This window comes from Kitasatospora sp. NPDC002522, assembly GCF_053595195.1.
This window is the reverse complement of record NZ_JBSFXE010000012.1, coordinates 113776-171150: the sequence shown is the minus strand read 5'-3', so window position 1 is coordinate 171150 and position 57375 is coordinate 113776. Positions and strand designations below refer to the sequence as shown.

The 57375-nt window shown below is 73.1% G+C and carries 51 protein-coding genes and 2 tRNA genes (2 of these 53 cut by a window edge); 40 read left to right on the top strand and 13 right to left on the bottom strand.

Translation table 11 applies throughout. The features are described 5' to 3' along the window. The 10 genes from ACWD4U_RS13345 to ACWD4U_RS13300 form a co-directional block, all read left to right on the top strand. Window positions 1-883, top strand: partial view of a sugar ABC transporter substrate-binding protein gene (locus ACWD4U_RS13345; RefSeq protein WP_363452042.1) — the 3' portion only. 392 nt of this gene lie to the left of the window's left edge; 883 of the gene's 1275 nt are visible here — the last part of the coding sequence; its start codon lies beyond the left edge, outside the window; its stop codon occupies window positions 881-883. A 62-nt stretch (window positions 884-945) separates the two neighbouring features. Then, window positions 946-1863, top strand: coding sequence for a carbohydrate ABC transporter permease (locus ACWD4U_RS13340; protein WP_363452040.1), 918 nt, complete (start codon window positions 946-948; stop codon window positions 1861-1863). Window positions 1864-1866: 3 nt separating this feature from the next. Beyond that, on the top strand, window positions 1867-2790 hold the full coding sequence (locus tag ACWD4U_RS13335) for a carbohydrate ABC transporter permease (protein ID WP_363452038.1): 924 nt from the start codon (window positions 1867-1869) through the stop codon (window positions 2788-2790). Window positions 2791-2872: 82 nt separating this feature from the next. Further along, window positions 2873-3874 (top strand): glycoside hydrolase family protein, encoded by a 1002-nt coding sequence (locus ACWD4U_RS13330; RefSeq protein WP_363452036.1) that lies wholly within the window; start codon window positions 2873-2875, stop codon window positions 3872-3874. A 41-nt stretch (window positions 3875-3915) separates the two neighbouring features. After that, window positions 3916-5922 carry a glycoside hydrolase family 32 protein gene (locus ACWD4U_RS13325; protein WP_363452034.1) on the top strand — a complete coding sequence of 669 codons (2007 nt, stop codon included), beginning with the start codon at window positions 3916-3918 and terminating at the stop codon, window positions 5920-5922. A gap of 75 nt (window positions 5923-5997) precedes the next feature. After that, window positions 5998-6915 (top strand): carbohydrate kinase family protein, encoded by a 918-nt coding sequence (locus ACWD4U_RS13320; RefSeq protein WP_363452032.1) that lies wholly within the window; start codon window positions 5998-6000, stop codon window positions 6913-6915. Window positions 6916-7013: 98 nt separating this feature from the next. Further along, complete coding sequence (locus ACWD4U_RS13315) at window positions 7014-7310, top strand: WXG100 family type VII secretion target (protein WP_363452030.1); 297 nt, start codon at window positions 7014-7016, stop codon at window positions 7308-7310. Continuing rightward, entirely contained in the window at window positions 7307-8608 is a 1302-nt protein-coding gene (locus tag ACWD4U_RS13310) for a putative T7SS-secreted protein (protein WP_363452028.1), read from the top strand. The genes ACWD4U_RS13315 and ACWD4U_RS13310 overlap by 4 nt, the downstream gene beginning before the upstream one ends. Beyond that, the gene (locus ACWD4U_RS13305) at window positions 8605-9294 is read left to right on the top strand and encodes a hypothetical protein (RefSeq protein ID WP_363452026.1); all 690 of its coding nucleotides are present in this window, start codon (window positions 8605-8607) and stop codon (window positions 9292-9294) included. The genes ACWD4U_RS13310 and ACWD4U_RS13305 overlap by 4 nt, the downstream gene beginning before the upstream one ends. Next, entirely contained in the window at window positions 9291-9800 is a 510-nt protein-coding gene (locus ACWD4U_RS13300) for a hypothetical protein (protein WP_363452024.1), read from the top strand. Before ACWD4U_RS13305 ends, ACWD4U_RS13300 begins: the two co-directional genes overlap by 4 nt. A gap of 7 nt (window positions 9801-9807) precedes the next feature. On the opposite strand, the gene ACWD4U_RS13295 is transcribed toward ACWD4U_RS13300, so the two are convergent. The 3 genes from ACWD4U_RS13295 to ACWD4U_RS13285 all read right to left on the bottom strand — a co-directional run bounded on the left by ACWD4U_RS13295 (window position 9808) and on the right by ACWD4U_RS13285 (window position 12610). Then, complete coding sequence (locus ACWD4U_RS13295; protein ID WP_363452022.1) at window positions 9808-10452, bottom strand: response regulator transcription factor; 645 nt, start codon at window positions 10450-10452, stop codon at window positions 9808-9810. Next, a complete protein-coding gene (locus ACWD4U_RS13290; protein WP_363452019.1) occupies window positions 10404-11693 on the bottom strand; it encodes a sensor histidine kinase in 1290 nt (429 codons plus the stop codon). Before ACWD4U_RS13290 ends, ACWD4U_RS13295 begins: the two co-directional genes overlap by 49 nt. 119 nt (window positions 11694-11812) lie before the next feature. Then, complete coding sequence (locus ACWD4U_RS13285; protein ID WP_363452017.1) at window positions 11813-12610, bottom strand: CPBP family intramembrane glutamic endopeptidase; 798 nt, start codon at window positions 12608-12610, stop codon at window positions 11813-11815. A gap of 234 nt (window positions 12611-12844) precedes the next feature. On the opposite strand from ACWD4U_RS13285, the gene ACWD4U_RS13280 reads away from it, so the two are divergent. Next, a complete protein-coding gene (locus tag ACWD4U_RS13280) occupies window positions 12845-13528 on the top strand; it encodes a VC0807 family protein (protein ID WP_363452015.1) in 684 nt (227 codons plus the stop codon). Window positions 13529-13645: 117 nt separating this feature from the next. After that, entirely contained in the window at window positions 13646-15868 is a 2223-nt protein-coding gene (locus tag ACWD4U_RS13275) for a terpene synthase family protein (protein ID WP_363452013.1), read from the top strand. Between the two features lie 46 nt (window positions 15869-15914). On the opposite strand, the gene ACWD4U_RS13270 is transcribed toward ACWD4U_RS13275, so the two are convergent. Together ACWD4U_RS13270 and ACWD4U_RS13265 are read right to left on the bottom strand one after the other, a co-directional pair. Continuing rightward, a complete protein-coding gene (locus ACWD4U_RS13270; RefSeq protein ID WP_363452011.1) occupies window positions 15915-16895 on the bottom strand; it encodes a peptidase in 981 nt (326 codons plus the stop codon). A gap of 2 nt (window positions 16896-16897) precedes the next feature. Further along, window positions 16898-18223 carry a VWA domain-containing protein gene (locus ACWD4U_RS13265; protein WP_363452009.1) on the bottom strand — a complete coding sequence of 442 codons (1326 nt, stop codon included), beginning with the start codon at window positions 18221-18223 and terminating at the stop codon, window positions 16898-16900. A 102-nt stretch (window positions 18224-18325) separates the two neighbouring features. On the opposite strand from ACWD4U_RS13265, the gene ACWD4U_RS13260 reads away from it, so the two are divergent. From ACWD4U_RS13260 to ACWD4U_RS13225, 8 genes are all read left to right on the top strand, one after another. Next, complete coding sequence (locus ACWD4U_RS13260) at window positions 18326-19150, top strand: ABC transporter ATP-binding protein (RefSeq protein ID WP_363452093.1); 825 nt, start codon at window positions 18326-18328, stop codon at window positions 19148-19150. Next, complete coding sequence (locus ACWD4U_RS13255) at window positions 19147-19803, top strand: ABC transporter (RefSeq protein WP_363452007.1); 657 nt, start codon at window positions 19147-19149, stop codon at window positions 19801-19803. The genes ACWD4U_RS13260 and ACWD4U_RS13255 overlap by 4 nt, the downstream gene beginning before the upstream one ends. Before the next feature lie 102 nt (window positions 19804-19905). After that, complete coding sequence (locus tag ACWD4U_RS13250; RefSeq protein ID WP_363452005.1) at window positions 19906-20409, top strand: DUF1269 domain-containing protein; 504 nt, start codon at window positions 19906-19908, stop codon at window positions 20407-20409. A gap of 6 nt (window positions 20410-20415) precedes the next feature. Beyond that, window positions 20416-21768: an FtsW/RodA/SpoVE family cell cycle protein gene (locus ACWD4U_RS13245; protein WP_363452003.1), complete on the top strand. Its 1353-nt coding sequence runs from the start codon at window positions 20416-20418 to the stop codon at window positions 21766-21768. An 86-nt stretch (window positions 21769-21854) separates the two neighbouring features. Continuing rightward, window positions 21855-23279, top strand: a complete 1425-nt coding sequence (locus ACWD4U_RS13240; RefSeq protein ID WP_363452091.1) for a penicillin-binding transpeptidase domain-containing protein — start codon at window positions 21855-21857, stop codon at window positions 23277-23279. An 80-nt stretch (window positions 23280-23359) separates the two neighbouring features. Continuing rightward, window positions 23360-24784: an amino acid permease gene (locus tag ACWD4U_RS13235; RefSeq protein WP_363452001.1), complete on the top strand. Its 1425-nt coding sequence runs from the start codon at window positions 23360-23362 to the stop codon at window positions 24782-24784. A gap of 142 nt (window positions 24785-24926) precedes the next feature. Then, a complete protein-coding gene (locus ACWD4U_RS13230; protein ID WP_363451999.1) occupies window positions 24927-26294 on the top strand; it encodes a glycosyltransferase 87 family protein in 1368 nt (455 codons plus the stop codon). Between the two features lie 4 nt (window positions 26295-26298). Further along, window positions 26299-27771 (top strand): N,N-dimethylformamidase beta subunit family domain-containing protein, encoded by a 1473-nt coding sequence (locus ACWD4U_RS13225; protein ID WP_363451997.1) that lies wholly within the window; start codon window positions 26299-26301, stop codon window positions 27769-27771. 98 nt (window positions 27772-27869) lie between these two features. On the opposite strand, the gene ACWD4U_RS13220 is transcribed toward ACWD4U_RS13225, so the two are convergent. Both ACWD4U_RS13220 and ACWD4U_RS13215 read right to left on the bottom strand, forming a co-directional pair. Continuing rightward, window positions 27870-29564: a penicillin-binding transpeptidase domain-containing protein gene (locus ACWD4U_RS13220; RefSeq protein ID WP_363451995.1), complete on the bottom strand. Its 1695-nt coding sequence runs from the start codon at window positions 29562-29564 to the stop codon at window positions 27870-27872. Between the two features lie 128 nt (window positions 29565-29692). After that, window positions 29693-31447 (bottom strand): dolichyl-phosphate-mannose--protein mannosyltransferase, encoded by a 1755-nt coding sequence (locus ACWD4U_RS13215; RefSeq protein ID WP_363451993.1) that lies wholly within the window; start codon window positions 31445-31447, stop codon window positions 29693-29695. A 117-nt stretch (window positions 31448-31564) separates the two neighbouring features. Between ACWD4U_RS13215 and rsmI the strand changes: the two genes are divergently transcribed. The 8 genes from rsmI (at window position 31565) to ACWD4U_RS13175 (ending at window position 40380) form a co-directional block, all read left to right on the top strand. Then, window positions 31565-32410 (top strand): 16S rRNA (cytidine(1402)-2'-O)-methyltransferase, encoded by an 846-nt coding sequence (gene rsmI, locus ACWD4U_RS13210; protein ID WP_363451991.1) that lies wholly within the window; start codon window positions 31565-31567, stop codon window positions 32408-32410. A 186-nt stretch (window positions 32411-32596) separates the two neighbouring features. Next, window positions 32597-33016, top strand: coding sequence for a hypothetical protein (locus tag ACWD4U_RS13205; protein ID WP_363451989.1), 420 nt, complete (start codon window positions 32597-32599; stop codon window positions 33014-33016). A 63-nt stretch (window positions 33017-33079) separates the two neighbouring features. Next, window positions 33080-34681, top strand: coding sequence for a methionine--tRNA ligase (metG, locus tag ACWD4U_RS13200; protein ID WP_363451987.1), 1602 nt, complete (start codon window positions 33080-33082; stop codon window positions 34679-34681). Further along, window positions 34681-35592, top strand: coding sequence for a TatD family hydrolase (locus ACWD4U_RS13195; protein WP_363451985.1), 912 nt, complete (start codon window positions 34681-34683; stop codon window positions 35590-35592). Before metG ends, ACWD4U_RS13195 begins: the two co-directional genes overlap by 1 nt. A 20-nt stretch (window positions 35593-35612) precedes the next feature. Further along, window positions 35613-36494 (top strand): 16S rRNA (adenine(1518)-N(6)/adenine(1519)-N(6))-dimethyltransferase RsmA, encoded by an 882-nt coding sequence (rsmA, locus tag ACWD4U_RS13190; protein WP_363451983.1) that lies wholly within the window; start codon window positions 35613-35615, stop codon window positions 36492-36494. 2 nt (window positions 36495-36496) lie between these two features. Then, window positions 36497-37411: a 4-(cytidine 5'-diphospho)-2-C-methyl-D-erythritol kinase gene (locus ACWD4U_RS13185; protein WP_363451981.1), complete on the top strand. Its 915-nt coding sequence runs from the start codon at window positions 36497-36499 to the stop codon at window positions 37409-37411. A 102-nt stretch (window positions 37412-37513) separates the two neighbouring features. Beyond that, the gene (locus ACWD4U_RS13180; protein WP_363451979.1) at window positions 37514-38500 is read left to right on the top strand and encodes an aldo/keto reductase; all 987 of its coding nucleotides are present in this window, start codon (window positions 37514-37516) and stop codon (window positions 38498-38500) included. A gap of 68 nt (window positions 38501-38568) precedes the next feature. Then, complete coding sequence (locus tag ACWD4U_RS13175; RefSeq protein WP_363451977.1) at window positions 38569-40380, top strand: ABC-F family ATP-binding cassette domain-containing protein; 1812 nt, start codon at window positions 38569-38571, stop codon at window positions 40378-40380. A 24-nt stretch (window positions 40381-40404) separates the two neighbouring features. On the opposite strand, the gene ACWD4U_RS13170 is transcribed toward ACWD4U_RS13175, so the two are convergent. Then, window positions 40405-42237, bottom strand: a complete 1833-nt coding sequence (locus ACWD4U_RS13170) for an FUSC family protein (protein WP_363451975.1) — start codon at window positions 42235-42237, stop codon at window positions 40405-40407. Between the two features lie 265 nt (window positions 42238-42502). Between ACWD4U_RS13170 and ACWD4U_RS13165 the strand changes: the two genes are divergently transcribed. From ACWD4U_RS13165 to ACWD4U_RS13145, 5 genes are all read left to right on the top strand, one after another. Beyond that, window positions 42503-42575, top strand: a tRNA-Thr gene (locus tag ACWD4U_RS13165). A 148-nt stretch (window positions 42576-42723) separates the two neighbouring features. Then, window positions 42724-43383, top strand: coding sequence for a LuxR C-terminal-related transcriptional regulator (locus ACWD4U_RS13160; protein ID WP_363451973.1), 660 nt, complete (start codon window positions 42724-42726; stop codon window positions 43381-43383). 97 nt (window positions 43384-43480) lie between these two features. Beyond that, complete coding sequence (gene galE, locus ACWD4U_RS13155; RefSeq protein ID WP_363452089.1) at window positions 43481-44440, top strand: UDP-glucose 4-epimerase GalE; 960 nt, start codon at window positions 43481-43483, stop codon at window positions 44438-44440. Window positions 44441-44581: 141 nt separating this feature from the next. Then, window positions 44582-45481, top strand: coding sequence for a response regulator transcription factor (locus tag ACWD4U_RS13150; RefSeq protein WP_363451971.1), 900 nt, complete (start codon window positions 44582-44584; stop codon window positions 45479-45481). 59 nt (window positions 45482-45540) lie between these two features. Further along, window positions 45541-47091 (top strand): polysaccharide biosynthesis protein, encoded by a 1551-nt coding sequence (locus tag ACWD4U_RS13145; protein WP_363451969.1) that lies wholly within the window; start codon window positions 45541-45543, stop codon window positions 47089-47091. A gap of 23 nt (window positions 47092-47114) precedes the next feature. Here ACWD4U_RS13145 and ACWD4U_RS13140 read toward each other — a convergent pair whose 3' ends face one another. Beyond that, window positions 47115-47609 (bottom strand): MarR family winged helix-turn-helix transcriptional regulator, encoded by a 495-nt coding sequence (locus ACWD4U_RS13140; protein ID WP_363451967.1) that lies wholly within the window; start codon window positions 47607-47609, stop codon window positions 47115-47117. A gap of 118 nt (window positions 47610-47727) precedes the next feature. Here ACWD4U_RS13140 and ACWD4U_RS13135 point away from each other — a divergent pair, with 118 nt between their 5' ends. Next, window positions 47728-48531, top strand: a complete 804-nt coding sequence (locus ACWD4U_RS13135; RefSeq protein ID WP_363451965.1) for a methyltransferase domain-containing protein — start codon at window positions 47728-47730, stop codon at window positions 48529-48531. A 7-nt stretch (window positions 48532-48538) separates the two neighbouring features. On the opposite strand, the gene ACWD4U_RS13130 is transcribed toward ACWD4U_RS13135, so the two are convergent. From ACWD4U_RS13130 to ACWD4U_RS13120, 3 genes are read right to left on the bottom strand one after another with little or no spacing between them, the layout of a single operon-like run. Further along, complete coding sequence (locus tag ACWD4U_RS13130; RefSeq protein WP_363451963.1) at window positions 48539-49411, bottom strand: DMT family transporter; 873 nt, start codon at window positions 49409-49411, stop codon at window positions 48539-48541. 54 nt (window positions 49412-49465) lie between these two features. Beyond that, a complete protein-coding gene (locus ACWD4U_RS13125) occupies window positions 49466-50149 on the bottom strand; it encodes a TetR/AcrR family transcriptional regulator (RefSeq protein WP_363451961.1) in 684 nt (227 codons plus the stop codon). Between the two features lie 26 nt (window positions 50150-50175). Then, a complete protein-coding gene (locus tag ACWD4U_RS13120; protein WP_363451959.1) occupies window positions 50176-51144 on the bottom strand; it encodes an acyl-CoA desaturase in 969 nt (322 codons plus the stop codon). A gap of 238 nt (window positions 51145-51382) precedes the next feature. Between ACWD4U_RS13120 and ACWD4U_RS13115 the strand changes: the two genes are divergently transcribed. The 6 genes from ACWD4U_RS13115 to ACWD4U_RS13090 all read left to right on the top strand — a co-directional run bounded on the left by ACWD4U_RS13115 (window position 51383) and on the right by ACWD4U_RS13090 (window position 56023). Continuing rightward, a tRNA-Gln gene (locus ACWD4U_RS13115) sits at window positions 51383-51453 on the top strand. A gap of 80 nt (window positions 51454-51533) precedes the next feature. Next, complete coding sequence (glmU, locus tag ACWD4U_RS13110; protein ID WP_363451957.1) at window positions 51534-52979, top strand: bifunctional UDP-N-acetylglucosamine diphosphorylase/glucosamine-1-phosphate N-acetyltransferase GlmU; 1446 nt, start codon at window positions 51534-51536, stop codon at window positions 52977-52979. A 145-nt stretch (window positions 52980-53124) separates the two neighbouring features. Continuing rightward, entirely contained in the window at window positions 53125-54105 is a 981-nt protein-coding gene (locus ACWD4U_RS13105) for a ribose-phosphate diphosphokinase (protein ID WP_363451955.1), read from the top strand. A gap of 244 nt (window positions 54106-54349) precedes the next feature. After that, window positions 54350-54949: a 50S ribosomal protein L25/general stress protein Ctc gene (locus ACWD4U_RS13100; RefSeq protein ID WP_363451953.1), complete on the top strand. Its 600-nt coding sequence runs from the start codon at window positions 54350-54352 to the stop codon at window positions 54947-54949. Window positions 54950-55062: 113 nt separating this feature from the next. Next, the gene (gene pth, locus ACWD4U_RS13095; RefSeq protein WP_363451951.1) at window positions 55063-55638 is read left to right on the top strand and encodes an aminoacyl-tRNA hydrolase; all 576 of its coding nucleotides are present in this window, start codon (window positions 55063-55065) and stop codon (window positions 55636-55638) included. A gap of 142 nt (window positions 55639-55780) precedes the next feature. Then, on the top strand, window positions 55781-56023 hold the full coding sequence (locus ACWD4U_RS13090) for a hypothetical protein (RefSeq protein WP_363451949.1): 243 nt from the start codon (window positions 55781-55783) through the stop codon (window positions 56021-56023). Between the two features lie 89 nt (window positions 56024-56112). Here ACWD4U_RS13090 and ppc read toward each other — a convergent pair whose 3' ends face one another. Further along, window positions 56113-57375, bottom strand: partial view of a phosphoenolpyruvate carboxylase gene (gene ppc / locus ACWD4U_RS13085; RefSeq protein WP_363451947.1) — the 3' end only. Its footprint extends 1536 nt past the window's final position; only the last 1263 of its 2799 coding nucleotides appear in the window; its start codon lies off the right edge, out of view; the stop codon is at window positions 56113-56115.

The window sequence follows — 57375 nt, the reverse complement described above, 5'->3', positions numbered from 1 at the left end:
CAAGGTGTACTCGGCGGGCTACTGGGACGCGGCGCTGTCGATCTTCGCTCGGAAGTCGGTGCTGGAGAAGAACGGCGTCCGCATTCCCACCGTCGAACAGCCGTGGACCCTGGCCGAGTTCGACGCCGCGATCGGCAAGCTGAAGAGCGCCGGCTACCAGACCCCGCTCGACCTCGGCGCGGCCGACAAGGGCGAGTGGTGGAGCTACGCGTATTCGCCGATGCTGCAGAGCGCCGGCGGCGACGAGCTCGACCGCACCGGCCTGAAGTCCGCCGAGGGCGCGCTCAACGGACCGGACGCGGTCGCGTTCTTCAGCTGGTTCCAGAAGGCGTTCAAGAACGGCTGGGCGAACAGCAACGGCCCGGTCGGCAACCAGAACTTCATCGACGACAAGGTGGCGCTCAGCTACACCGGCGTGTGGAACGCCAAGGACGCGCTGGACAAGGTCGGCTCCGACCTGCTGATCCTCCCGCCGGTGGACTTCGGCAGGGGACCGAAGATCGGCGGCGGCTCCTGGCAGTGGGGCATCTCGGCCGGCTGCGGGAAGGACCAGTCCGAAGGCGCCCGCGCGTACCTGAAGTTCAGCTTCCAGGACAAGTACCTCACCGAGTTCGCGGACAGCCAGGTGGTCATCCCCGCCACCGCCGGCGCCACCGCCGCCTCCAAGTACTTCGGCCAGGACGGTGCGCTGCGCCGGTTCGCCGTCCTGTCGCAGAAGTTCGCCCTGGCCCGGCCCGCCACCCCCGGCTACCCGGTGGTCTCCACCAGCTTCGAGAAGGCCGCCAAGGACATCATGAACGGCGCCGACGTCAAGCCGGCCCTGGACGCCGCCGTGAAGGCGATCGACAGCGACATCAAGTCGAACAACGGCTACGGCAACTGACGCAGCGGCGAGCGGTGGCCGGGCGGCGTTCGCGCCGACCGGCCGCCGGAAAGGCGTGACCCATGACGGCGACCTTCCGCCGCAACCACTCCCGGCGCGGGACCTCCCGCCGCAGCGAGGCCAGGGCGGGCCTGGCGATGGCCTCGCCCGCGGTGATCCTGCTGCTGGCCTTCCTGATCGTGCCGGTGCTGCTCGGCTTCGCCCTGTCCTTCACCAACGCGCGGCTGGTCTCGCCCGAGCCGCTGCGCTTCGTCGGACTCGACAACTTCGTCCGCGCCTTCACCGTCGACCCGACGTTCTTCCGCTCGGCGGTCAACACCTTCGTCTTCGCGGCCGTGGTCGTCCCGGTGCAGGCCGGATTCGGGCTGTTCCTGGCGCTGCTGGTCAACCAGAAGATCCGCGGCGTCACCGCGTTCCGGGTGATCTTCTTCATCCCGGTCGTGACCTCGATCGTCGTGGTCTCGATCCTGTGGAAGTTCATGTACCAGCCGGACGGCCTGGTGAACTCCTTCATCAACTCGATCACCTTCGGCGCCTGGCAGGGCACCGCCTGGCTGAACAACCCCAGCACCGCACTGTTCGCCGTCATCGTGCTGTCGGTCTGGCAGGCCGTCGGGTTCCACATGCTGATCTGGCTGTCCGGCCTGCAGACCATCCCGGAGGAGCTCTACGAGGCCGCCCGGATGGACGGCGCGGGCGCCTGGCGGCAGTTCAAGGACGTGACCTGGCCGTGCCTGCGCCCGACCAGGATCTTCGTCCTGATCACCATCTCCATCGCCGCGCTCGGCCTGTTCGTGCAGATCGACGTCATGACCCAGGGCGGCCCGATCGACTCCACCTCCACGCTGGTCTACCACGCGGTGCTCACCGGCTACCGCCAGCAGCAGATCGGGTACGGCTCCGCGCTGTCGCTGGTCTTCTTCGTGATCGTGCTCGTCATCGCGCTGATCCAGCGTCACCTCACCCGCGACAAGGACTGACCCATGGCCGAGAACGTACGCGCGCCGCGGGCGCGCACCGACGTGAGCGAGCGACAGCTGCGCCGGCGCCGCCGGGTGTGGACCTACCTGGTCCTGGTCGGTCTCGCGGTGTTCTTCCTGTTCCCGCTGGTGTTCATGTTCGTCTCCAGCCTCAAGCCGGACGGGCAGCTGCTCTCCGACATCGGCGGCTGGCGGGCCTTCCTCCCGGTCGGCGACATCAGCCTGCACAACTACGGCGCCGTCTTCGACCGGGTGCCGGTCGGCCGGTTCCTGCTGAACTCGCTGCTCGTGACGGTGGCGATCGTCGGCCTCGGACTGGTCGTCAACTCGATGGCCGGCTTCGCCCTGTCCCGGCTGCGCTGGCGCGGGCGGGGCCTGGTCCTGAGCGTCGTCATCGCCACCCTGATCGTCCCGTTCGAGACGATCGCGGTGCCCCTGGTGTACTGGGTCGCGCACCTGCCGATCCTGTTCCTCCAGGACGGCGCCGTGGTGTGGGACATCGGCTGGCTCAACAGCTACCAGGTGCAGATCATCCCGTTCGTCGCCAACGCCTTCTCCGTCTTCCTGTTCAGCCAGTACTTCTCCACCATCCCGACCTCGCTCGACGAGGCCGCCAGGATCGACGGCGCCGGCTGGTTCACCATCTACCGCAGGATCGTGGTGCCGCTCTCCGGTCCGGCGTTCGCCACGGTGGCGATCCTGACCTTCCTGCCCGCCTGGAACCAGTACCTGTGGCCCACCATGGTGGTCCAGGACGAGAAGCTCCGGCCCGTCATGGTCGGCATGCAGTACTTCTTCCAGGACAACCCGGCCTGGGGCGAGGTCATGGCGTACACGTCGATGATCACGCTGCCGGTGCTGGTGGTCTTCCTCGCCTTCCAGCGCGCCTTCGTCAGCAGCGTCGCCGCGAGCGGCGTCAAGGGCTGACCCCTCCTCCTCCGCGTGACGACCCCGCCGCCGTCCCCGCCGCGGCCGACGGGTCCCCCACGCCTGCCTCCGAAAGGCCCGCATGTTCACGCTGCCCGACTCCTGGGTCTGGGACTTCTGGTTCGCCGACGACGGCGAGCGCCACCACCTGTTCTTCCTGTACGCCTCGCGCGCCCTGCACGACCCCGAGGCCCGGCACTACCGCGCGTCCATCGGCCACGCCGTCTCCACCGACCTGCGGAACTGGACCCGGGTCCCCGACGCCCTGGTCCGCGCCGACGCCCCCGCCTTCGACGACCTCGCCACCTGGACCGGCTCGGTGGTCCGGCACCCCGACGGCACCTGGTTCCTCTTCTACACCGGCTCCACCCGCGCCGCCGACGGCAAGAACGTCCAGCGGATCGGGTACGCCACCTCCACCGACCTGACCACCTGGCACAAGGCCGGCGCCAACCCGGTGCTGAGCGCCGACGCCACCTGGTACGAGACCCTCGACGCCGGCCAGTGGCACGACGAGGCGTTCCGCGACCCGTGGGTGTTCCCCGACCCGGACGGCGACGGCTGGCACATGCTGATCACCGCCCGGGCCACCACCGGACCGGCCTTCGAACGCGGCGTGGTCGGCCACGCCGTCTCCGCCGACCTGCGGCACTGGGAGCTGCGCCCGCCGCTGTCCGCGCCCGCCGTGCACGGCTTCGGCCAACTGGAGGTCCTCCAGAGCGAGATCGTCGACGGCGAGCCCCTGCTGCTGTTCTCCTGCCTCGCCGAGCACGCCTCCGAGGCCCGCCGCGCCACCGGCACCCGCGGCGGCATCTGGGCCGCTCCCGCCGGGAGCCTGCTCGGCCCGTTCGACATCGGCGCCGCCCGGCAGGTCACCGACGACCGCTACTACAGCGGCAAGCTGGTCCGCCGCCGCGACGGGTCCTGGGTCCTGATGGGCTTTCACCACATCGGCCCCGACGGTGGTTTCGCCGGCGGCGTCAGCGACCCGATGCCGGTGTCCTGGGACGGACGCCGACTGACCGTCGCGGGCCTGCCCGACCCCGCCGGGCGCGAGCTCACCCGGGCCGCCCCGGCCTGCTGAGCCGAACTCCCCCCACCCACCCGAAAGTCCAGGAGTCGAGCATGACCCCACGCTCCTCGCTCCACCGGCTGCGGCTCGGCCTCGCCGCGCTGTTCGGCCTCGTGCTGACCGCCGCCGCCGTCATCGCCCCGGGGCCGGCCGCCCCGACCGCGGCCCGGGCGGCGGACAGCCGCCGGTCCGTCTACCACTTCACCGTGCCCGACCACTGGAAGAACGACCCGCAGCGGCCGCTCTGGTTCGACGGCGCGTTCCACTCCTACTACCTCTACAACGCCGACTACGGGCAGGCCGTCGGCACCGCCTGGCGGCAGGCCACCAGCACCGACAACGTGGCCTTCCACGACCAGGGCGTCGCCGCGCCGAAGCAGACCAACGCCAACTACGACCTGTGGTCCGGCTCCGCCGTGGTCGACACCGACGACACCGCCGGGTTCGGCGCCGGCGCCGTGGTCATGATGGTCACGCAGATGGACCACCCCACCCCCGCCCAGATCGCCGACGCCTCCGGCCCGCAGGCCCAGTTCCTCTGGTACTCCACCGACCGCGGACGCAACTTCCGCCCCTACGGCGACACCCCCGTGCTCCCCAACGGCGGCCGCAAGGACTTCCGCGACCCCAAGCTGGTCTGGGACGCCGACCGGCACCGCTGGGTCGCGCTGCTCGCCGAGGGCACGAAGATCAGCTTCTGGACCTCGCCCGACCTGAAGAACTGGACCTGGGCCTCCGACTCCGCCCACACCGGCCTGGGCACCCTCGAATGCCCCGACCTGTTCCGGCTCCGCGCCGACGACGGCACCCTGCACTGGGTGATGGGCGCCAGCGCCAACGGCTACCTCACCGGCGCCCCCAACACCTACGCCTACTGGACCGGCAGCTTCGACGGCACCTCCTTCACCCCCGACACCGCCGCCCCGCAGTGGCTCGACCACGGCTTCGACTGGTACGCCGGCGTCACCTGGGAGGATCCCGCCGCCCCGCTCGACCACCGGTACGCCACCGCCTGGCTGAACAACTGGACCTACCCGTACACCACCCCGACCTGGGCCTCCGACGGCTTCAACGGCACCGACGCGATCACCCGGCAGCTCTCCCTCAAGCACTACGCCGACGGCTACGCCCTGGCCTCCCGCCCCGCGCCCGGCCTCGACCAGCACGCCGCGCGGACCACCGACCTGGGCACCGTGCAGGTGAACGGGCTCACCACGCTGCCCTACCGGGGCACCGCGTACCGCCTGGACGCCGACGTCAGCTGGAACGTCCTGGACAACCTCGGCGTCCAACTGCGGGTCTCCGCGGACGGCACCCGGCACGCCGACGCCGGGATCTACCACGACGTCAGCTACCTGAACCGCGGTCAGACCGGCAACCCCTCCCCGGACGGCTCGCACCTGGAGTCGCACGCCCCCTGGGATCCGGCCCGGACCAGCGCCCACCTGACGGTCCTGGTCGACCGCACCAGCGTCGAGTACTTCGTCGACGACGGCCGCCACGTCCACTCCGACGAGGTCTTCGCCGACCCCGCCGACGACGGGCTCAAGCTGTTCACCAGCGGCGGCGCCGCCACCTTCGCCCACCTCACCGTCACCGAGTACACCGACCTCGCCCAGCGGCCCGCCCGGCTGCTCGCCGACTTCGAGGGCGGCGCCTACGCTCCCGGCTGGGTCGCCACCGGCGACCTCGCCGGCACCGCCCCGACGGTCGAACAGCTCCCCGGTTCCGTCGGAGCCGCCGTCCTCGACACCTTCGCCGGCCGCGACACCGCCACCGGCACCCTCACCTCACCCGCCTTCACCCTCGACCGCAGCACCCTGCACCTGCTCGTCGCCGGCGGCAACCACCCGCTCGGCTCGCCCGGCGCGACCAGCGTCAACCTGCTGGTCGACGGCCGACCCGTACGCACCGCCACCGGTGGCGACAGCGGCAGCCTCCGCCCCGTCGACTGGGACCTGACCGACCTCCAGGGCCGCAGCGCCCAACTCCAGATCCTCGACGACGCCACCGGCGCCTGGGGGCACCTGATGGTCGATCAGGTCGTTCTCAGCGACTGACACCCGAAGGCGGCGCGCCCGGGCCCCTGGCGCGCCGCCCGCACCCGACCCCGGACACAGGAGCAGCCGAGCACCATGGCAGAGCCCACCACCGCAGACGTCGACTTCCTCGTCATCGGCGAGTGCGTCGCCGACATCGTCCGCACCCCCGGCCGTCCCGACCACCCGCACCCCGGCGGCAGCCCCGCCAACGTCGCCTACGGGCTCGCCCGGCTCGGCCGTCGCACCGCCCTGCTCACCCAACTCGGCGACGACCGGTACGGCGAGCTGATCCGCGCCCACCTGGCGGGTGGCGGCGTCACGGTCCTGACGGACGGTCAGCCGGTCGCCACCCCCACCGCCCTGGTCACCCTCGACCCGGCGGGACGGGCCGCGTACGAGTTCGCCATCGACTGGAGCCTCGCACCGACCGCGGTGCCCCGCGCCCGGCACGTCCACCTCGGCTCCCTCGCCTCCGTGCAGGAGCCCGGTGCGGCGGTCGCCCGGCGGCTGCTCCGCGAGGCCAGGACCGGGGGCGCCACCGTCTCCTACGACCCCAACGTCCGACCCGCGTTGTTCGGCGACCACCGCTCGGGAGTCGCGGCCGTCGAGCACTGCGTGGGCCTCAGCGACCTGGTCAAGGCCAGCGACGAGGACCTCGCCTGGCTCTACCCCGGCGTTCCGGTCCGCGACAGCGCCGCCCGCTGGCTCACCCTCGGCCCCGCCGTCGTCATCGTCACCCAGGGCGGCGAAGGGGCCTTCGCCCTCACCGCCGACGGCGAGACCCGTACCGACGCCCCGCCGACCACCGTCGTCGACACCGTCGGGGCCGGCGACTCCTTCATGTCCGCCGTCCTGGCCGCCCTCGACCTCCCCCGCCCGGCCCCGGACGCGCTGGCCGCCGCGCTGCGGACCGCCGCCACCGCCGCCGCGATCACCGTCTCCCGGGCCGGAGCCACCCCGCCCACCGCCGCCGAACTCGCCGCGGGCGCGGGCGAGGCCGGAGGAATGTGAAGGAACGGCGCGTATTTTTACCTGGTGATGGACTGGGCTTGGTTCTTCCTTAAGGTGTTCCCATCTGTCATTCGAGGCCCAGGGGGAGCGCGCAGCACATGGGGGACTATTTCCGGGTCGAGGTGAGCGAGCTCGATCGGCTGCTGCGGCAGTTGAAGGAGAGTCGGCAGGAGATGCGCGAGGCGCTGAGCGCCATGCGGGACACCGGGCCGAAGACGACGGGGAGCAAGGCGCTGGACCGGGCCTGTGACGACTTCGACGACAGCTGGCAGGACGCGATCACCAGGATCGCGCAGGGCGTCGAGGCGATCGAGGGCAAGTTGCGGGAGACCAGCCGGAACTACGCGGAGACGGACGAGGCGATCCGGGCCGCGTTCGCCAAGGGGGCGGCGTGAGCGGGAGGGCCGACTTTCCGGCGCTGGGGTTCGATCCGGCGCCCGGGAACCCGGAGAACGTGGACGGGCTGGTCGCCAAGCTGAACCGGGCGGCGGGGGCGATGGAGAGTGCCCACCGGACGCTGGTGGCGGTCGGGCGCGGGGGCAGCATCTGGGAGGGCGACGCGGCGAAGGGCTTCGCGGGGAAGGTCGGCGAGCTGCCGACGTACCTGAGCGACAGCGTCGACGCGATGAAGACGGCGTCGACGCAACTGGGCAACTGGCGCACGCAGCTGACCTCGTACCAGGACGTCGCCCGCCGCTACGAGCAGCAGGCGGCGGACGCCAAGCGGCGGAAGGAGGCCGCGCAGGACCAGTGGGGGCAGGCCGCCAACCGGTACCAGAGCGCGTCGGAGAATCCGGCGTTCGCGCTCGCCGGGAAGTCCTTCGGCGACGACGCGTCGCTCGCCGACGCGCAGCGCAGGATCAACGTCGCGGCGGCCGAACTTCGCACGGCAGAGAGCGAGTTGGACACCGCCCGGCGCGACCTGGAGTCGATCCAGGACGAGCTGGAGGCGATCGTCAAGCAGGCGAGGGAACTGCTGGAGCACCACCACGACGATGCCGACCGGACCGCGAAGGCGCTGCGCAGGGCCAACCAGAACGCGCCCGAGATCGGCATGTGGGAGAAGATCGGCAACGGCTTCAAGGGCATCGGCAACAAGATCAAGGACTGGGCGACCAGGAACGCCGGCCTGCTGAAGAAGATCGGCGACATCGCGGGCGGCGTCTCCGCGGTGCTCGGCATCGCCGCGCTGGCCACCATGTGGTGCCCGCCGCTGTCGGCCGCGCTCGGGGTGGCCTCGGCGGGTGCCTCGGCGGTCGCGCTGGGCTCGCACGGGCTGGCCAAGCTCGGTGGGGCGGACGTGAGTTGGTCGACGATCGCGCTGGACGGGGTGGGCGTGGTCCCGTTCGTCGGGGCGGTCGGCAAGGCCGGCAAGGGCGCGGTGATGGGGGTCAAGGCCATCGCCAAGGGCGAGGGGGCGATCGCCGCCGGGTCCAAGCTGGCCGAGGCGGGCCGCTCGATCGTCAACACGCACATGGCGGGCGGCCTGCTGCACAGCAAGGTGCTGACGCCGGTGTTCACCAAGACCCCGCTGAAGAACCTGCCCGGCATCGCCTCGATCGGTGAGGCGGGGCAGAAGGTGTTCTCGCTGCCGGCCACCTCGTGGTGGTCGCGCGGCACCCAGATCGGCATGAAGACGGGCGGCCTGATCTGGAACGCGCCCAACCTCTACCACCAGGTGACGGGATCGTGACGGCGGATCAGATCGAACGGACGGACGCTCCCGGGGACGACATCCGGTGGGAGGTCCCGGTGCAGTTCCACTCCCTGGGCGTCGAGCTCTCCGAGGAGCAGCGCGAGGCGCACCTGGGCGAGGTCGCGGCGGAGGTGTGGTCCGGCGGCACCGAGTTCCAGCGGAGCACCGTCGCGTCCTGGTACCGGGAGATCGCCGCGTCGGCCGCGGAGGACGGGGCGGTCTACTCGGGTTTCCTGCTCGGCGGCACCGAGGACGACCGGGTCACGATCGCGACGCTGGTCATCCAGGCCGACGAGGCCGACACCTCGGACGCCGAGGTGGCCGCCGCGGCGCTGCACGACCTGCTCTCGCTCGACCCGGCGGACGAGGTGTTCCGGGCCCAGGCGCCGGTCGGGCCGGTGGTGGTGACGGTCTCCGGTTCGCTGGTCGAACTCCCCGACGAGGGCGAGGGCGCGACCACGCTGGAGCTGGCGCAGGCCTGCGCGTACGTGCCGGTGCCCGGGGCGGACACGCTGGTGACGATGACGCTCAGCACCCCGTCGCTGGTCGACTTCCCCGAGTACGTGGCGATGCTGGCCGGCATCGTCGACACCGTGGTGTACGACCGGCCCGGGGTTCCCGGGGAGGTGGCGCCGGTGGTGCCGGGGCAGGCCGCGGCGAACATCACGGAGGCGTTCGGATGACCACTCGTCACACCCCCGCGCCGCCCGGCGTGGAGACCGGCCCGCTGCCCGCGCGTTCCGAGGTGGGCCTGGCGCTGCAGTTCTGGCTGCAGTGGATCTGGCTGCTGCCGCGGGTGGTCTACGACGTCCTGGACAACGGCGGCGACCCCGACGAGGGCACCGCCGAGCCCGGCCCGTCCAAGCTCGTCCTCACCTCCGCCCGCTACCGGCTGGAGCGCCGCGGCACCCCGCAGGACTGGTCCGACTTCGCCGACCGGGCGATCGCGCGCGGCATCGAACGCGGCCTGCGGATCGCCGACGAACGGCGGGACTGGAACGACAGCGGCAAGTACCGCTACCAGTGGAAGGACACCGCCGCCCACACCTTCGTCCGCAAGCGCTACTACCGCGGCATCGGCCTCGCGGGCGTCGCCGCCCTGGCGGCCCGCCGCGGCTGGGAGGTCGACTGGGAGCGGTCGCGGGACGGGGACGTGGCGCACCTGGTGCTGCGGCGGGAGCAGGGCTGACGGGGCGTCAGCGTTTGAGGTAGGCGAGGACGGCGAGGACGCGGCGGTTGGCGTCGGGGGTGGCGTCCAGGTGGAGTTTGCCGAAGATCGCGGCGGTGTGCTTGGCGACGGCGCTCTCGCCGATGTGCAGGGTGGCCATGATGGCGGCGTTGGAGCGGCCCTCGGCCATCAGGCGCAGGACGTCGAGTTCGCGGGGCGTGAGGTCGGCGGTGGTGCCGCGGGCGGTGGAGCGGGCGAGCAGTCTGGCGATCACCTGGGGGTCCATGACGGTGCCGCCGGACGCGACGGTGCGGACGGCGTCGACGAACTGGTCGGTGCGGGTGACCCGGTCCTTGAGCAGGTAGCCGACCGCGCCGTGGCCGTCGGCCAGCAGTTCCTGGGCGTACAGCTGCTCGACGTACTGGGAGAGCACCAGGACCGGCAGGGCGGGGCGTTCGGCGCGGGCGGTGAGCGCGGCGCGCAGCCCTTCGTCGGAGTGGGTCGGGGGCAGGCGGATGTCCACCACGGCGACGTCGGGGCGCAGCTCGCGCAGGGCGCGGAGCAGGGCGGGCCCGTTGTCGACCGCCGCGGCGACCTCGAAGTCGTGCTCCTGGAGGGTGCGGGTCAGGCCGTCGCGGAGGAGGAAGAGGTCTTCGGCGAGGACGACGCGCACGGCAGCTCCAGGGTGGCGGTGGTGGGCCCGCCCGGCGGGCTGTGCAGGGTGAGGGTCCCGTCGAAGGCGGCCAGCCGGCGGGTGATGCCGCGCAGGCCGGTGCCGCGCGCGGGGTCGGCTCCGCCGCGGCCGTCGTCGGTGACGGTGATCCGCAGCAGCCCGTCCCGGCGGCGCAGCCGGATGCGGACCTCGCGGGCGTGGGCGTGCTTGCCCGCGTTGGCGAGCAGTTCGGCGACCGCGAAGTACCCCGCGCCCTCGACCGCGGCCGGCAGCCGCCCGGGCAGCTCGGCGTCGACGTGGACGTCCAGGAAGGAGTCCAGGGCGAGCGAGCGGACGGCGTCGGGCAGGCCGCGGTCGGCGAGGACCGGCGGGAGGATGCCGTGCACCAGTTCGCGCAGGTCCTGCAGGGCCCGCGCCGAGCTGGCCCGGACCTCGCCGAGCAGCCGGCGGGCGGCCGCCGGGTCGTCGTCCAGCAGCCGCTCCGCCTGATCGAGGGTCAGGCCGAGCGAGACGAGCCGGGCCTGGGCGCCGTCGTGCAGGTCGCGTTCGATCCGGCGGAGCTCGGCGGCCTGGGAGTCCAGCGCGTCGGCGCGACGGTCCGTCAGCTCGTCGATGCGGCGGGTGAGGTGGGCGGTGGTCCGGGGTCCGGCGAGGGCGCGGGCGGTCCAGGCCGCGTGCCGGTCCAGGACGGCCGGGGCGAGGCGGACGGCGGCCGCCAGGAAGACGGCGCCGAGCAGTGCGGCGGCCAGGGCGGTGGCGGGGGAGTGCACGGGGACGAAGGCGTACCAGTTGCCGTCGCCGAACCGCCGCCACAGGAACGGCTGCACCAGGGCGCCGAACAGCCCGTACTCGGCGAACGCCGGCGGGAGGGCGACCAGCAGGCCGCCGGTCCACGGGGCGAGGCAGGCCCAGAGCAGTTCGCGGCGCAGGGCGTCGTCGCCCAGCAGCGCGGCGGTGCGGTGGTAGGCGTTGCCGGTGTCCGGGAGCGGTGCGGGCGCGAGGGCGGCGACGCCGGTGCGGGCTGCGGCCCGGCGACGGGCACGGTCGGCGGTCGCGCGGAGGCCGCGGGCCGCGGGCGGGAGGAGGAGGAATCCCAGGCCGACGGGGAGCAGCAGCAGCGCCCCGGTGACGGCGAGGGCGCGGAGTGCGGCGGCGAGGGCGGCGAGCCAGTGGAGTTGGCAGCGCGCGAGGGCGGCGGGGCCGCGGCCGAGCGATCGTCGGATGGTCTGGCGATCCGTCATGTCAGCGCGATGCTATCCGGCGGAGCCGGGCGGGCAGTGGGCGGTGCGGGAGTGGACTGCGGTGCGGGCACGGCGGGCCTTTCGGAGGGTCGCTGCGGGTGACGGCCTGCAGTGTGACGTCAGGTCAGGGCGGGGCGGGCCGCGCGGGGCCGGAGGGCCCAGGGCAGGGCGGTGGCGGTGGCGGCGAGGGCGAACAGGAGCATCGGGAGGGTGTCGCCGGTCTCCTCGTCCAGGACGAGCAGCATGCCGAGGTTGACCAGGGCGTGGAAGCCGCCGGAGAGCAGGAGGCGGTTGGCGGGGAGGCGTTCCTGGGCGAGCCCGAGGACGACCGACATGGCGACGGTGGCGATGAGGAAGCCGGCCGCGTAGGGCGCCGACCGGGCGAAGACCTGGACGTGCCAGCAGCCCCACAGCAGGCCGACCGTGATCGAGGAGGCGAGCGGGCCGAAACGGGTGCGCAGCAGGGGCTGGAGGAAGCAGCGCCAGCCGAGCTCCTCGCCGCAGGCGCCGAGGAGTTGGGCCGCGGCGACGACGGCGAACGGGGCGGGGAGGGTGGCCGGGTCGGTGAACGGGAGGTGCCCGCGGAGCAGCAGGTGCGCGAGGGCGGCGAGGGCCACCAGCAGCGGGCCGCTGAACAGGAGCGCCGGGGCGGCGGAGCCCTGGCCCGGGCCGGGCAGCGCGCCGGCCAGCCGGTGCCGGATCCGGGCGGGCCGGCCGAGCGCGACCGCGGCGACGCCCAACGTCGGTCCGAACTGGGTGAGTTGCAGCACGTCCGTGGGGAGGCCGGTGGCGGGCTGCAGCGCGCCGAGGGCGCCCGCCGCGGGGAAGGCCACGGCGAGGAACACCGCGGCCTCGGCGAGCCACGGGCGCGCGGGGGTGGGGCGAACGGCGGTTCGCCGGAAGGAGGGCTTGGGCACGACTGGGCCTCGTTCGGTAGTGGAGGGGTTCCGTCCCCGACGACGATTCCGTGCCGCGCCGCCCGTGCCATTGCGTCCAGCTACCCGCTGGGGGTGCAGCCAGCTGTACCCCCGTCACCCATGACATCCGTCATGCCGGTTGGTGGAGCGCCGGCACTGACCCCGCCTCCGGTCCGCCCGGCAGAGTGGGACACGTCGCAGGGAGCGGCAGCAGGGACACGGGGAGCAGACATCATGGCCATCGGCATCGCCACCGCACCGCAGCAGCGCAACGCCCGCACCGACGCGCTGCGTCCGCTGCTGCTGGACGTCGCGCTCCCGGTCGGCGTGTACTACGGGGCGCATGCCGGGCTCGGACTCGGCACCGTCGCCGCGCTGGCGCTCAGCTCGGCGGTGCCCGCGGTCCGCACGGTCGGGGAGCTGCTGCGCGGGCGGTCCGCGAGCCCGCTGGCGGCGCTGATGCTGGTGGTCAACCTCGCCGCGATCGCGCTCTCCTTCCTGAGCGGCGACCCGCGGCTGATGCTCGCCAAGGACGGCGCGGTCAGCAGCGTCGTCGGCGCGTCGATGATCGTCACCGCGCTGCTCGGCCGGCCGCTGATGACCGCCGCACTGAAGCCCTTCGTGGTCAAGGGCGACGCCGCCCGGGAGGCCGCCTGGGAACGGGTGTCCGGGACCGTCGCCTTCCGCCGCGGCGCCCGCGCCTTCTCGCTGGCCTGGGGCGTCCCGCTGGTGCTGGAGTGCGCGGCCCGGGTGGTCGGCGCCTACACGCTGCCGGTCGACACCATGGTCTGGCTCGGCACCGTCCTGCTGCTGGGCGCGCTCGGCGTCGGCGTGCTGGCGGGCGGCGCCCCGGCGAACCGGATCGCCGCACTGGTCGGCGCAGAGGTGAAGGCGGACGCGGTGCGAAACGCCCGGTAGTTCGCTCGAACGGGTGGAGTTCGGCATTCGCACGGCCCAGCGGGGTAGCGGTGACGGCGGGCCCTTGGGCTCGTTAGGCACAGCGCCGATTCACGTCGACTAAGGGGCGGGGACCCAGTGGCTCAGCCGTTCGAACTTCCGGACTTCTACGTGCCGTATCCGGCGCGGATCAACCCGCACTACGAGGAGGCCCGGGTCCACACCAAGGAGTGGGCACGGGGGTTCGGGATGCTGGAGGGCTCCGGGGTCTGGGAGGAGCACGACCTCGACTCGCACGACTACGCGCTGCTCTGCTCGTACACCCACCCCGACTGCGACGCCGAGGCGCTGTCGCTGGTCACCGACTGGTACACCTGGGTCTTCTTCTTCGACGACCACTTCCTGGAGATCTTCAAGCGGACGCTGGACCGCGAGGGCGGCAAGGCCTACCTGGACCGGTTGCCCGCGTTCATGCCGATGGACCTGGCGGACGGCTTCCCGGAGGCCACCAACCCGGTCGAGGCGGGGCTCGCCGACCTGTGGCAGCGCACCGTCCCGCACATGTCCGCCCACTGGCGGGCGCGGTTCGCCGAGTCCACCCGCAACCTGCTGAACGAGTCGCTCTGGGAGCTCTCCAACATCGACGAGGGCCGGGTCGCCAACCCGGTGGAGTACATCGAGATGCGGCGCAAGGTCGGCGGCGCGCCGTGGTCCGCCGGGCTGGTCGAGTACGCCGCGCAGGCCGAGGTGCCGGAGGCGGTCGCCCACTCCCGTCCGCTGCGGGTGCTGCGGGACGCCTTCTCGGACGGCGTGCACCTGCGCAACGACCTGTTCTCGTACGAGCGGGAGATCGGCGAGGAGGGCGAACTCTCCAACGGCGTGCTGGTGTTGGAGACCTTCCTGGGCTGCTCGACGCAGCAGGCCGCGGACGCCGTCAACGACCTGCTCACCTCCCGGCTGCAGCAGTTCGAGAACACCGCGCTCACCGAACTCGCCCCGCTCTTCGCCGAACACGCCCTGGACCCCGGGGAGATCACCCGGGTCCTGGCGTACGTGAAGGGACTGCAGGACTGGCAGTCCGGCGGCCACGAGTGGCACATGCGCTCCAGCCGCTACATGAACGGCGGCGGCGCCGGCGCCCCCGCGCTCGGCCCCAGGGGGCTCGGCACCTCCGCCGCCAACCTGCGCCTGGCCGCGGGCCTGCGCGGTCTGCGGAGCTTCACCCACACCCCGCGCCGCACCGGCCCCTCCGTGCTGCCTGAGCTGCCGATGCCGTACCCCACCCGGCTCAGCCCGCACCTGGACGCCGCCCGCGAGTACGTCGTCGGCTGGGCGCGGGAGACCGGACTGCTGGAGCCGGAGCCCGGCGTACCGGCCACCGACCTGTGGAGCGAGGCCAAGCTCCGCGACTACGACTTCGCGCTGTGCGCGGCCGGCATCGACCCCGACGCCACCCCCGCCGAACTCGACCTCAGCTCCGCCTGGTTGACCTGGGGCACCTACGCGGACGACTACTACCCCGCGGTGTACGGCCGGGGCCGCGACCTGCTCGGCGCGAAGCTCGCCAACGAGCGGCTGCACGAGCTGATGACCCTGGACGGCAGCCTGCCGTTCGCCCCGCGCAACGCGCTGGAGCGCGGGCTCGCCGAGCTGTGGGCGCGGACCGTCGCGCCGTTCGGCCCGCCCGCGCGGGAGAGCTTCCGCCGGGCGGTCGGCGACATGATCGACAGCTGGCTGTGGGAGCTCGCCAACCAGGCGCAGAACCGTATCCCCGACCCGGTCGACTACATCGAGATGCGACGCGCCACCTTCGGCTCCGACCTGACGATGAGTCTGGCCCGGCTGGCGCGCGGCTCGGTGATCCCGGAGGAGGTCTACCGGAGCGGCACCGTGCGGGCGATCGAGAGCTCGGCGGCGGACTACGGCAGCCTGGTCAACGACCTGCACTCGTACCAGAAGGAGATCGAGTACGAGGGGGAGTTCCACAACCTGGTGCGGGTGGTGGAGTCCTTCTTCACCTGCGACTACGCGGTCGCGGTCGACATCGTGGCGGACCTGGTCGCCTCCCGGATGAGCCAGTTCCGGCACCTGGTGGCGGGTGAACTCCCGCTGGTGAAGCAGGACTTCGGGCTGGAGGGGGAGGCCGCGGCGGCCCTCGACGGGTACGTGGAGGAGCTGCAGGACTGGATGGCCGCGGTGCTGAACTGGCACCAGCGGACGCGGCGGTACACGGAGGACGTGCTGAAGCGGCACTTCGCGCCGTCCACGGCGGTGCCGGAGGTGCGGGAGGCCGTGCTGTTCGGCGGGCCGGTGGGGTTGGGGACGTCCGCGGTGCGGATCCTGGCGGAGCTGAGGGGGTAGCCGCCCGGGGAACCCCGCGCCCGGTCGGGGCGCGGGGTTCCTGTTACTACTGCCAGGAGTTCTGCGGTTGGGTGGGCTGGGACTGCTGGGGGATCGGGGCGTGCGGCGGGCGCCGGCGGCCGCGGGGGTGGCGGGTGAGGGAGTAGCCGGCGACGCCGGCGAGGGCGGCGAGGATGCCGCCGGCGGCGGTCCACCACCAACGGGTGTTCCAGCCGGAGAAGAGGTCGGAGTACCAGTGGGTGACGGCGGCGACCGGGGCCGCCGCGTGGGTGGCGGAGGCGGTGGGCGTCGGGGTGGCGGCCGCGGCGCTCGCGGTGGAGCCGGGGTTGACCGGCGGGACCAGCGGGGCCTTGAGCGCGCCGCCCTCGGGCTGGGCGTCGTCCGCGCCGCCCTTGGTGGCGACGTGCAGGTGGACCTGGGCGGCGAGGCCGAGGTCCTGCTGCTGGACGTCGGAGGCGGAGAGCCGGACGTAGTAGGTGCCGGGCAGCGGGTCGCCGTCCCAGGGCTCGGCCCAGGAGCGGATCTGCCGCAGGGTGCAGCTCATCGACAGGGTGCCGGCGGTCTGCTCGGCGGTGCCGCTCTGCGGTCCGGCGGTGCAGGACTGGCGGCGGCGCAGGCCGTCGAAGAGCTCGACGGTCCAGGTCTGCGGGCCGTGCCGGTCCGCCGCGTCCGGCAGGGTGACCTTGACCTGGACGGTCGGGGTCTGGCCCTCGGAGGCGGGGAACGCCCAGTACAGGTAGTCGCCGGTGGAGACCGGGACGTCCGCGTCCTGTCCGGCGGCCAGCGTGGTCGCGGTCAGGAAGCTGGTGCCGACCGAGTTCACCACCGGCTTGCCGGACGAGGAACTGGAGGCGGACGGCGCCGAGGAGCCCGCGCCCGCGGCGGACGCGGCGGCGGACGGGGAACCCGCGGCGGGCGCGGAGGCCGACGGCGAGGGTGTGGCGGAGGGGGAGGCGGCCGAGGCCGCAGGGGCGGTCAGGGCCAGCAGCGCCGCAGCGGCGGTCGCGGGGAGCAGAAGCTTTCGCATGGTCAGTTCTCCCGCCAGACGGCGATCCGCCAGCGTGCCAGCCAGCCGAAGATCAGACCGGTGAGCAGGCCGGCCAGGGTGAGGACGCCGAGCAGGATCCAGCCACGGCCGAGGCCCATCGCGGGGCCGTCGGGCGCGGGGGAGGCGGCGACGACGTCGACGGTCAGCTCCAGCGGCAGACCGGGGTCGGCCTGGACGCCGGCCTGCGAGGCGAAGGAGTTGCTGACGACCAGGCAGACCGTCTGCGTGTCGGTGGAGTTGGCGCCGGCCGAGGCGGAGGCGGAGGGCGAGGCGGAACCGCCGTCGGGCGCGGACCAGCGGACGCCGGTGGAGGCGACGTCGGTGCGGCCGCTGCCGGCGTCGGTGCCGCGCACGAGTTCCTGCCCGCGCTGGTCGGTGGCCTGCAGCAGGACGCCGTAGTCACGGGCGACCGCACGGTCGGGGGTGACGCTGACCGAGGCGCGCAGCTCCTGGCCGGCCTTGACCGGGACCCGGTAGACGCGGTGCTCGGAGAACTTCTCACGGTCGGTGTAGACGCCCGGGGCGAGCACCGGCGCGGTGGCGCACTGGTCGGTGCCGGCGGCCTTGGCGGGGGTCACGGTGTGGGTGTCCTGGGCGCGGGTGACCAGCTGCTTGACGCGCTGGGTCAGCTGCTCCTGGGTGCGGACGTCGGTGAAGGTGCCGCCGGTCGCGTTGGCGATGCACAGCAGCTGCTGGCGGGTCTTGTCGTCGTGCGCCAGGCCCAGCGTGTCGACCACCAGGTGGATGCCCTGGCTGGCGAGTTCGCGGGCCACGTCGCACGGGTCGGGCGGGGCGCAGGTGTCCTCGCCGTCGGTGATCAGCACGATCCGGCGGGTGGTCGGGCCGGTGCCGAGGTCCTGGGCGGCGGCGCGCAGCGCCACGCCGATCGGGGTCCAGCCGGTGGGCCGCAGGGTGGCGACCGCGGTCTTCGCCTCGACCTTGTCGGTCTTGCCGACCGGGAAGAGCTGCTTGGTGTCCTTGCAGCCCTCCTTCTGGTCGTTGCCGGGGTAGGTCGCGCCGAGGGTGCGGATGCCGAACTCGGTCTCGCTGGGCAGCGCGTCGATGACCTCGTCGATCGACTGCTGGGCGACCGCCATCCGGCTCTTGCCCTGGATGTCGGCGGTCCGCATCGATCCCGACCCGTCGAGGACCAGGTTGACCTTGGGTGCTTCGGTGGGAGCGGGCGGCGCCCCGGGCTCGTCGGCGTGCGCGGGGAGGGTGCCGAGCACGGTACCGGCGACTATCGCCAGCGCTCCCAGCAGGGCGGCCCCGCGAGCCGGCCGTGGTGTTCTGGTGGTGGTGATCACCGACGCATCCTAGGGACCGTCCGGTCGGTTCACCCAACGCGGGTGGCGCGAGCCGGGGTTGGCGTGCATAGCATGCGTCGGCGATGAGGAGGACGGGTGACGGTGCGTCTGGCGGGTGTCGGCAAGCGGTACGGGCGGGGCGGGCCCTGGGTGGTGCGCGGGGTGGAGCTGACGGTCCGTCCGGGCGCGCTGGTGCGGATCGAGGGCGCCAACGGGTGCGGGAAGTCGACGCTGCTGAAACTGCTCGCGGGCATCGAGCGGCCGGCGGAGGGGCGGGTGGAGGTGACGGGTAGTCGGGCCTGGGTGCCGGAGCGGTTCCCGGCGGCGCTGCCGTTCGACGTCCTCGGCTACCTGCGCCAGCACGGCCGGGTGCGCGGACTGTCGGCCGCCGAGACGGACCGCCGCTCCCGGGCCTGGCTGGAGCGCTTCGGCATCGCCGAGCGCGCGGGGACGCCGATCGGCCGGCTCTCCAAGGGGACGGCACAGAAGGTGGCGGTCGCCCAGGCGCTGCTCGCCGAGCCGGAGGTGCTGCTGCTCGACGAGGCGTGGACGGGGCTGGACCAGGCGGCGCGGGGCGAGCTCGACGAGGCGGTCGCCGAGCGGGCGGCCGCGGGCGGCGTGGTGTTCTTCGTCGACCACGACCCCGGCCGGCTGGCCGGGCTGGTGGACGCGGCGTACGCGGTGGCCGACGGTCGGCTGCGGGCGGCGGCGCTGCCGGACGCGGACCGCCACGGCCCGCGCACCGTGGTGGTGGTCGAGGCGGCGGAGCTGCCGCAGTGGCTGCCGGGCGGCCCGGAGCGCAAGCCGCTGGCGGACGGGGCGATCCGCCTGGACGTCGCGGCGGCGCACTCGGACGCGCTGCTGCGGCGGCTGCTGGCCGTCCCGGCGGTGCACGTCCGGAGCGTGCGGGCGGAGGAGGGGTCGTGACGGTCCGGGCGCTGACGCGCTATCACTTCGCGCTGCTGGTGCGCTCGCAGCGGTGGGTGCCGCCGGTGCTGGCGTACGTACTGGCGATGGTGGTCGGAGTGGCCGCGGGGGACGAGGAGTTGGGGGCGCTCGGCTACGCGGCGGGGGTCCTGGTGCCGGTGACGGCGTGGCTGGTGCGGACGGTGGTGACGGCCGAGCCGGCCGCCTCGCGGGGCTGCCTGGTGGCCGCGGCCGGATGGTGGCGGGTGCACCTGGGGGCGCTGCTGGCCGCGGTGCTCGCGGCCGCGGTGCCCGCCGCGGCGGGGATCGCCGGCGTCCTGGCGACGGGCGGCGGCTCGCGGGCCGGCGCGGCCCCGACGCTGCTCGCGGGCGCCCTGGCGGCGGGCGTGTGCCTGGCGCTGGGCGCCGCGATCGGCGCGGTGTGCAACCGGCCGGTGCTGCGGCGGTCCCCGTACGGGATACCGCTGGCGCTGGCGGGAGCGGTGGCGGTGCTGGTGCTGCCGGGCTCGCCGGCCAACGCGGTGGTGCGGGCGCTGGTGGCCGGGTCGGCCGGGAAGGGCCTGGTACTGCCGTGGTGGACGGCGCCCGCGGCGCTCGGGCTGGCCGCGGCGGCGGTGGCCGGAGCGGTCGCGCTGGCGGGCCGGGACGAGTGACCGGCAGGAAACGGACACACCGGACCGGATCGGAATAAATATGGCGAATCCTGGCTAGGGTGCTGGAGGACGTGCCCCAAGCCAGTCGGAAGGAAGTCCGCCGTGAGCAACCTGTTCGCGATCGCCTACCCGGATGTCGACACCGCCAAGCGGGTGCGCGACGAGCTGATCGGCCTGCAGAAGCAGAAGCTGATCGACCTGGAGGACGTCGTCGTGGTCGAGCGCCGCGAGGACGGCAAGATCAAGCTGCACCAGGCCATGTCCAACACCGGCATGGGCGCGGCGTCCGGTGCGCTCTGGGGCGGCGTGATCGGCCTGCTGTTCTTCATGCCGTTCCTGGGCGCGGCGATCGGCGGCGCCACCGGCGCGGCGGTCGGCGCCGCCACCGACACCGGCGTGGACGACAACTTCATGCGGCAGGTCGGCATGAAGATGGCGCCGGGCAGCGCGGCGCTGTTCGCGCTGGTGCGCAGCTCGACCCAGGACAAGGTGATCCCGGCGGTGGCGCAGTACGGCGGCGAACTGCTGCAGACCTCGCTGAGCACCGACGAGGAGGAGCACCTGCGGGAGATCGCCAAGGCGGCGTACCCGGGCTCCACGCTCTGACGGCAGGTGGCCACGGACGCTTCGACGCTCGCGGACCGGGCGCCCGGCTTACCGGCGGCCCGGCCGCGGCGCTGGACCGAACTGGTCCTGGTGCTCGCCGCGGTGGGGCTGGCGGTGTTCGGGTACGTCGAGGTGGGCGTCAACATCGACGGGAAGGCGCCGCCGGACGCCGCGGAGTACGGCGCCGCCCTCGGCGTGCTGGCCCTGGCCGCGCACGGCGCGGTGCGCTGGCGCGCCAGGTGGGCCGACCCGCTGCTGCTGCCGATCGCGGTGCTGCTGAACGGCATCGGACTGGTCGTCATCTACCGCCTGGACCGGGCCACTCCGGGCAGCGGGGCGGCCCCCACCCAACTGCTCTGGTCCACCCTGGGGGTGGGCCTGTTCATCGCGGTGCTGCTCCTGCTGCGCGACCACCGCCGGCTGCAGCGCTACGCGTACGTGGGAGCGTTCGTCGCGCTGGTGCTGCTGGTGCTGCCGGTGTTCTTCCCGCCGGTGTACGGCTCGCGGATCTGGATCACGCTGGGCCCGCTCTCCTTCCAGCCGGGCGAGTTCGCCAAGATCCTGCTGGCCGTCTTCTTCGCGGCCTACCTGGCCGCGCACCGCGACGCACTGACCCTGACGGGCCGTCGGGTGCTGTGGTTCCAACTGCCGCTGGGCCGGGTGCTCGGCCCGGTGCTGCTGATCTGGGCGGCCTTCGTCGGCGTGCTGATCCTGGAGACCGATCTCGGCACCTCGCTGCTGTTCTTCGGGCTGTTCGTGGTGATGCTGTACGTGGCGACCGCGCGGACCGGATGGATCGTCATCGGCCTGCTGCTGGCCGCGCTCGCCGCGGTCGGGGTGGGCTGGCTCTCCCCGCACGTGCACAGCCGGGTCACCGACTGGCTGCACCCGCTGGCGTCGATCGATGCCGGGCTGGGCGCCAACCAGATCGCCCAGTCGCTGTTCGCCTTCGCCTGGGGCGGCGAACTCGGCACCGGCCTCGGCCTCGGCCACTCCACGCTGATCGGCTTCGCCACCAAGTCGGACTTCATCCTGGCCACCGTCGGCGAGGAACTCGGCCTGACCGGGCTGCTGGCGGTCTTCCTGCTGTACGCGCTGCTGGTCTCCCGGGGCTTCCGCACCGGCATGGAGCTGCGCGACCCGTTCGGGCGGCTGCTGGCGATCGGCCTGGCCGCGCTGGTGGCGATCCAGGTGTTCGTGGTGGCCGGCGGCGTGCTCGACCTGATCCCGCTGACCGGGATGACCCTGCCGTTCATCGCCCAGGGCGGCTCGTCCGTGGTCACCAACTGGATCATCGTGGCGCTGCTGGTGCGGATGAGCGACCTGGCCCGGCGTCCCGCCCCCGAGGCGGCCCGGTGAGGCGCGGACGGATCGAGGGACCGCGCGACGGCCCGCAGGGACTGCCCGGCATCACCACCACCGGCCGCCGGGCCGGCACCTTCTGCATGCTGCTGATCGTCGCCCTGTCGGTGCAGGCCACCCGGGTCCAGGTCTTCCAGAAGAAGGAGCTCGACCACAACAGCGCCAACCAGCGGGCCACCATCCAGCGCTACAGCCAGCCGCGCGGCAACCTGGTGGTGGCCGGCGCCCCGGTCACCGGCTCCGCCGCGACCGGCGGCCGCTACGCGTACAAGCGCACCTACACCGACGGGCAGCTGTACGCGGCGGTCACCGGCTACTCGTCCCAGACCTACGGCAACACCCAACTGGAGGGCGTCTACGACGACCTGCTCTCCGGCACCGACCCCAGGCTGGCCGGCTGGGCGGTCTGGGACGCCATCTCCCGGCAGCGGCAGCCCGGCGGCGACGTGGTCACCACCATCGACCCGGCCGCCCAGCGGGCCGCCCTGCAGGGCCTCGGCAGCCAGAAGGGCGCGGTCGCCGCGATCGAACCCGCCACCGGCCGGATCCTCGCCCTGGTCTCCACCCCCAGCTACGACCCCGGCACCTTCGCCGGGACCTCCGCCGCCGACCAGGACGCCTGGAAGAAGCTCCAGGACAACCCCGACCAGCCGATGCTCAACCGGGCGCTGCGGCAGATCTACCCGCCCGGCTCCACCTTCAAGGTGGTCACCGCCGCCGCCGCGCTGGCCAACGGCGTGGTGACGGACATTCAGGCCCCCACCAGCGCCCCGTACCCGTACGTGATGCCCGGCACCACCACCGAGCTGCCCAACGACACCACCGCCTGCGACCGGGCCGGGATGTCGCTGGACGAGGCGATGGTGCTGTCCTGCAACAGCACCATGGGCTACCTCGGGGTGCAGACCGGGCTGGACCGGATGACCGCGATGGCGAAGAACTTCGGGTTCAACGACGCCCGGCTGGACGTGCCGGTGCGCGCCGCCCGGTCCAACTTCGACACCGAGATGAACAAGTCGCAGCTCGCACTCTCCTCGATCGGCCAGTACGACACCGCCGCCACCCCGCTGGTGATGGCGATGGTCGCCGCCGGGGCCGCCGCCGACGGCCAGGTGATGTATCCACAGCTTGTGGACAAGCTGACCAAGGCCGACGGCAGCCAGGTCCAGCTGATGCATCCGGTGCTCTACCGGCAGGCGTTCGGCTCCGGAGTCGCCTCCCAGCTGCGGGAGTTGATGACCGACGTGGTGGAGAACGGCACCGGCCGCAACGCCCGGATCGCCGGCGCCGAGGTGGGCGGCAAGACCGGCACCGCCCAGCACGGCGTGGACAACAGCGGGACGCCGTACGCCTGGTTCATCGCCTGGGCCCGCCCGTCCGGCTCCACCGCCGTGCCCCCGGTCGCGGTCGCCGTGGTGGTCGCCGACAGCCAGGCCAGCGAGGTGACCGGCGGCGGGCTGGCCGCGCCGATCGCCAAGGCGGTCATGCAGGCGGTGCTGAACCGGTAACCGGGCCCGATCGGCAGATAGCAGGAGTCATTGGTGCTTTTGGTACTGTCCCTGCCGGATTCCCCATCAGAAGGACATCGATGAGCACCACCCGCCTGCTGCGGCGCAAGCCCGTGGACACCCTGATCGCCGAAGCGGGCGGGAGCGGAACCGGCCACCTGCGCCGCTCCATCGGCCTGTGGCAGCTGTCCGCGATCGGCATCGGCGCCACCGTCGGCACCGGCATCTTCTTCGTGCTCACCACCTCCGTCCCGGAGGCCGGGCCGGCCGTGGTGCTGTCCTTCGTGATCGCCGCCGTCACCGCGGGCCTCACCGCGCTCTGCTACGCCGAACTGGCCTCCGCCATCCCGGTCGCCGGCTCCTCCTACTCGTACGCCTACGCCACCATGGGCGAGGTGGTCGCCTTCGGCGTCGGCGTCTGCCTGCTGATGGAGTACGGGGTCTCCGCGTCGGCGATCGCGGTGACGTGGGGTCAGTACCTCAACCAGTTCACCGACCTGGCGTTCGGCTTCCAGCTGCCCGCCGTGCTGACCGCCCCGCCCGGCGACCACGGCATCGTCAACCTGCCCGCGGTGGTGCTGGTCGCGCTGGTCACCCTGCTGCTGATCCGCGGCGCCGGCGAGTCCGCCAAGGTCAACGCCGTCATGGTGGCGATCAAGCTGGCCATCCTGGTGCTGTTCATCGCGGTCGGCCTGACCGGCTTCTCGGCCGGCAACTTCCACCCCTTCCTGCCGCTCGGCTGGGGCGGGGTGCAGACCGCGGCGTCCACCATCTTCTTCTCCTTCATCGGCCTGGACGCCGTCTCCACCGCCGGCGAGGAGGTCCGCAACCCGCGGCGCACCCTGCCGCTGGCCATCCTGATCTCGCTGGTCGTGGTCACCCTGCTGTACATCGCGGTCGCCGTCACCGCGATCGGCGCCCAGCCCTGGCAGCAGTTCGACGGCCAGGAGGCCGGCCTCGCGCAGATCCTGCAGAACGTCACCGGCCAGAGCTGGCCCGCGCTGGTCTTCGCCCTCGGCGCGATCGTCTCGATCTTCTCGATCACCCTGGTGGTGATCTACGGCCAGACCCGCATCCTGTTCGCGATGGGCCGCGACGGCCTGCTGCCCCGCCGCTTCACCCGGGTCTCCGCCCGCACCGGCACCCCCGTGTGGAACACCGTCGTGGTCGGCGCCGCGGTCGCGCTGCTCGCCGCGGTCTTCCCGCTCAAGCTGCTCGCCGACATGACCTCGATGGGCACCCTGGTCGCGTTCGCCACGGTGTCGCTGGGGATCGTCGTGCTCCGCCGCACCCGCCCCGACCTGCCGCGCGGCTTCAAGGTCCCGCTGTACCCGGTCACCCCGCTGGTCAGCGCCGCGGCGTGCATCTACCTGATCACCCAGCTGCACGCCGATACCTTCCTCGCCTTCGGCGTCGCGCTGGCCGTCGCCGCCGTCGTCTACTTCGGCTACAGCGCCAAGCACTCCCGGCTGGCCCGACCCGCCGACGACCTGACCCGGGTGTGAAGGTGAAACAGGGGCGTGCACTCCGGCGCGCGCCCCTGTTTCCGCTGGCACCGGGCACGGCGCTCGGTGCCGAGTTCGAACCGGAAGCCGGAAATCCGCGCCGAGTCCCGGGACATCGGCACACCCGGGCCCTAGCCTTCGCATGGTGACCACCCGACCGCCCGACCAGGCAGGCCAGGCCACGTGCGCCCTGCACACCCCGTCCGGCGACGCCCCGCCCCGCGGCGACGGGCGGGTGCCCGCCCCGCGCGGCCGCCGCACCCGCCGGGTCGCCCGGCTCGTCGCCCACCCCGGCGTCCAGGCCCTCGGCTGCCTCGCCGCAGCCGGCTGGGCCGCCGCCTTCCCGCTCCTGTCCGACCTGGTCAACCAGGTCTACTGGGGCCGCTTCGCCGCCCCCGCCTACCTGCTCGCCGCCGTCCTCTGCGTCACCCTGCCGCGCGGCCTCGCCCCGCGCGCCGCCGCCACCGCAGCCGCGATCGGCGCCGTCCTGCTGCCGCTCGCCGCGCTCGCCCTGAAAGGCCGTCACCAGTCCGAGGTGATGGTCGTCGAACGCGGCGCGTACCTGCTGCTGCACACCGGCAGCCCGTACCTGACCGACCCCACCCACGTCACCGACTACAACCCCTACCTGCCCGCGATGGCCCTGTTCGGCCTGCCCCGGGCCGCCCTCGGCGCCGCCCATCCCGCCACCCGGCTGCTCGGCGACGCCCGGCTCTGGTTCGCCGCCGCCTTCCTGGCCTGCCTGCTGGCCGGCTGGCGGCTGCTGCGGCCCACCCTCACCCGCGCCCCGATACTGCCGCTCGCGGTGCTCACCGCCTCCCCGCTGATCGCCCTCGCGCTGGTCGTCGGCGGCGTCGACCTCCCGCTGATCGGCGTCTGCTGCCTCGCCATGGCGCTCGCCGAACGCGGCCACCCGGTCCGCACCGGCCTGGTCCTCGCCCTCGCCTGCACCCTCAAGTGGACCGCCTGGCCGGCCGTCCCGGTCGCCCTGCTGCTGCTCCACCACCGCCACGGCCTGCGCCCCGCCCTGCGGGCCGGCGTCCTCGCCGTCACCCTCGGCTGCGCGGTGATCGCCCCGTTCGCCCTCGACCGCACCCGCGAACTGTACGAACAGGTGGTGCGCTTCCCGCTCGGCCTCACCGCCCTGCACACCCCCGCAGGCAGCCCGCTGCCCGGCAAGGTGCTGGCCGGACTCGGCCCGCTCGGTCACACCCTCTCGCTGACCCTGCTCTGCCTCGGCGGCCTCGCCGTCGCCCTCTGGCTGCTCGCCTACCCGCCGCCCACCGCCGTCGCCGCCTGCGACCTGCTCGCCGCCGGACTCACCGTCGCCTTCACCCTCGCCCCCGCCGGACGCTTCGGCTACCTCGCGCTGCCCGCCGTCCTGGTCCTCTGGCCCCGGCTCGCCAGCACCCCCGGACGGCCCCATCCGCCCGCCGACCGCCAGTCGCCGCCACCCGCCGCCGCGGCGCTGCCTAGGGTGTCCCCCGTAACCGTTCGAACTCGGGAGTGACGGCATGGGCGCCACCGGACGACGCCGATTCCTCGGCCTGGCCGCCGGCGCGGCCGCCGGACTGACCGCCTGCGGTCCCGGCCGCGCCCACCCCGGCGCCGCGCCCTCACCCGACGGGGCGCCGATCCCCACCCCGACGCCCGCGCCGTCCGCCACCGCGGCCGAGAACGCCCGCCCCGGCAACGCCGACTGGCGGATCGTCAACGCCGGGCCGGCCGCCGCGATCGAGGGCTGGGCCGACCGGGTCAGCGTCCTGCCCGGCGAACAGTTCGGCCTGCACGTCTCCACCACCGCCCCCGGCTTCACCGTCTCCGCCTACCGGATGGGCTGGTACGGCGGCGCCCGCGCCCGCCTGGTCTGGAAGTCCGGCGCCCTCCCCGGCACCCGCCAGGAGCCGTTCACCGTCGACCAGGCCACCCGCACCGTCCGCACCGCCTGGACCCGCACCACCGCCGTCGACACCACCGGCTGGCCCGAGGGCTGCTACCTGCTCCGCCTGGACGCCGACGGCGGCGCCGGCCAGCGGTACGTCCCGCTCACCGTCCGCTCCCGCACCACCGCCGGCACCACCGTCGTCGTCAACGCCGTCACCACCTGGCAGGCCTACAACGAGTGGGGCGGCTACAACCTGTACAACGGCCCCACCGGCGGCCTGCCCACCCGCTCGCTCCAGGTGGTCTTCGACCGCCCCTACCAGTACGCCGACGGCGCCGGACTCTTCCTGGTCTACGAGGCCCCGCTGATCGCGCTCGCCGAGAAGCTCGGCCTGCCGCTCTCCTACACCACCGGCATCGACCTGGCCGCCGACCCCGCGCTGCTGCACGGCGCCAAGGCGGTCCTGTCGCTCGGCCACGACGAGTACTGGTCCCCCGAGCAGCGCGCCCACGTCACCGCCGCCCGCGACGCCGGCACCCACCTCGCGATCCTCGGCGCCAACTGCTGCTACCGCCGCGTCCGTTACGAACCGTCACCGACCGGACCCGACCGCACCGTGGTCTGCTACAAGGGCGCCTGGAAGGACGACCCCGGCTACCAGGCCGGCCACCCCGCCACGACGGACTTCCGCTCCCCGCCCGGCGCCGACCCCGAATCCTCCCTGCTCGGCGTCCTCTACGACGGCTACCCCGTCGACGCCCCCTACGTCGTCACCTCCCCCGACCACTGGCTGTTCGCCGGGACGGGCGCCAAGCAGGGCGACAGCTTCGCCCACCTGGTCGGCGTCGAGTACGACCGCGTCGACCCGTCCTTCCCCACCCCGCAGGGCATCCAGGTCATCGCCCACTCCCCGGTGGTCTGCGACGGCCGCAAGTCGTTCGCCGACACCGCCCTCTACACCGCGCCCAGCGGAGCCATGGTCTTCGCGACCGGCACCATGCGATGGGTCGAGTCCCTCGACGCGATCGGCCACGGCCTCGACGACCGCACGGCGGCGCTCACCCGGCAGGTGACGGAGAACTACCTGCGGAGGGTTTCTTAGGGAGCTCGGGCAACTTGCACCACCAGGGGCTCGGGGAACTGCGAGGCGAGTGCCTGGTGGTCTGAGCCCGGCTGTAGGTCTTCGGAGACCCCCATCCGTCAGTTGTTGCCGATCTTGAGGACCTTGGAGACGGCCGGGCCGGCCGATTCCGCGCCGTGCTTGCCGCCCTGGACCTCCGCGGCGACGGCGAGGTTGCCGGAGTAGGCGGTGAACCAGGAGTTGGGGTCGTTCTGGCCGGTGACCTCCGCGGTGCCGGTCTTGGCGCCGGAGCCGGCCGGCAGGGCCGGGGTGACGGCGGCGGCGGTGCCGGACCTGACGGTCTGGACCATCAGGCCGCGGAGGTTGGTGAGCACCTCGGGGGAGAGGTTTCGGGCGGCCTTCACCTGGTCCATGCCGGGCACCAGGATCGGCTGGCGGAAGACCCCGGACTGGACGGTCGCGGCGACCGAGGCCATCGCCAGCGGGTTGGTCTGCACCTTGCCCTGGCCGATGAACTCCGTGGCGGCGCCCGCCATGTTGGACTCGACGGGGATCTTGGTGTCGAAGCTGGAGAGGCCGGTCTTCCAGACCAGGCCGAGGCCGAAGACGTCCTGCGCGAGCTTGGGCAGCGAGTCCGGCTTCAGGACCTCCTTGCCCTTCTCGATGAAGGCGGTGTTGCAGGACTTGGTGAAGTCCTCGGTGAAGGTGTAGTTCGGGAACTCTCCCCGGTCGTCGTTGTGCAACTCGAGGCCGGTGACCTTGGTCGTGTCGGGGCACGGCATCGGGGAGTTCGGGGCGACGCCGGCTTCCAGCAGGGCGGCGGCGGTGAGCACCTTCATGGTGGAGCCGGGGGCGGTGGCGCCGCCGAAGGCCCGGTTCTGGCCGGTCGGCGGGGAGAAGGCGAAGGCCAGGATGTTGCCGGTGCTGGGCTCGATGGCGACCAGCGAGGCGGGCTTGCCCTGTTCCTTGACGGCGGCCTCGGCGGCGGCCTGCAGGTTGGCGTCCAGAGTGAGCTTGAGGTTGGCGACCGGCTTGGGGTCCTTGATGGTGAACAGCTTCTCGGTGGCCGCGCTGCCGGAGTCGGCGGAGATCACCACGCCGGTGCCCGCGTCCGCGGGGTCGCCCTGCGGGACGGCGGTCTTGAACTTGTCGAGCAGGCCGGTCAGCGAGGCGTTGCCGCCGAGCGGCTTGCCGTTGCGGTCGGTGACGGCGGCGGGGGTGGCGAAGATCGGCTTGACCGCGATGGTCTCGCCGGCGTCCAGCTTGGGGTGGATGACGCTGGGGGCCCAGTGCACGGCGGCGGTGCCGTCGCTCATCTTGACCACACCGAGCACGCCGTCGTAGTTCCACGGGGTACCGGTGTCGGCGAACTCCATCGACGCCTTGAAGCTCTCCAGCACGCCGGTCGGCGCGGCCGGGGCGGCGGAGGAGGACGCGGAGGCGGAGGTGCTCGGCGCGGCGGTCGCCGACTTGGCGGCGGAGGGGGAGGGCGCGGTGGTGGGGCCGCCGACCGTGAGGTGGACGGCGCTGGGCTTCACCTTGTCCTGGAACGCGGTCAGCGCGGCCTGCGCCTGGTCGGGCGCGTCGGTGAGCTTGGCGGCCCCGAACAGGTCGCCCTTGGCCCAGGCCTCCAGGAACGCCTTGGCGCCGGACGCGGCCAGCTCCGGGCTCGGCGGCTCGGCGACCACCGTGCGGGGCTTGGCCGCCTCCGTCTTCGTCGAGCCGTCGGAGACCAGCGCGTACGCGCCGTACCCGCCGACTCCGAGCAGCACCGCGGCGAGCGCGGCGATGCCGATCTTGGCGCCCTTGTTCACGTGTCCGTCCCCCAGAAGGTGTCCTGCGTCCGCCGGTCATCAGCGGCCACGACACCATAGACAGACGTCATCCGTGCACTCACGACACGCTGCGGGTTTGTGACAGATCCGGTACACGTGACGAGGTGTCAGATCCAGCTGGTGAACCACATCCGGGCGCGCCAGTCCTGCATCGGGATGGTCTGCCCGGTGTAGATCGGATAGAAGTACAGGAAGTTCCACATCACCGCGGCGATCAGCAGGCCGGCGCCGGTGGCCCCGGCCAGTCGGCGGTCGGGTGAGGCGTCGGCGGGGCCGAGCATCGCGCCGATCATCATGGTGACCGCGAGGACCAGGAACGGGACGAAGCAGACCGCGTAGAACAGGAAGATGGTCCGCTCCTGGTACATGAACCAGGGCAGGTAGCCGGCGCCCAGCGCGATCAGGATCGCCCCGGCCCGCCAGTCGCGGCGCAGCACCCAGCGGTACAGGCAGTACCCGAGGGCGGCGATGCCCGCCCACCACAGCAGCGGGGTGCCGATGGCGAGCACCTCGCGGGCGCACTCGGCGGTGGTGCAGCCGGCCTGGCCGTTCTTCGGCGACTCGTAGAAGAAGGAGACCGGCCGGCCCAGCAGCAGCCAGCTCCACGGGTTCGACTGGTAGGTGTGCGGGCTGTGCAGGTTGGTGTGGAAGTCCCACATGGTCTGGTGGTAGTGCCACAGGCTCCGGAACCACGCCGGCCCGAAGCCGCCGGAGTTGTGCAGCGCCCAGTCCCGGTAGTACCCGCCCTTGCCGGGCTCGGTGCTGGACATGATCCAGCCGGTCCAGCTGAGCAGGTAGACCCCGGCGGCGGTGACGCAGACGCTGACGCCGGCGACCGCGGCGTCCAGCAGGCCCCACACGGTCCAGTTGCGGCTGCCGAGCATCCGCCGGGCCGAGACGTCCCACATCAGGGTGAGCAGCAGGAACGCGCCGATCGCCGGGAGGCCGCTCCACTTGGTGGCCATCATCAGGCCCAGGCAGACGGCGGCGGCGAGCCGGTAGGGCCGCCAGCCGAGCACCGTCCAGTCGCCCCGGACGCCGTCCTCCAGTCGGCGGGCGATCAGTGCGCGGGTCCGGTCCCGGTCGAGCAGCAGGAAGCCGAACGCGGCCAGGAACCAGAACATCACCACCAGGTCGAGGATCGCGGTGCGGCTGAGTACGAAGTGCAGGCCGTCGACCGAGAGCAGCAGGCCGGCGACGCAGCCGAGCAGGGTGGAGCGGAACAGCCGGCGGGCGATCCGGGCCAGCATCAGCACCGAGAGGGTGCCGAGCACGGCCATCATGAACCGCCAGCCGAAGGGGCTCATGCCGAAGATCTGCTCGCCCAGGCCGATGATCCACTTACCGACCGGCGGGTGGACGATGTACGCCGGGTCGGTGCGGAACGGGATGTTCGGGTTGGGCGCGGTGATCTGCGCGTTGGCGTCGTCGGCCCAGCTGGTCTCGTAGCCGACCCGCCAGAGCGAGTAGGCGTCCTTGGCGTAGTACGTCTCGTCGAAGATCAGCGCGTGCGGGCCGCCGAGGTTCGCGAAGCGCAGCACGCCGGCGAAGAGCGCGACGGCGATCGGGCCGAGCCAGCCGGACAGCCTGCACAGCAGCGTCCAGAACTCGACGGACATCCGCAGGCCGAGCCGGGCGAGCACGGGGGAGAGTTCCACCCGGTCCGGGGTGACGCCGAAGCCGTCGGGCATCGGAGGCACCAACTGCTCGGCCAGGGACGGCCGTTCGGGTGCCCGATAGCCGACGCCGCGCAGTGCGCGGGCCCAGCGCGAGTCCGGTTCGCCGCTCTCCCGTGGCGCCGGAACGACGGCCGGGTCGGCCGATTCCAGCACGATCACGCCGCCCCGCTCAGGGTGGTCCATACCACTCTCCATGTCGCCGCTCACGCGCCACATCGTAGGGGCAATGCGGTAAGTCACAAGGGGCACCCGCACGACGAGAAGTCACGAGGGGCGCCCGCACTACGAGAGGATGTCAGGGTGACTGGTGTTCTCGTTCTGGCAGGTACCCCCATCGGCGACGTCGACGACGCGCCGCCCCGACTGCGCGCCGAACTGGCCGAGGCGGACGTGATCGCCGCCGAGGACACCAGGCGGCTGCGCCGACTCACCCAGGCGCTCGGCGTCACGCCGGCCGGCCGGGTGCTCTCGTACTTCGAGGGCAACGAGGTGGCCCGTACCCCGGAGCTGGTCGCCGCGCTGCTGGACGGCGCCCGGGTGCTGCTGGTCACCGACGCCGGCATGCCCTCGGTCTCCGACCCCGGCTACCGGCTGGTGGACGCCGCGGTCGCCGCCGGGGTCAAGGTGACCGCGGTGCCCGGCCCGTCCGCGGTGCTCACCGCGCTGGCGCTGTCCGCGCTGCCGGTGGACCGCTTCACCTTCGAGGGCTTCCTGCCGCGCAAGGCCGGCGACCGGGCCCGGCAGCTGGCCCAGATCGCCGCCGAGCCGCGCACCATGGTCTTCTTCGAGGCCCCGCACCGGATCGCCGAGACCCTCGCCGCGATGGCCGAGGCGTTCGGCGCGGACCGCCTCGCCGCGGTCTGCCGGGAGCTCACCAAGACCTACGAGGAGGTCCGCCGCGGCCCGCTCGACGAGCTCGCGGCCTGGGCCGCCGAGGGCGTCAGAGGCGAGATCACCGTGGTGGTGGCCGGTGCCCCGCCCGCCGCGCCCGAGGAGGTCGGCCCGGCGGAGCTGGCCCGCCGGGTGGCCGCCCGCGAGCAGGCCGGCGAGCGCCGCAAGGAGGCGATCGCCGCGGTCGCCGCCGACCTGGGCCTGCGCAAGTCCGTGGTCTTCGACGCCGTGGTGGCCGCCAAGCACGGCGCGTGACCGGTACGTGCCACCTGGGCTTTTCGCGCGTACGTTGGAATGAGCACCCCAGCGGAGGGCCAATTCGGGACCAAGACTTGGCAAGCCGGGTATCGCTCGGAGCCTCCCGGGCATTCCCTGGGATGGAACAACCCGCGCCGCGGTCGTCCGACCCGGCGGCGGGCTCCGAGCGAAGCGAGGTGGCGCATGAGCGACACGATCGACAGCCCCCGGAACGACGGAGCACCCAGCGGACTCGGGGTGACCGCCCGGCCGCGCACCTCCGTGGAGACGGTCCGCGAGGCGTACTCCTTCGCCTGCCTCAACTGCGGCTACGGCTGGGAGCAGGCCTACGACATCGAGCACCACACGGCCAGGGACGGCCACACCGTGGTCGAGTACAAGGCGAACGGGGTGCGGGTGCCCTCGCCGCTGCGTGAACTGGTCTGCCCCGGCTGCGGCGGCGAGCGGGTCCGGATCATGCAGGCCGGCCGGGTCGCCGAGGTGGCCGCCACCGCGGCACCCGGGTACGCGCCGACCGCCGAGCCCGAGGGGCCGCCGAAGCCGGCCCGGCTGAAGGAAGAGCACCGTCGCCGCTGGTTCTCCCGCTCCCACCCGACCGGATGACCACCCGGGCCCGGGCCGCCCGCACCCGTGGGCGGCCCGGTGCTCCGACTAGGATCCGGGGGTATGGCGGCCTCCGAAGAGCACAGCAGCACCCCGGCGTACTACGTCACCACCCCGATCTACTACGTGAACGACCGCCCGCACCTGGGCCACGCGTACACCACCGTCGCCGGTGACGTGCTCACCCGCTGGCACCGCCAGCGCGGCGCCGACGTCTGGTACCTGACCGGCACCGACGAGCACGGCCAGAAGATCCTGCGCACCGCCGAGGCCAACGGCGTCACCCCGCAGCAGTGGTGCGACCGGCTGGTCGAGGAGGAGTGGAAGCCGCTCTGGCGCCACCTGGAGATCGCCAACGACGACTTCATCCGCACCACCGAGGCGCGCCACACCGACCGGGTGCGGGAGTTCGTCCAGGACCTGCACGACCGGGGCGAGATCTACAAGGGCAGCTACACCGGCCCGTACTGCGTCGGCTGCGAGGAGTACAAGCTCCCCGGTGAGCTGCTGCCCGGCGCCACCGAGGACGAGAAGCTCTGCCCGATCCACCGGCGCCCGGTCGAGTGGCTGGAGGAGGAGAACTACTTCTTCCGGCTCTCCGCGTACGGCCCGAAGCTGCTGGAGTTCTACGCCGCCAACCCGGAGTTCATCCAGCCCGCCTCGGCCCGCAACGAGGTGCTGCGCTTCGTCGAGCAGGACCTCAAGGACCTGTCGATCTCCCGCTCCACCTTCGACTGGGGCATCCCGCTGCCCTGGGACGAGAAGCACGTGCTGTACGTGTGGGTGGACGCGCTGCAGAACTACATCACCGCGGCCGGCTACGGCGCGGACCCCGAGCGCTTCGCCCGGCTGTGGCCCGCCTCCGTGCACCTGGTCGGCAAGGACATCCTGCGCTTCCACGCGGTGATCTGGCCCGCCATGCTGATGGCCGCCGGACTGCCGCTGCCCAAGCGGGTGGTCGCCAACGGCTGGCTGATGGTCGGCGGCGAGAAGATGTCCAAGTCCAACCTGACCGGCATCGCGCCCACCGACCTCACCTCGCACTTCGGCGTCGACGCCTACCGCTACTACTTCCTGCGGGCCATCCCGTTCGGCACCGACGGGTCCTTCTCCTGGGAGGACTTCACCGCCCGGTACACCTCCGAACTCGCCAACGACTTCGGCAACCTGGCCTCCCGGGTGGCCGCCATGGTCGGCCGGTACTTCGACGGCGTGCTGCCCGCCGCGACCGCCGCCGGCCCCGCCGAGCAGGTGATCGCCGACGGGCTGGCCCGGGCTGCCGCCGAGGCCGACCGGAAGATCGGCGAGGAGCTCGACTTCGCGGGCGGCATCGCCGCGGTCTTCGAGTTCGTCAAGCTGGTCAACGGCTACCTCACCGAGCAGGAGCCCTGGAAGGTCGCCAAGTCCCCCGACGGGCAGGACCGGCTCGCCACCGTCCTGTACACCGCCGCCGAGGCGCTGCGCGCCACCGCGGTGCTGCTCAACCCGGTGATGCCGTCCGCCGCCGCGAAGCTGTGGGAGTCGCTGGGCGCCGAGCCCGGCCTCGGCGCGCTCGCCGACCAGACCATCGCCACCGTCGCCGACTGGGGCCGCCTCCCGGTCGGCGCCACCGTCACCAAGGGCGAGATCCTGTTCCCCCGCCTGGAAGAGAAGGCTGCCTCCTGATGGCCGGCAAGAAGAACGACGACCGCGCCACCCCGCCGCCGCTGCCCGAGCCCCTCGCGGTGCCGGTCGCCGACTCGCACACCCACCTCGACATGCAGTCCGGCACCCCCGCGGAGGGCCTGGCCCGGGCCGCGTCGGTCGGCGTCACCACCGTCGTCCAGGTCGGCTGCGACATCCCCGGCTCGCGGTGGGCCGCCGCACTCGCCGAGCAGTTCGAGCAGGTGCACGCCGCGGTCGCGCTGCACCCCAACGAGGCGCCGCGGATCTTCCTCGGCGACCCTGGGGGCACCTCCCAGCCCCCTGGGGCTGGGGGAGGCTGGTCGGGCCAGCACCGCGCCCCCGGCGGGCAGGCCGCCCTCGACGAGGCCCTCGCCGAGATCGACCGCCTCGCCGCCCTCCCGCAGGTGCTCGCCGTCGGCGAGACCGGACTCGACTACTTCCGCACCGGCCCCGAGGGCGTGGACATCCAGAAGGAGTCCTTCCGCCGCCACATCGAGATCGCCAAGCGCCACGGCAAGGCACTCGTGATCCACGACCGCGACGCCCACGAGGACGTCATCGCCGTGCTGCTCGAAGAGGGCGCCCCCGAGCGCACCGTCTTCCACTGCTACTCCGGCGACGCCGCGATGGCCAAGACCTGTGCCGAGCACGGCTGGTACCTCTCCTTCGCCGGGCCCGTCACGTACAAGGCCAACCACGCCCTGCGCGAGGCCCTCACCGCCACCCCGCTCGACCGCGTCCTGATCGAGACCGACGCCCCGTTCCTCACCCCCCACCCCTACCGCGGCCGCCCCAACGCCCCGTACCTGATCCCGGTCACCCTCCGCGCCATGGCGGCCCACCTGGACCTGGCCGAGGACGAACTCGCCACCGCCATCGCCGCCAACACCGCCCGCGCCTTCGGGTACTGATCGGCCCGTATCCTTGCCGGGTGAGCACCACCGAACCCACCTCCGACGGCCACCTGCTGGGAGCCGCCGACATCCGCGCGCTGGCCGAGGCGTTCGGCGTGAAGCCGACCAAGCAGCGCGGGCAGAACTTCGTCATCGACGGCAACACCGTGCGGCGGATCGTCCGGGCGGCGGGGGTGACGGAACGGGACGCCGTGGTCGAGGTCGGGCCGGGGCTCGGGTCGTTGACGCTGGCGCTGCTCGAAGTGGCGCGGCACGTCACCGCGGTGGAGATCGACCCGGTGCTGGCGCGCCACCTGCCGGACACCGTCAGGGGCCGGATGCCCGGCAAGGCCGACGCGTTCGACCTGGTGCTGAGCGACGCCATGGACGTCACCGAGCTGCCCGGGCCGGAGCCGACCGCGCTGGTGGCGAACCTGCCGTACAACGTCGCGGTGCCGGTGCTGCTGCACATGCTGGAGACCTTCCCGAGCATCGAGCGCACGCTGGTGATGGTGCAGAGCGAGGTCGCCGACCGGCTCGCCGCCAAGCCCGGCAACAAGGTCTACGGGGTGCCCTCGGTCAAGGCCAACTGGTACGCCGACGTGAAGCGGGCCGGCGCCATCGGCCGCAACGTGTTCTGGCCGGCGCCGAACGTCGACTCCGGCCTGGTGTCGCTGATCCGCCGCGACCCGCCCGCCACCACCGCCTCCCGCCGCGAGGTGTTCGCCGTGGTGGACGCCGCGTTCGCGCAGCGCCGCAAGACCCTGCGGGCCGCCCTCGCGTCCTGGGCCGGCTCGCCCGCCGCCGCCGAGCAGGCCCTGCACGCCGCCGGGATCGACCACACGCTGCGCGGCGAGATGCTGACGGTGGAACAGTTCGCCGCGATCGCCGAGCACAAGCCCCACCCGGAGGAGCGGTAGACATGGTCACGGTCCGCGTGCCCGCCAAGGTCAACGTCCAGCTCGGCGTCGGCGGGGTCCGCCCCGACGGCTACCACGACCTGGCCAACGTCTTCTTCGCGGTCGCCCTCGGGGACGAGGTGACCGCCACCCCCGGCGAGGGCGTCACCCTCTCCTGCACCGGACCGGACGCCGACGCCGTCCCGCTGGACGACACCAACCTGGCCGCCCGCGCCGCCCGCCTGCTCGCCGCCCGCCACGGCCTCGCCGACCCCGGCGTCCACCTGCACATCGACAAGGCCATCCCGGTGGCCGGCGGCATGGCCGGCGGCAGCGCGGACGGCGCGGCCGCGCTGCTCGCCTGCGACGCGCTGTGGCAGCTCGGCACCCCGCTGGAGACCCTGCTGGAACTGGCCGCCGAGCTCGGCTCCGACGTGCCGTTCGCCCTGCTCGGCGGCGTCGCCCTGGGCCGCGGCCGCGGCGAGATCCTGGAGGCCCTGCCGGTCTCGGGCACCTTCCACTGGGTCTTCGCGGTCGCCGACGGCGGACTCTCCACGCCGGCCGTCTTCAAGGAGTGCGACCGCCTGCGCGAGGAGTCCGGCCTCGGCGCGAGCATCGACGACGTCCCCACCCCCGACGCCGACCCGGCGCTGCTCGCCGCCCTCGCCGAGGGCGACCCGGTCGCGCTGGCCGCCGCCCTCGCCAACGACCTGCAGGCCGCCGCGATCTCGCTGCGCCCCGCCCTCGCCGACACCCTGCGGGCCGGCACCGAGGCCGGCGCCCTGGCCGCGCTGGTCTCCGGCTCCGGCCCGACCTGCGCCTTCCTGGCCAAGGACGCCGACACCGCCGAACAGATCGCCACCGCCCTCCGCACCTCCGGCACCTGCCGCACCGCCCACACCACCCACGGCCCGGTCCCCGGCGCCCACCTGGTCTAGTCCTCTCACTCGGTCCGCTCGCTTGACCTGGAGCGCGCTCCAGATTCCAGACTCCTCTCCGTGGCCCGCACCGGGCGGGCTGCGGAGACGAGGGGAACCCGGATGCGCCAGCGCACCATCGGAACCGATCCGCGCACCCGCCGCGAGGTCGGCGTGCTCAGCCTCGGCGCGATGCTGTTCGGCACGTTGACCGACGAGCCGACCGCCTTCGCCGTGCTGGACCGCTTCGTCGAGGCGGGCGGCACCTTCATCGACACCTCCAACAACTACGCCTACTGGATCGACGGCAGTCAGGGCGGTGTCAGCGAGGAGGTGATCGGCCGCTGGCGCGCCGCCCGCGGCATCACCGACGAGGTGGTGATCGCCACCAAGGTCGGCGCCCGCCCGAAGGCCCCCGGCACCGGGTTCGTGGAGAACGGCGAGGGGCTGGGCGCGGAGGCCGTCCGCGCGTCCGTGGAGGCCAGCCGCAAGCGCCTGGGCGTCGAGCGGCTCGACCTGCTGTACGCGCACGTCGAGGACCCCGCCGTCCCGCTCGCCGAGACCGTCCGGGTGTTCGGCGAACTCGTCGACGAGGGCGCGGTAGGCCTGCTCGGCGTCTCCAACCACTGGTCGTGGCGGGTCGAGCGGGCGCGCCACCTCGCCGCGCGGGCCGGACTCCCCGGCTACGAGGTGCTCCAGTACGGCCACAGCTACCTGCGCCGCCGCGGCGACTGGCCCGGCCTGCTCTCCGCCGACGGCGACCAGGCCGCCGTCCAGGGCGACCTGATCAGCTACGTCCGGGAGAACCCCGAACTCACCCTGGTCGCCTACTCCCCGCTGCTCGGCGGCGGCTACGTCCGCGACGACAAGCCGCTCGGCCCGTCCTTCGACCACGCCGGCACCCCGGCCCGGCTCGCGGCGCTCGACACCGTCGCCCGGCAGACCGGCGCCACCCGCAACCAGGTCGTGCTGGCCTGGCTGGTCGACGGCCCCGTCCCGTGCATCCCGCTGGTCGGCGCCTCCTCGGTGGCCCAGCTCGACGAGAGCCTGGCGGCGCTGGACCTGGAGCTGACGGAGGATCAGCGCCGCCTGCTGGACGCCGCACGGTGATGACTCGGGAAGCCCGCGACTAGGCTGGGGTGCGTTCTACCCCCCGTCCCGTCAGGAGCACACCAGCTGTGGCCGTCAATCTCGCCACCATCGAGTCCGTCACCAAGGTGTACGGCACCAGGGCCCTGCTGGACGGGGTGAGCCTCGGGGTCAGCGAGGGCGACCGGATCGGCGTGGTCGGCCGCAACGGCGACGGAAAGACGACGCTGATCCGGATGCTGGCGAAGCTGGAGGAGCCGGACACCGGGCGGATCACCTGGTCGGGCGGGCTGCAGATGGCGGTGCTGACCCAGCACGACTCGCTCGACCCGAAGGCGACCATCCGGCACGAGGTGATCGCGGACCGCGCCGACCACGAGTGGCTCGGCGACGCGCGGATCCGCGACATCATCCAGGGCCTGTTCGGCGGCCTCGACCTGCCGGGCTTCCCGGACGGCCTGGACACCGTGATCGGCCCGCTCTCCGGCGGCGAGCGGCGCCGCATCGCGCTGGCCAAGCTGCTGCTCGGCGAGTGGGACCTGATCGTGCTCGACGAGCCGACCAACCACCTCGACGTCGAGGGCATCGCCTGGCTCGCCCAGCACCTGCAGAACCGCCGCTCCGGCCTGGTCTGCGTCACCCACGACCGGTGGTTCCTGGACCAGGTGTGCACCCGGATGTGGGACGTGCAGCGCGGCGAGGTCCGCGAGTACGAGGGCGGCTACTCGGACTACGTGTTCGCCCGCGCCGAGCGCTCCCGGATCGAGGCCACCGAGGAGCAGAAGCGGCAGAACCTGGCCCGCAAGGAGCTGGCCTGGCTGCGCCGCGGCGCGCCGGCCCGCACCTCGAAGCCGCGCTACCGGATCGAGGCGGCGAACGCGCTGATCGCCGACGTGCCGGAGCCGCGCGACAAGTCCGAGCTGATGAAGTTCGCCAACGCGCGGCTCGGCCGGACCGTGTTCGACCTGGAGGACGTGACCGTCAAGGCGGGCGACAAGCTGCTGCTGGAGCACCTCACCTGGCAGCTCGGCCCGGGCGACCGGATCGGCCTGCTGGGCGTGAACGGCGCGGGCAAGACCTCGCTGCTGCGGGCGATGCAGGCCGCGTACGCCACCGACGGCGACGTGCAGCCGGCCGGCGGCACGGTCAAGGTCGGCAAGACGGTGCGCCTGGCGTACCTGTCGCAGGAGATCGCCGAGCTGGACCCGACGACCCGGGTGCTGCAGGCGGTCGAGCAGATCCGCGGCCGGGTCGACCTCGGCAAGGGCCGGGAGATGAGCGCCGGACAGCTCTGCGAGCAGTTCGGGTTCGGCAAGGACAAGCAGTGGACGCCGGTCGGCGACCTGTCCGGCGGTGAGCGCCGCCGCCTCCAGCTGCTGCGGCTGCTGATGGACGAGCCGAACGTGCTGTTCCTCGACGAGCCCACCAACGACCTCGACATCGAGACGCTGAACCAGCTGGAGGACCTGCTCGACGGCTGGCCCGGCTCGATGGTCGTGATCAGCCACGACCGGTTCTTCATCGAGCGGACCACCGACACCACCTACGCCCTGCTCGGCGACCGCCGGATGCGGATGCTGCCGAACGGCGTCGACGAGTACCTGCAGCGCCGCACCGCGATGGCGGAGGCCGCCGCGGCGACCGCCGCGGCCCAGCTCCCGGCCGCCGAGCCCGCCTCCGGGCTGTCCGCGGTCGACCTGCGCGCCGCCAAGAAGGAGATGCAGAAGCTGGAGCGGCAGATCGCCAAGCTGGACCAGCAGGAGTCCACGCTGCACGCCCGACTCGCCGAGCACGCCGCCGACTTCTCCAAGGTCGCCGAGCTGGACGCGCAGCTGCGCAAGGTCCGCGAGGACAAGGAGGAGCTGGAGCTCAGCTGGCTGGAGCTGGCCGAGCAGGTCTGACGCCGACCCGGTCGCCCGGCCCGCTCAGCCGAGCAGCACGTCCAGTTCGTCCGCGGCGCGCGCCATCGCGCTGCGGGTCGGGTCGTGCGGCGCGCCGGGCGGGGCGGTCCGGCCGGACGGCGGGCGGTGCGCGCGGGCCGCGTCGGTGAGCCGGTCGAGCGAGGCCAGCACCCGGTCGATCACCGGCCGTTCGGGCTCCCGGCCGCCGTAGCGCAGCTGGGCGGCGTACGCGGCGACCGCACCGCTGAGCCGTTCCAGCGCGGCGGTGGCGGGCAGCCACTCCTCGGCCAGCCGGCCGGCCGGCGGCGGTTCGGCCAGGCCCAGCTGGACCTGCCGGCGGGCGTCGGCCAGCGCCCGGTACGCGGTGCGGCGCAGCCACACCTCGGCGACGGGTTCGGCGCGGTCGGCCACCACCGAGGCCAGGTAGCGGCGGACGGTCGAGGCGGCGGTCACGATGCTCGGCTCGATCCGGTGCGGTGGGCGCTCGGGCCACAGCAGGTAGCCGAAGACCAGCACGATCGCGCTGGCCAGCGTGGTGTCCAGCATCCGCGGCCAGAACTCGGCGGCGCCGCTCTCCCCGCCGAGCTGCACCAGCAGCAGCGCGACCGGCGTCATCACCGCGGTGTTCAGCCCGTAGTGCGCGGCGTTGGAGTACGGCAGCAGCGCCACGCAGAGCGACACCAGCAGGCTCAGCGCCCACGCGTTGTCGGTCAGGGCGAGCAGGACGGCGGTGGCGGCGATGCCGAGCACGGTGCCGAGCGCCCGGCTGACGGCCCGTTGGAAGACCGAGCCGAGGTCCGGTTTGAGGACGAAGGCCACCGTCATCGGCACCCAGTAACTGCGGCTCAGCGTCAGCCCGTTGACCGCGGCCTCGGCGATCGCCACGCACAGGGCCACCCGCAGCCCGTAGCGCACCGAGCCGCGGGAGAGCAGCCGGACCCGCAGCCGCCACGGGTCCGGGGGCGGCGGGGCGGCGGTGTCCAGCGGCGCCCACCGGCCGGCGACGGTGTCCACGGCCGCCCGCAGCGCCGTGTCGAAGGCGGTCCGGGACGGGGTGTCCGGCTGCCAGTGCGGGTACCCGTCGGGCGGCGGGCCGCCGGTGACCTGCCGGGCCAGCGCCGCCGGGACGGCCGCCACCTCCGGCGGGACCGGGCGCCACGCCCAGAGCAGTCCGCTGGCCGCCTCGGTCGCGCCGAGCGCCGCCTCGTAACTGCGGCGCAGCCACCGCAGCCGCTCCGACTCGCGGCGCCCGGGCCGGGCGGCCGGCAGCAGGTCCTGCATCTCGTTGAGCCGGCCGGTGAGGACGCGGCGAGCGGCCGCGCCGTCGGGGGTGCCGAGCGCGGCGAGCATCCCGGCGAGGGCCAGGTAGACGTCGGCGAGCGCCCGGGTCCGCGGGTCGGTGCGCACGTCGGTGCGGTACCGCAGGCCGAGCAGCAGGACCAGAGCCGCACCGCAGGGCATCATCGCGGGCGCCGCCCACCACGGGTGCGGCAGCGCCATCCCGCCGCCCAGCGAGGCGGAGACCAGCAGCAGCAGTCCGGCCGCCGAGCCGCGCGGACCGGTCGCGCTGAGCGCGCCGCCGGCGAAGCCGACCACCGTCAGCGCCACCCCGATCAGCAGGCCGCTCGCGCCGCCGTGCTGCAGCGCCGCGCCGACCAGCATCCCGGTGGTGGAGGCGGCCAGGGCCAGCGCGATCCGCGGGGCCCGCAGCCGCAGCGGCTCCACCCGGTCGTTCATGGTCGCGTGCATCGCCCCGAGTGCCGCGAACACCCCGAGATCCAGCCGCCCGGACACCAGGCCCGCCAGCAGCGGCACCGCCATCCCGACCGCGGCCCGGCCCGTCGTCGTCCACGGCACCGCCGGACGGTCCGGCCGCAGGGCCAGCGCCCACCACGCGGTCGCATTCCCACGGCCGGGGCCTGACAAGTGATCACGCGCCTTCGCTGCACCAGTGGTTCGTGGCTGCTGGGCGACATTGCACGGCAGAACGGGTCTTCTCGGGCAGTCTATCGCCGCCCTGATCAGCCGAGGCTCGGCTCGAAAGCCGATTTCCCAACCGGTCGGCGGACCATGTAAAGTCTTCCTCGTCACAAGGGGAACCGAGAGGAACCCCGAGCAGCAAGCCCCTATAGCTCAGTCGGTAGAGCGTCTCCATGGTAAGGAGAAGGTCTGCGGTTCGATTCCGCATGGGGGCTCCGAAACGAAGGCCCCGCCGTCACGGCGGGGCCTTCGTCGTTTCGCGTGGCGGGAGTTGACCGAAGACGGGCCGATTGCCACCTGGCGGGGCGGGCACGAATGCGCTGTGATGGTGCGTCTGTCGAGCCGGACCGGTGGAGGTGGCGGGTGAGTGCTCGACTCGTGGTGGCCGATGACCACCGGCTGATGGCCGAGGCCCTGGGGACCGCCCTGCAGCAGCGCGGGCACCGGGTGCTCGGGGTGGGCTCGCCGTCCGCCGCCGTGCTCGAACTGGTGGCGGGGCGCCGGCCGGAGGTGTGCCTGCTGGGGACGGCCGCCGCGGTGGAGGACCCGTTCGAGGCGTTGCGCCGGCTGCGGCGGGAGCGTCCGGAGATCGCGGTGGTGGTGCTGGGTCCGCTGGGCGCGCCGGCCCGGGTGGCCGCGGCGTTCGCGGCGGGCGCGAGCGGCTACGTCCGCAGCGACGAGCGGATCGACGTGGTGGACCGGGCGATCGCCCGGGTGCGGGCCGGGGAGGCGGCGGTCGCGGTGGAGGTGCTGCGGGCGGCGTTCGAGCACCTGCTGTGGCCGGTGACCGAGCCCGACGACGAGGCGGTGCGGCTGCTGCGGCTGCTGACCCGGCGGGAGATCCAGGTGCTGGCGCGGATCGCGGAGGGCGAGGACACCGCGGCGATCGCCGCGGCGATGCGGATCGCCCCGTCGACGGCCCGCACCCACGTGCAGCGGGTGCTGACCAAGCTCGGCGCGCGGTCCCGGCTGGAGGCGGCGGCGCTGGCCGCCCGGACCGGGCTGCTCGACCAGCTCGGCTGAGCGGCGCGTTCTCCCATCCGGACGGTCGACCGGCCGTTCAGTCCGGTGGCCTATGCTCCCCAGCGAAAGAGTGTCGACTGTTGCGGAGGTCGAGGGCATGGGCAAGTACCTGGTCACGGGCGGGGCCGGCTACGTGGGAAGTGTGGTGGCGGCGCACCTGCTGGAGGCGGGCCACCAGGTGACGGTGCTGGACGACCTGTCGACCGGGTTCGTCGAAGGCGTGCCGGACGGCGCGGAGTTCGTCCGCGGCCGGATCCAGGACGCCGCCGAGGTGCTGGACTCCTCGTTCGACGGCGTGCTGCACTTCGCGGCGTCCTCGCAGGTCGGCGAGTCGGTCGCGGACCCGGAGAAGTACTGGCGCAACAACGTCGCCGGATCGCTCGAACTGGTGACGGCGATGCGCAAGGCCGGGGTGGGCACCCTGGTGTTCTCCTCCACCGCGGCGGTGTACGGCGAGCCGGAGGAGGTGCCGATCCCGGAGACCGCGCGGACCGCGCCGACCAACACCTACGGCGCCACCAAGCTGGCCGTGGACCACCTGATCACCTCCGAGGCGGTCGCGCACGGCCTCGCCGCGGTCAGCCTGCGCTACTTCAACGTGGCCGGCGCGTACGGCCGTTACGGCGAGCGCCACGAGCCGGAGTCGCACCTGATCCCGCTGGTGTTCCAGGCGGCGCTCGGGCAGCGCCCGCACATCGCGGTGTTCGGCGAGGACTACCCGACCCCGGACGGCACCTGCATCCGCGACTACATCCACGTCGCCGACCTGGCCGAGGCGCACCTGCTGGCGCTGACCGCCGCCAAGCCGGGCGAGCACCTGATCTGCAACCTGGGCAACGGCAACGGCTTCTCGGTGCGCGAGGTGATCGAGGCGGTCAAGCGGGTCACCGGCCGCGAGATCCCGGTGCACGTCGCCGACCGCCGGGCCGGCGACCCCGCCGTCCTGGTGGCCGCCGCGGGCCGCGCCCACGAGGTCCTCGGCTGGACCCCGCAGCGTCCGGAGCTCGACCGGATCGTCGCCGACGCCTGGGAGTTCACCCTCGCCAACCGCGTCTGACCTGCCGCCCTGGGCCCGACTCCCACCGGCGAAGACCCTGTGTACAGGAACTTCACCAAACCCCCACGCCGCCCTGCCGTCCGCCCGTAGGCTGAGCGAGGCACCGGTGGGGGTCGGGCCACGAGCAGGGGGGCAAGGACGATGGGGCGGATTCGCGTCCTGGTGGTCGACGGCCACCGGATCTTCGCCGAGGCGCTCGCCACGGCGCTCGCCGCCGAACCCGACGTGGACGTCGGGGCGGCGGGCAGCGCCGTCGCGGCGGAACGCGCACTCGACCGGGCGGTGGCCGAACACCGCCCGTACGACGTGGTGCTGGTCGACGCCGACCTGGGCGCCGCGCCGCCGCCGGCCGTGCGCCGCCCGCCCGTCGGCGTCGTCCCGGCTCCCAGACGCACCTTACCGAGCGCCCAACAGCGCAGCTCGGCAACGCAGTTGACCAGCCGTCAAGTTCCGGCGGCGGCACCCCAGTCGACCCCCTCCCGGGCCCTGTCGGACGGGATCGCCCTGCTCGGCCGGATCTGCCGCGCCCATCCGCGGCTGCGCACCGTGGTGCTGGCCGCCGCGGACGACCCGCAGCGCGCCGTCCGCGCCCTGCAGGCCGGCGCCAACGGCTGGGTGGCACGCGAGAGTTCGCTCGGCGCGCTGATGGCCGTGATCCGCGGCGTGCTGCGCGACGAGACCCACCTGCCCCCGGCGCTGCTCACCGGCGTGGTCCGGGAGCTGACCTCCGCCCGGCGGGACCGCTCGGAGAGCGAACGCCTGGTCGCCGCGCTCACCCCGCGCGAGGAGGAGGTGCTGCGCTGCATGGTCGCGGGCCTCGGCCGGCAGGCGGTGGCGGAGCGGCTCTACCTGTCGCCGCACACCGTTCGCACCCACATGCAGAACGTGCTCGGCAAACTCGGCGTGCACTCCACGCTCGCGGCGGTCGCGGTCGCCCGCCGGGCCGGGATCACGCCCTCCGAACCGCCCGTGCCGCCCGCTCCTCCCGTCCCCGTCACCCCGCCGACCGTCGCCTCGACCGCAGGCACCGGCGCGGACTGACCCCAGTCCGCGCCCCAGCAGCACGTTCCACTCCGTGAGTCAGGGAGACCGGAGGTCAGATGTCGCCGAACCGTACTGCCGCACGCCCCGAGGCGTTCAGTCCCCACCCCACCGCCCCGAGGCCGGGACCACCCGGCCTGCGCACCCTGGTGGTGGGTGCCGGCGCGGCCGGCACCGCCCTGGTCCGCGACCTGGGCCGCACCCCCGAGTTCGGGCTCACCCCGGTCGGCGTGCTGGACGACGACCCCGCCAAGGCGGGTACGGACGTCTCCGGCAGCCGCGTCCTGGGCCCGCTCGCCCGGCTCACCGAACTCGCCCTCGCGCACCGCGCCCAGGTCGTGGTGCTGGCCATCCCCGGCCTGCCGCACCAGCGGGTCCGCGCCCTCGCCACCGCCGCCGCGGCGGCCGGCGCCGCGGTCCGCTACCTGCCGTCCTTCCTCGCCGCGCTGCGCCGCGAGGTGGTCGGCTCCGACCTGCGCGCCCTGGACGTCAACCGGCTGATCGGCCGGCACGAGGTGCACGTGGTCTCCCCGGACGTGCGCACCGTCATCGAGGGCCGCCGGGTCCTGGTGACCGGGGCCGGCGGTTCGATCGGCTCCGAACTCTGCCGCCAGGTCCAGGCGTTCGGCCCCGCCGAGCTCTACATGCTCGACCACGACGAGTCCAACCTGCACCGCCTGCAGCTCGACATCTGGGGCGAGGCGCTGCTCACCGACGACTCGCTGGTGATCGCCGACATCCGGGACCAGCCGCGGATCCAGCAGATCTTCCGCGACCTGCGCCCCGAGGTGGTCTTCCACGCCGCCGCGCACAAGCACCTGCCGCTGCTGGAACGCCACCCCAGCGAGGCGGTCAAGTCCAACGTGCTGGGCACCGACCACCTGGTCGAGGCCGCGCTGGCCACCGGCGTCGAGCGGTTCGTGCTGATCTCCACCGACAAGGCCGCCGACCCGACCTCGGTGCTCGGCGCCAGCAAGCGGCTGGCCGAGCTGATCGTGCAGGCCAACGCGAGGGACGCGCGCAACCTGGGCACCGGCGTGTTCTCCGCGGTCCGCTTCGGCAACGTGCTCGGCTCGCGCGGCTCGCTGCTCTCCGTCCTGGAGGAACAGCTGCGCAGCGGCGGCCCGGTGACGGTCACCCACCCCGACGTCACCCGCTTCTTCATGACCGTCCCGGAGGCGGTCGGCCTGGTCCTGGAGGCCGGGCGGATGGCCGAGGGCGGCGAGGTGTTCGTGCTGGACATGGGCGAGCCGGTGCGGATCGTCGACCTGGTGCACAACTTCGCCGAGCAGGTGCAGCTCGGGGCGGAGGAGGTGGAGATCCGCTACACCGGCCTGCGGGCGGGCGAGAAGCTCAACGAAGCGCTGTTCGCCGACACCGAGGAACGCCTCCCCACCGCCCACCCCCGGATCTTCGCCACCGTCGCCGACCACGCGACCGTCCCCGAGGACCTGGCCGGCGGCCTCACCGCCCTCTACGACGCCGCCGCCACCAACGCCGACGCCCGCGTCCGCGACCAGCTGGCGGAACTCCTCCCCGGCTACCACACCCCGGTCGCCGCCCCGTCCCCCCAACCGGCCCTCGCCACCCCGTACCCGGACGGCTTCTGAGCACGCCCCGGCAGGGGTACGGCTCAGCCCGCGCTGTCGAAGGGGGCGACCAGGCGGCGTAGCAGGGTGGCGAGTTCGGTCTGCTGGCCGGGGGCGAGTTGGGCGAGGATCTCGCGTTCGTGGGCGAGGAGGCCGGCCAGGGCCTGGTCGGCCTTGTCGCGGCCGTCCTCGGTGAGGCGGACCAGGACGCCGCGGCGGTCGTCGGGGTCGGGGAGGCGGCGGACCAGACCCTTGGTGGTGAGGCGGTCGATCCGGTTGGTCATGGTGCCGGAGGTGACCAGGGTCTGGGTGAGGAGCTGCCCGGGGGAGAGCTGGTAGGGGTCGCCCGCGCGGCGGAGCGCGGTGAGGACGTCGAACTCCCAGGGTTCGAGGCCGTGCTCGGCGAACGCGGTGCGGCGGGCACGGTCGAGGTGCCGGGCGAGTCGACTGACCCGGCTGAGGACCTCGAGGGGTTCCACGTCGAGGTCGGGGCGCTCGCGGCGCCATGCTGCGACCAGGCGGTCGACCTCGTCCTCCATGACGATCAGTGTATCGGTGGTTGTGTCGATGTGAAGTCTCTTGACATCAAGAGATAACAAAAGGCACCCTCGAATTAATATCTTGATGTCGAGATACTTGCGAGAGCGAGGCCCCCTCATGCACGCCACGCCGCCGACCTGGGACGCCCGGCAGTACCTCCGCTACGCGGACGAACGCATCCGACCGCTCCACGAACTCCTCTCCCGGGTACCGGAGTTGCCGAAGAACCCGACCGTCCTCGACCTCGGCTGCGGACCGGGCAACTCCACCGCCGTGCTGCGCACGCACTGGCCGGACGCCCGCCTGATCGGCCTCGACAACTCCGCCGAGCTGCTCGCCGCCGCCCGGGCCGGCGGGGAGCCGACGGCCGAGTACCGGGAGCAGGACGTCACCCGCTACGACCCGGCCGGCGACGCGCCCGACCTGATCGCCTCCAACGCCGCGCTGCACTGGATGAACACCCCCGAGGCCGACCACCTCGCGCTGCTGCCGCGCTGGGCGGCGGCGCTGCGGCCCGGCGGGGTGATCGCCTTCCAGCTGCCCGGCAACTTCGCCGCGCCCAGCCACACCCTGCTGGCCGCCCTGCGGCACAGCCCGCGCTGGGCGGCCAGGCTGGGCACCGCCCGGCCGGACGCCACCTGCCACGACCCGGCGGTCTACCTGACCGCGCTGCTGGACGCCGGCTGCACCGCCGACGTCTGGGAGACCACGTACCTGACGCTGCTGCCGGGACCGGACCCGGTGCTGGAGTGGGTCAAGGGCAGCGCCCTGCGCCCGGTGCTGGACCTGCTGCCCGACCCGGCGGAGCGGGCGGCGTTCCTGGCCGAGTACGGGGCGCTGCTGCGCGCGGCGTACCCGGCGACGGCGCACGGCACGGTCTTCCCGTTCCGCCGGGTCTTCGCGGTGGCCGTGAGGAACTGAGCGCCCGTCAGGACGGGTCGGCGGCGTCCCGGCGGGCGTCCGGCATGGCCGGGTGGCGGCCGAGCAGGATGACGCCGGTGACCACGGCGACCAGGCCGGCGCACTGCCAGGCGAGGGCGGCGGGGGTGACCCGGAGGCGGTCGCCGAGGAAGCCGACCGCGCAGGCGATGCCGGCCAGCGGCTGCGCGGCGGTGAGGGCGGGCAGCGACATCCGCAGCGGGGCGGCCTCGAACGCGGACTGCACCAGCAGCAGGCCGATCACGCCGAGGCCGAGCACGGTGTAGGGCTGCCAGGAGGAGAGGGCCGCCCCCGGACCGTCGGCGTCGATCCGGTCGAAGGTGCTGCGGGTGAGCGCGTCCTGCAGGCCGTAGAGGAGTCCGGCGGCCAGCGCCAGCAGGGTGGCCTCCTCGAACAGCGGGAGCCGGCGGGCGACGGTGACCAGCAGCAGGGCGAGTCCGGAGACCACGCCGAAGACCAGCCAGTAGCGCAGGGCGCTGGCCTCGCCGCCGCCGCCCTGCGGCTGGCCGGCGGCGATGAAGGCGGTCACGCCGAGGGCGATCAGCGCGACGCCGATCCAGCCCGATGCGCCGAGCCGGGTGCCCGTGAGGGTGCGGGCCAGCAGCATCGCCCAGACCAGGTTGGTGGCGAGCAGCGGTTCGACCAGGGCGACCTCGCCCTGGCTGAGCGCGAGGGCGGAGAGCACCTGACCCGCGATCATGAAGCCGATGCCGAGCAGCCAGTCGGGCATCCGCATCAGGTCGAGCAGCAGCCGCCAGTGCAGCAGGTCGCTGCGCGGGGCGCGCTGGGCGGCGCGCTGCTGCAGGACGAAGCCGAGTCCGAGGCAGCAGGCCGCGCCGAGGGCCAGCAGGAAGACCGCCAATTGCCGTTCCCGTCGTGCTCTGGCCCGGGGCCCGGTCTTCCGGGGCCGGGCCGGTCAGGTCTTGCGTTCGCCGACCAGCTTGGGGTGCCGTTCCAGGCCCTCCAGGCCGTGCCAGGCGAGGTTCACCAGGTGCGCGGCGACGTCCGACTTGGCCGGCTTGCGCACCTCCAGCCACCACTGGCCGGTCAGCGCCACCATGCCGACCAGCATCTGGGAGTACATCGGGGCGAGCCGCGGGTCGAAGCCCCGGGACTTGAACTCCAGCCCCAGGATGTCCTCGACCTGGGTGGCGATGTCGCTGATCAGGGACGCGAAGGAGCCGGTGGACTGGGCCACCGGCGAGTCGCGCACCAGGATCTTGAAGCCGTCGGTGGAGGTGTCGATGTAGTCCATCAACGCGAACGCGGCCTGCTCCAGCAGCTCGCGGGAGTGGCCACCGGTGAGCGCGCCGGTGACCATGTCCAGCAGCAGCTGCATCTCGCGGTCGACCACCACCGCGTACAGCCCCTCCTTGCCGCCGAAGTGCTCGTACACCACCGGCTTGGACACCCCGGCCCGCTCCGCGATCTCCTCGACCGAGGTGCCGTCGTACCCGCGTTCGGCGAAGACCGACCGGCCGATCTCCAGCAGCTGCTCGCGGCGCTGCTTGCCGGTCATCCGCACCCGGCCGCCGCTCTTGCCCCCGCCGCGCCGCGAAGGCTGCTGATGGCCGGCGCTGTCTCCGTTGGTCCCGTTCACCCCTACATCATGCTGCAGGCGCTGCCTCATGCGGCGCGGCGGGCGGCGATCCGCTCCGCACCGGGCCAGCGCACGTCACTCGCCCAGCCCGCCTGCTCGAACCAGCGGATCAGCCGGGCCGAGGAGTCGATCTGGCCGCGCAGCACGCCGTGCCGGGCCGCGGTGGGGTCGGCGTGGTGCAGGTTGTGCCAGGACTCGCCGCAGGACAGCACGGCCAGCCACCAGACGTTGCCCGAGCGGTCCCGGGAGCGGAACGGGCGGGTGCCGACGGCGTGGCAGATCGAGTTGATCGACCAGGTGACGTGGTGCAGCATCGCGACCCGGACCAGCGAGCCCCAGAAGAAGGCGGACAGCGCGCCCTGCCAGCTCCAGGTGGCCAGGCCGCCGACGACCGGCGGGACGGCCAGCGAGATCAGCGTCCACAGCCAGAACATCCGGGAGATCGTCCTTATCGCCGGGTCGGCGATCAGGTCCGGCGCGTACTTCTGCTGCGGGGTCTGCTCCTCGTCGAACAGCCAGCCGATGTGCGCCCACCACAGGCCCTTGACCAGCGCGGGCACGGTCTCGCCGAAGCGCCACGGCGAGTGCGGGTCGCCCTCCTTGTCGGAGAAGCGGTGGTGCTTGCGGTGGTCGGCGACCCAGCGCACCAGCGGGCCCTCGACGGCGAGGCTGCCGGCCACCGCGAGGCCGAGCCGCAGTGCCCGGTTGGCCTTGAACGCGCCGTGCGTGAAGTAGCGGTGGTAGCCGATGGTGACGCCGTGACAGGTCAGGAAGTACATGCCGACCGCCAGGCCGGCGTCCAGCCAGGACAGCCCCCAGCCCCAGGCCACCGGGACGGCGACGGCCAGCGCGGCGAACGGCACCGCGATGAACAGGGCCAGCGCGATCCGCTCCATGGCGCCCTGCTTCTCGCCGCCCCTGGTGGCGGAGAGCTGGGTGGGAAGAGGTCTGTCCGCGGCGGCGCTCGGCAGCGCCTCACCGGCCTGAATGGTCATGGCGCATCCCGGGTGAGGAGAGGGCGGGTGGTGCCTGGGCGGCTACCTACGTGGGCGTAACCTACGGCATCGTAGGTAGCCGGAGGGGGCAAGGGGAAGGGCGCCGCGCGGACGTGTCGGAGTGTTCGCCGCCCGGATTCCTGTCCGTCGGCCGACCAGCGGCTGGACGTCGTCCGGAATGGTGGTGGAGGTACGGGCCGTCAACCCGTAGGCTGTGCTGGGCGCTCAGCGCGTCCGTTCCGCCGTGGTGTAATGGCAGCACAGGGCCCTTTGGAGGCCTTTGTCTGGGTTCGAATCCTAGCGGCGGAGCCCGGCAGTCGATTTCCCGCCACTCGGCCTCGGTATTCTCGGTGCTCCCTCACCCCGCATCGACCGAGGAGCCCTCTCGCGTGAGTGCCAACCAGCCCGCTGCCGTGATCGTGCTCGCCGCCGGCGGCGGCACGCGGATGAAGTCCAAGGCCCTGCCGAAGGTGCTGCACGAGATCTGCGGACGCTCCCTCGTGGGCCACGCGGTCGCCGCCGCCGGTGAGTTGACGCCCGGTCAGCTCGTCGTCGTGGTCGGCCACCTGCGCGAGCTGGTGGAGGCCCACCTGGCCGCCCACTACCCGGCCGCCCGCCCGGTGGTCCAGCAGGAGCAGAACGGCACCGGCCACGCGGTGCGCACCGCGCTGCAGGCGCTGGCCGCCGACGGCGTGGAGCTGGACGGCACCGTGCTGGTGACCACCGGCGACGCCCCGCTGCTGACCGGCGACACCCTGGCCGCGCTGGCCGGCGCCCACGCCGAGCAGGGCAACGGCGTCACCGTGCTGACCGCGATCGTCCCGGACGCCACCGGCTACGGCCGGATCCTGCGCGCCGCCGACGGCCGGGTCACCGCGATCGTCGAGCACAAGGACGCCACCGAGGAGCAGCGCGCCGTCGCCGAGATCAACTCCGGTGTCTTCGCCTTCGACGCCAAGCTGCTGGCGCACGCGCTCTCGCTGGTCGGCACCGACAACGTGCAGGGCGAGGAGTACCTGACCGACACCCTGGAGATCCTGCGCGCCGAGGGCCACCGGGTGGGCGCGGTGGCGGCCGCCGACTACCGGGAGATCGTCGGCATCAACGACCGGGTGCAGCTCTCCCAGGCCCGCCGGATGCTGAACGACCGGCTGCTGGACCGGGCGATGCGGGCCGGCGTGACCGTGGTCGACCCGGCCTCCACCTGGATCGACGTCCAGGTCAGCTACGAGCCGGACGCGGTGGTGCTGCCCGGCACCCAGCTGCACGGTGCGACCCACCTGGGCGAGGGCTGCGAGGTCGGTCCGAACTCGACGCTGACCGACACCCGGGTCGGCGCGGGCGCCAAGGTGAGCAACACCACGGCGGACCGCGCCGAGATCGGCGAGTCGGCGAGCGTCGGCCCGTACGCCTACCTGCGGCCCGGGACCAAGCTGGGCCGGAAGGCGAAGGCCGGCACCTACGTGGAGATCAAGAACTCGGAGCTCGGCGAGGGCGCGAAGGTCCCGCACCTGTCGTACATCGGGGACGCCACGATCGGCGAGGGCACCAACGTCGGTGCGGCGTCCGTCACAGTGAACTACGACGGCGTGAACAAGCACCGCACGGTGATCGGGGCCCACTGCCGCACGGGTTCCGACAACATGTTCATCGCTCCGGTGACGGTGGGTGACGGTGCCTACACCGCCGCCGGATCGGTCATCACCAACGACGTCCCGCCGGGTGCGCTGGGCGTCGCGCGGGCCCAGCAGCGCAACATCGCGGGCTGGGTTGAGCGGAAGCGGCCGGGTTCGGAGTCCGCCCGGGCGGCCTCCGAGGCCAACGGCACGGCCTGACCTCCGGGACGCGGCCGGGGATCTTGCAGGGTGGTCCCCGGCCCCGACCCGTGTCCGGGGCGCGTAACCTGAAGTACATACGTGCGCCATCGGGGCCTGGCCGGCCGTGTCTCGGCGTACTCACCCAATGCGAGGAGACGGTGCAGTGAGCGGGATCACGACCTCCGGTGAGAAGAAGCTCAAACTCTTCTCCGGCCGTGCCCACCCCGGACTTGCCGAGGAGGTGGCCCGCGAACTGGGCACCGAACTCGTCCCGACCAAGGCCTTGGACTTCGCCAACGGCGAGATCTACGTCCGCTTCCTGGAGTCCGCCCGCGGGGCGGACTGCTTCGTGATCCAGAGCCACACGGCTCCGATCAACCAGTGGATCATGGAGCAGCTGATCATGATCGACGCGCTGAAGCGCGCGTCGGCCCGCAGCATCACCGCGATCCTCCCCTTCTACGGCTACGCCCGGCAGGACAAGAAGCACCTCGGCCGCGAGCCCATCTCGGCCCGCCTGGTCGCCGACCTGCTCCGGCAGGCCGGCGCCGACCGTCTGATGGCGGTCGACCTGCACACCGCGCAGATCCAGGGCTTCTTCGACGGCCCGGTGGACCACCTGTTCGCGCTGCCGATGCTCGCCGACTACGTGGGCGACCGGGTTCCCGACCGCTCCAAGCTGACCATCGTCTCCCCGGACGCCGGCCGGGTGAAGGTCGCCGACCAGTGGTGCGACCGCCTGGGCGCCCCGCTGGCGATCATCCACAAGCGCCGCGACATGTCGCAGGCGAACACCATCCTCTCCGCCGAGGTGGTGGGTGACGTCCGGGACCGGGTCTGCGTCCTGGTCGACGACATGATCGACACCGCCGGCACCATCTGCGCGGCCGCCGAGGCGCTGTTCGACGCCGGCGCCGCCGACGTCATCGTCGCGGCCACCCACGGCGTGCTCTCCGGCCCGGCCGCGGACCGGCTGAAGAACTCCCGGGTCAGCGAGTTCGTCTTCACCAACACCCTGCCGACCCCGGCCGAGCTGGACCTGGACAAGATCACCACGCTCTCCATCGCCCCGTCGATCGCCGCCGCGGTCCGCGAGGTGTTCGAGGACGGATCGGTCACCAGCCTCTTCGAGGGCGTGCACTGACACCTCGTCAGCCACTGGAACCGGCCCCCGGCGCACGCTGCGCCGGGGGCCGATTTCTCGCTTCGCGGCCGACCCGTTAGGCTGGGGAGACTGCTCGGCGAGGGATGCCACCTGTGCTCCGTGATCGACGCGCGTGAACGATTGCGCATGATCGAGCCGCCGAGCGCCCCCCAACGCAATTTGAGGGTGTGGCCCGGCGGCTCTGTCGTTCCTGCACCCCTTCGCCTTCACGAGGAGTGCCGTCGTGTCCGAGATCCGCCTTGCCGCTGAAGCCCGTACCGAGTTCGGCAAGGGTGCCGCCCGTCGCGCCCGCCGCGCCGGCTTCGTCCCCGGTGTCGTCTACGGCCACGGCCACGCCCCGGTTCACCTGAACCTGCCCGGCCACGAGCTGATGATGGCCCTGAAGACCCCGAACGCCCTGCTGGTCGTGCCGATCGACGGCAAGGACGAGTTCGTGCTGCCGAAGGCCGTCCAGCGCGAGGCCATCAAGCGCTCCATCGAGCACGTCGACCTGCTGCTGGTCAAGCGCGGCGAGAAGGTCACCGTCGAGATCCCGGTCCACACCGAGGGCGAGCTGGCCCCCGGCGGCAACCTGATCGAGAACGTGCTGAACGCCCTCCCGATCGAGGCCGAGGCCACCCACCTGCCCGAGTCGGTCACCGTCTCCGTCGAGGGCCTGGAGGCCGGCGCCTCCATCACCGCCGGCGACATCGCCCTGCCGTCCGGTGTGACCCTGGCCGTCGAGGCCGACGCCGTGGTGCTCCAGGTCATCGGCGCCCAGGCCCCCGAGGCCACCGAGGAAGAGGCCGCCGAGGCCGCCGAGGAAGCGGCCGTCGAGGCCTGATCCCCGCGATCCCCGCGCTGCCCCGGCCGCCTCGCGCTCACGCGCGACGGCCGGGGCAGCGGCGTGTTCCGGGATGATGACCCCACAGACACCCGCGTGAGGAGCGCAGCGCTATGAGCGAGTACGACGGCCCCTGGCTCGTGGTGGGCCTCGGCAACCCCGGCAAGGAGTACGCCCGCAACCGGCACAACATCGGCTTCATGGTGGTCGAGCTGCTGGCCCAGCGGATCGGCGCCAGGTTCAAGGCCCACAAGAGCCGCGCCCAGGTCGCCGAGGGGCGCCTCGCAGGCAAGCGCGTCGTGCTGGCCGAGCCGATGACCTTCATGAACCTCTCGGGCGGCCCGGTCACCGCGCTGCGCGACTTCTACAAGGTCCCGGCCTCGGCGATCGTCGCGGTGCACGACGAACTCGACCTGGACTACTCCGTGCTGCGGCTCAAGCTCGGCGGCGGCGACAACGGTCACAACGGCCTGAAGTCGATCACCAAGTCGCTCGGCCCGGACTACCACCGGGTGCGCTGCGGCATCGGCCGCCCGCCCGGCCGGATGGAGGTCGCCGACTTCGTGCTGAAGGACTTCTCCGCCACCGAGCGCAAGGACCTCGACTGGTTCGTCGACCGGTCCGCCGACGCCGTCGAGGCCCTGCTCTCCGAGGGCCTGGAGCGCGCCCAGCAGAACTACAACTCCTGAGTCTTGACTGTTCGTCAGGTTCAACACAACGGTCGTGCAACGCTTGCCCGCAGGTCACCCGAACGGGGCCGGATCACACCGTTCCATCGGATACGGTCGGACTCGTCCAGGGGTTGAGGTGCAGTCGTAGGGGGTAAGCACCATGGTTCGGTCCGCACGTGCGCTCGGTGCGGTAGGCGGGGCGGTCCTCCTGCTCGGCGCCGTCACCGGCGTCGCCGCCGCCGAGACCCCCGCCGCCTCCCCCGCGCCCGAGCCCGCCGCGGCCCGGCTCACCCCGCCCGCCACCGCCTCGGTCGGCTCGGCCGGCATCTACGCGGTCGGCGGCGGCCTGGTGGTCGTCGCGGGCGGCGCGGCCACCTGGCTGCGCAAGCGGAAGAAGAGCTGACGCACAACAGGATCCGCCCGAAGCGAGAACTCCCGCTTCGGGCGGATCCTGTTGTCTGCGTCAGTCGCTGCGGGGCGCGGCTCCGGGCGTCAGCCGGTGTTGCGCAGGCCGGCCGCGATGCCGTTGACGGTGAGGAGCAGCGCGCGGGCGCGCAGCGGGTCCTCGGGGCGGCCGGTGGCGACCTCCTCGCGCTGGCGGCGGAGCAGTGCGACCTGGAGGTAGGAGATCGGGTCGAGGTAGGCGTCGCGGACGGTGAACGTCTGCTTCAACACCTCGTTGTGCTCCAGCAGTTCGTGCTCGCCGGTGAGGCGCAGCACCTCACGCATGGTCAGGTCGTGCTCGGCGACGATCTGGTCGAAGACGTGGTGCAGCTCGGCGGGGACCAGCTGCTCGACGTAGTGCCGGGCGATCCGCAGGTCGGTCTTGGCCAGCGTCATGGCGACGTTGGACAGGAAGTTCCTGAAGAAGTGCCAGTTCCCGTACATCTCGTCGAGCACGTCCGACAGCCCGGCCTCGCGGGCCGCGGCGAGGCCGGAGCCGACGCCGTACCAGCCGGGGACGATCTGCCGGGACTGGGTCCAGCCGAACACCCACGGGATGGCGCGCAGGCCGTCCAGGCCGGCGCCGCTGTCGGGGCGGCGGGACGGCCGGGAGCCCAGGTGCAGCGAGGCGAGCTGGTCGACCGGGGTCGCGGCGAAGAAGTACTTCGGCAGGTCCTCCTGCTCGACCAGGGCGCGGTAGGAGGTGTGCGCGGCCTCCGAGACCTGGTCCATCGCGGCGTCCCAGCGGGCCAGCTCCTCGGGGGCCTGGCGCGGGGCGGTGTGCAGCGCGGAGGCGGCGAGCGTGGCGGACAGGGTGAGTTCGAGGTTCTCCCGGGCCAGCGACGGCAACAGGTACTTGTCGGAGATCACCTCGCCCTGCTCGGTCACCTTGATCTCGCCCTCCAGCGTGCCCCACGGCTGGGCGAGGATCGCCTCGTGCGAGGGGCCGCCGCCGCGGCCGACGGTGCCGCCGCGGCCGTGGAACAGCCGCAGCCGGATGCCGTAGCGGTGCGCGACGTCGCGCAGCCGGCGCTGGGCGCGGTGGATCTCCCACTGCGAGGTGGTGATGCCGCCGAACTTGGAGGAGTCGGAGTAGCCGAGCATGACCTCCTGGACGTCGCCGCGCAGCGAGACCAGCAGCCGGTACGACGGGTCGGAGAGCATCTCCTCCATGATCCGGTCGGCCTGCTGGAGTTCGTCGGTGGTCTCCAGCAGCGGCACGATGCCGATCTTGGCGATCCCGGCGTGCAGGTCGATCAGGCCGGCCTCGCGGGCCAGCACCGCGGCGGCGAACACGTCGTCCGCGCCCTG

Coding starts and splice junctions, on each gene's coding strand:
- ACWD4U_RS13340 (WP_363452040.1), top strand. CDS start 946: ATGACGGCGACCTTCCGCCGCAACCACTCCCGGCGCGGGACCTCCCGC.
- ACWD4U_RS13335 (WP_363452038.1), top strand. CDS start 1,867: ATGGCCGAGAACGTACGCGCGCCGCGGGCGCGCACCGACGTGAGCGAG.
- ACWD4U_RS13185 (WP_363451981.1), top strand. CDS start 36,497: ATGGTCACGGTCCGCGTGCCCGCCAAGGTCAACGTCCAGCTCGGCGTC.
- ACWD4U_RS13290 (WP_363452019.1), bottom strand. CDS start 11,693: ATGACGGATCGCCAGACCATCCGACGATCGCTCGGCCGCGGCCCCGCC.
- ACWD4U_RS13205 (WP_363451989.1), top strand. CDS start 32,597: ATGAGCGACACGATCGACAGCCCCCGGAACGACGGAGCACCCAGCGGA.
- pth (WP_363451951.1), top strand. CDS start 55,063: ATGAGCGAGTACGACGGCCCCTGGCTCGTGGTGGGCCTCGGCAACCCC.
- ACWD4U_RS13230 (WP_363451999.1), top strand. CDS start 24,927: ATGGTGACCACCCGACCGCCCGACCAGGCAGGCCAGGCCACGTGCGCC.
- ACWD4U_RS13300 (WP_363452024.1), top strand. CDS start 9,291: ATGACCACTCGTCACACCCCCGCGCCGCCCGGCGTGGAGACCGGCCCG.
- ACWD4U_RS13280 (WP_363452015.1), top strand. CDS start 12,845: ATGGCCATCGGCATCGCCACCGCACCGCAGCAGCGCAACGCCCGCACC.
- galE (WP_363452089.1), top strand. CDS start 43,481: ATGGGCAAGTACCTGGTCACGGGCGGGGCCGGCTACGTGGGAAGTGTG.
- ACWD4U_RS13320 (WP_363452032.1), top strand. CDS start 5,998: ATGGCAGAGCCCACCACCGCAGACGTCGACTTCCTCGTCATCGGCGAG.
- ACWD4U_RS13330 (WP_363452036.1), top strand. CDS start 2,873: ATGTTCACGCTGCCCGACTCCTGGGTCTGGGACTTCTGGTTCGCCGAC.
- ACWD4U_RS13195 (WP_363451985.1), top strand. CDS start 34,681: ATGGCCGGCAAGAAGAACGACGACCGCGCCACCCCGCCGCCGCTGCCC.
- ACWD4U_RS13215 (WP_363451993.1), bottom strand. CDS start 31,447: ATGGACCACCCTGAGCGGGGCGGCGTGATCGTGCTGGAATCGGCCGAC.
- ACWD4U_RS13120 (WP_363451959.1), bottom strand. CDS start 51,144: ATGACCATTCAGGCCGGTGAGGCGCTGCCGAGCGCCGCCGCGGACAGA.
- ACWD4U_RS13325 (WP_363452034.1), top strand. CDS start 3,916: ATGACCCCACGCTCCTCGCTCCACCGGCTGCGGCTCGGCCTCGCCGCG.
- metG (WP_363451987.1), top strand. CDS start 33,080: ATGGCGGCCTCCGAAGAGCACAGCAGCACCCCGGCGTACTACGTCACC.
- ACWD4U_RS13140 (WP_363451967.1), bottom strand. CDS start 47,609: ATGGAGGACGAGGTCGACCGCCTGGTCGCAGCATGGCGCCGCGAGCGC.
- ACWD4U_RS13150 (WP_363451971.1), top strand. CDS start 44,582: ATGGGGCGGATTCGCGTCCTGGTGGTCGACGGCCACCGGATCTTCGCC.
- ACWD4U_RS13315 (WP_363452030.1), top strand. CDS start 7,014: ATGGGGGACTATTTCCGGGTCGAGGTGAGCGAGCTCGATCGGCTGCTG.
- ACWD4U_RS13240 (WP_363452091.1), top strand. CDS start 21,855: ATGCTGCTGATCGTCGCCCTGTCGGTGCAGGCCACCCGGGTCCAGGTC.
- ACWD4U_RS13235 (WP_363452001.1), top strand. CDS start 23,360: ATGAGCACCACCCGCCTGCTGCGGCGCAAGCCCGTGGACACCCTGATC.
- ACWD4U_RS13135 (WP_363451965.1), top strand. CDS start 47,728: ATGCACGCCACGCCGCCGACCTGGGACGCCCGGCAGTACCTCCGCTAC.
- ACWD4U_RS13145 (WP_363451969.1), top strand. CDS start 45,541: ATGTCGCCGAACCGTACTGCCGCACGCCCCGAGGCGTTCAGTCCCCAC.
- ACWD4U_RS13270 (WP_363452011.1), bottom strand. CDS start 16,895: ATGCGAAAGCTTCTGCTCCCCGCGACCGCCGCTGCGGCGCTGCTGGCC.
- ACWD4U_RS13180 (WP_363451979.1), top strand. CDS start 37,514: ATGCGCCAGCGCACCATCGGAACCGATCCGCGCACCCGCCGCGAGGTC.
- ACWD4U_RS13090 (WP_363451949.1), top strand. CDS start 55,781: ATGGTTCGGTCCGCACGTGCGCTCGGTGCGGTAGGCGGGGCGGTCCTC.
- ACWD4U_RS13225 (WP_363451997.1), top strand. CDS start 26,299: ATGGGCGCCACCGGACGACGCCGATTCCTCGGCCTGGCCGCCGGCGCG.